The 56,356-nt window shown below is 60.1% G+C and carries 49 protein-coding genes and 5 tRNA genes (2 of these 54 cut by a window edge); 30 read left to right on the plus strand and 24 right to left on the minus strand.

Annotated features, from left to right (window positions below; genetic code table 11):
• Both folK and HMPREF9465_RS08795 read left to right on the plus strand, forming a co-directional pair.
• On the plus strand, window positions 1–287 hold the 3' portion of the coding sequence (folK, locus tag HMPREF9465_RS08790; RefSeq protein ID WP_005436114.1) for a 2-amino-4-hydroxy-6-hydroxymethyldihydropteridine diphosphokinase. The gene continues 223 nt to the left of window position 1, outside the view; only the last 287 of its 510 coding nucleotides appear in the window; the start codon falls outside the window, past its left edge; its stop codon occupies window positions 285–287.
• Window positions 288–311: 24 nt separating this feature from the next.
• A tRNA-Leu gene (locus HMPREF9465_RS08795) sits at window positions 312–396 on the plus strand.
• Between the two features lie 113 nt (window positions 397–509).
• Here the strand turns inward: HMPREF9465_RS08795 and mog are convergent.
• Together mog and yjgA are read right to left on the minus strand one after the other, a co-directional pair.
• The gene (gene mog, locus HMPREF9465_RS08800; RefSeq protein ID WP_005436117.1) at window positions 510–1,868 is read right to left on the minus strand and encodes a molybdopterin adenylyltransferase; all 1,359 of its coding nucleotides are present in this window, start codon (window positions 1,866–1,868) and stop codon (window positions 510–512) included.
• A gap of 24 nt (window positions 1,869–1,892) precedes the next feature.
• Window positions 1,893–2,453, minus strand: a complete 561-nt coding sequence (gene yjgA, locus HMPREF9465_RS08805) for a ribosome biogenesis factor YjgA (RefSeq protein ID WP_005436118.1) — start codon at window positions 2,451–2,453, stop codon at window positions 1,893–1,895.
• A 107-nt stretch (window positions 2,454–2,560) separates the two neighbouring features.
• Here yjgA and HMPREF9465_RS08810 point away from each other — a divergent pair, with 107 nt between their 5' ends.
• The 6 genes from HMPREF9465_RS08810 to secF all read left to right on the plus strand — a co-directional run bounded on the left by HMPREF9465_RS08810 (window position 2,561) and on the right by secF (window position 9,749).
• Window positions 2,561–3,901 carry a TldD/PmbA family protein gene (locus HMPREF9465_RS08810; protein ID WP_005436120.1) on the plus strand — a complete coding sequence of 447 codons (1,341 nt, stop codon included), beginning with the start codon at window positions 2,561–2,563 and terminating at the stop codon, window positions 3,899–3,901.
• 129 nt (window positions 3,902–4,030) lie between these two features.
• Window positions 4,031–5,077, plus strand: coding sequence for a tRNA preQ1(34) S-adenosylmethionine ribosyltransferase-isomerase QueA (gene queA, locus HMPREF9465_RS08815; protein ID WP_005436122.1), 1,047 nt, complete (start codon window positions 4,031–4,033; stop codon window positions 5,075–5,077).
• A gap of 45 nt (window positions 5,078–5,122) precedes the next feature.
• Entirely contained in the window at window positions 5,123–6,256 is a 1,134-nt protein-coding gene (gene tgt / locus HMPREF9465_RS08820; RefSeq protein ID WP_005436125.1) for a tRNA guanosine(34) transglycosylase Tgt, read from the plus strand.
• Window positions 6,257–6,380: 124 nt separating this feature from the next.
• Entirely contained in the window at window positions 6,381–6,728 is a 348-nt protein-coding gene (yajC, locus tag HMPREF9465_RS08825) for a preprotein translocase subunit YajC (protein ID WP_005436127.1), read from the plus strand.
• A 180-nt stretch (window positions 6,729–6,908) separates the two neighbouring features.
• Window positions 6,909–8,801, plus strand: a complete 1,893-nt coding sequence (secD, locus tag HMPREF9465_RS08830) for a protein translocase subunit SecD (protein ID WP_005436134.1) — start codon at window positions 6,909–6,911, stop codon at window positions 8,799–8,801.
• Window positions 8,802–8,816: 15 nt separating this feature from the next.
• A complete protein-coding gene (gene secF / locus HMPREF9465_RS08835; RefSeq protein ID WP_005436135.1) occupies window positions 8,817–9,749 on the plus strand; it encodes a protein translocase subunit SecF in 933 nt (310 codons plus the stop codon).
• Window positions 9,750–9,849: 100 nt separating this feature from the next.
• Here the strand turns inward: secF and HMPREF9465_RS08840 are convergent, their stop codons facing one another.
• The 5 genes from HMPREF9465_RS08840 to thiM form a co-directional block, all read right to left on the minus strand.
• On the minus strand, window positions 9,850–10,221 hold the full coding sequence (locus HMPREF9465_RS08840; RefSeq protein ID WP_005436136.1) for a DMT family protein: 372 nt from the start codon (window positions 10,219–10,221) through the stop codon (window positions 9,850–9,852).
• Window positions 10,222–10,226: 5 nt separating this feature from the next.
• A complete protein-coding gene (locus HMPREF9465_RS08845; protein WP_005436137.1) occupies window positions 10,227–11,687 on the minus strand; it encodes a GTPase domain-containing protein in 1,461 nt (486 codons plus the stop codon).
• Between the two features lie 34 nt (window positions 11,688–11,721).
• A complete protein-coding gene (locus tag HMPREF9465_RS08850; RefSeq protein ID WP_005436138.1) occupies window positions 11,722–13,185 on the minus strand; it encodes a DUF2868 domain-containing protein in 1,464 nt (487 codons plus the stop codon).
• Window positions 13,186–13,299: 114 nt separating this feature from the next.
• Complete coding sequence (thiE, locus tag HMPREF9465_RS08855; protein ID WP_005436139.1) at window positions 13,300–13,944, minus strand: thiamine phosphate synthase; 645 nt, start codon at window positions 13,942–13,944, stop codon at window positions 13,300–13,302.
• A gap of 8 nt (window positions 13,945–13,952) precedes the next feature.
• Window positions 13,953–14,750: a hydroxyethylthiazole kinase gene (thiM, locus tag HMPREF9465_RS08860; RefSeq protein WP_038007369.1), complete on the minus strand. Its 798-nt coding sequence runs from the start codon at window positions 14,748–14,750 to the stop codon at window positions 13,953–13,955.
• A 99-nt stretch (window positions 14,751–14,849) separates the two neighbouring features.
• On the opposite strand from thiM, the gene lgt reads away from it, so the two are divergent.
• The gene (gene lgt / locus HMPREF9465_RS08865) at window positions 14,850–15,641 is read left to right on the plus strand and encodes a prolipoprotein diacylglyceryl transferase (RefSeq protein WP_005436141.1); all 792 of its coding nucleotides are present in this window, start codon (window positions 14,850–14,852) and stop codon (window positions 15,639–15,641) included.
• Between the two features lie 230 nt (window positions 15,642–15,871).
• Here lgt and HMPREF9465_RS08870 read toward each other — a convergent pair whose 3' ends face one another.
• The 4 genes from HMPREF9465_RS08870 to HMPREF9465_RS08885 all read right to left on the minus strand — a co-directional run bounded on the left by HMPREF9465_RS08870 (window position 15,872) and on the right by HMPREF9465_RS08885 (window position 17,807).
• Window positions 15,872–16,372 (minus strand): EVE domain-containing protein, encoded by a 501-nt coding sequence (locus tag HMPREF9465_RS08870; protein WP_005436142.1) that lies wholly within the window; start codon window positions 16,370–16,372, stop codon window positions 15,872–15,874.
• Between the two features lie 299 nt (window positions 16,373–16,671).
• Complete coding sequence (locus tag HMPREF9465_RS12480; RefSeq protein WP_005436143.1) at window positions 16,672–17,094, minus strand: cell division protein ZapA; 423 nt, start codon at window positions 17,092–17,094, stop codon at window positions 16,672–16,674.
• A gap of 11 nt (window positions 17,095–17,105) precedes the next feature.
• A complete protein-coding gene (locus HMPREF9465_RS08880; protein WP_005436144.1) occupies window positions 17,106–17,312 on the minus strand; it encodes a hypothetical protein in 207 nt (68 codons plus the stop codon).
• A gap of 24 nt (window positions 17,313–17,336) precedes the next feature.
• Complete coding sequence (locus HMPREF9465_RS08885; RefSeq protein WP_005436145.1) at window positions 17,337–17,807, minus strand: outer membrane protein assembly factor BamE; 471 nt, start codon at window positions 17,805–17,807, stop codon at window positions 17,337–17,339.
• Window positions 17,808–17,898: 91 nt separating this feature from the next.
• On the opposite strand from HMPREF9465_RS08885, the gene fur reads away from it, so the two are divergent.
• The gene (gene fur / locus HMPREF9465_RS08890) at window positions 17,899–18,357 is read left to right on the plus strand and encodes a ferric iron uptake transcriptional regulator (protein WP_005436146.1); all 459 of its coding nucleotides are present in this window, start codon (window positions 17,899–17,901) and stop codon (window positions 18,355–18,357) included.
• A 122-nt stretch (window positions 18,358–18,479) separates the two neighbouring features.
• Here fur and HMPREF9465_RS08895 read toward each other — a convergent pair.
• The 3 genes from HMPREF9465_RS08895 to HMPREF9465_RS08905 all read right to left on the minus strand — a co-directional run bounded on the left by HMPREF9465_RS08895 (window position 18,480) and on the right by HMPREF9465_RS08905 (window position 19,935).
• A tRNA-Val gene (locus HMPREF9465_RS08895) sits at window positions 18,480–18,554 on the minus strand.
• A gap of 84 nt (window positions 18,555–18,638) precedes the next feature.
• Window positions 18,639–19,112, minus strand: a complete 474-nt coding sequence (gene rnhA / locus HMPREF9465_RS08900; RefSeq protein ID WP_005436147.1) for a ribonuclease HI — start codon at window positions 19,110–19,112, stop codon at window positions 18,639–18,641.
• A gap of 43 nt (window positions 19,113–19,155) precedes the next feature.
• Window positions 19,156–19,935 carry a class I SAM-dependent methyltransferase gene (locus tag HMPREF9465_RS08905; RefSeq protein ID WP_038007447.1) on the minus strand — a complete coding sequence of 260 codons (780 nt, stop codon included), beginning with the start codon at window positions 19,933–19,935 and terminating at the stop codon, window positions 19,156–19,158.
• A gap of 145 nt (window positions 19,936–20,080) precedes the next feature.
• Between HMPREF9465_RS08905 and HMPREF9465_RS08910 the strand changes: the two genes are divergently transcribed.
• From HMPREF9465_RS08910 to HMPREF9465_RS08935, 6 genes are all read left to right on the plus strand, one after another.
• Window positions 20,081–22,231, plus strand: a complete 2,151-nt coding sequence (locus tag HMPREF9465_RS08910; protein ID WP_005436151.1) for a LysM peptidoglycan-binding domain-containing protein — start codon at window positions 20,081–20,083, stop codon at window positions 22,229–22,231.
• Between the two features lie 178 nt (window positions 22,232–22,409).
• A complete protein-coding gene (locus HMPREF9465_RS08915) occupies window positions 22,410–23,204 on the plus strand; it encodes an enoyl-ACP reductase FabI (RefSeq protein ID WP_005436152.1) in 795 nt (264 codons plus the stop codon).
• A gap of 133 nt (window positions 23,205–23,337) precedes the next feature.
• Window positions 23,338–24,246, plus strand: a complete 909-nt coding sequence (locus HMPREF9465_RS08920; protein WP_005436154.1) for an NAD(+)/NADH kinase — start codon at window positions 23,338–23,340, stop codon at window positions 24,244–24,246.
• 41 nt (window positions 24,247–24,287) lie between these two features.
• On the plus strand, window positions 24,288–25,949 hold the full coding sequence (gene recN / locus HMPREF9465_RS08925; RefSeq protein WP_005436156.1) for a DNA repair protein RecN: 1,662 nt from the start codon (window positions 24,288–24,290) through the stop codon (window positions 25,947–25,949).
• Complete coding sequence (locus HMPREF9465_RS08930; protein ID WP_038007372.1) at window positions 25,939–26,706, plus strand: glycosyltransferase family 2 protein; 768 nt, start codon at window positions 25,939–25,941, stop codon at window positions 26,704–26,706. Before recN ends, HMPREF9465_RS08930 begins: the two co-directional genes overlap by 11 nt.
• Window positions 26,706–27,524 (plus strand): glycosyltransferase family 2 protein, encoded by an 819-nt coding sequence (locus tag HMPREF9465_RS08935; protein WP_005436161.1) that lies wholly within the window; start codon window positions 26,706–26,708, stop codon window positions 27,522–27,524. Before HMPREF9465_RS08930 ends, HMPREF9465_RS08935 begins: the two co-directional genes overlap by 1 nt.
• A 13-nt stretch (window positions 27,525–27,537) precedes the next feature.
• On the opposite strand, the gene HMPREF9465_RS08940 is transcribed toward HMPREF9465_RS08935, so the two are convergent.
• Entirely contained in the window at window positions 27,538–28,431 is an 894-nt protein-coding gene (locus HMPREF9465_RS08940; protein WP_196793877.1) for a glycosyltransferase family 9 protein, read from the minus strand.
• A 239-nt stretch (window positions 28,432–28,670) separates the two neighbouring features.
• Here HMPREF9465_RS08940 and HMPREF9465_RS08945 point away from each other — a divergent pair, with 239 nt between their 5' ends.
• Together HMPREF9465_RS08945 and HMPREF9465_RS08950 are read left to right on the plus strand one after the other, a co-directional pair.
• Window positions 28,671–30,050, plus strand: coding sequence for an L-serine ammonia-lyase (locus HMPREF9465_RS08945; protein ID WP_005436165.1), 1,380 nt, complete (start codon window positions 28,671–28,673; stop codon window positions 30,048–30,050).
• Window positions 30,051–30,085: 35 nt separating this feature from the next.
• Complete coding sequence (locus tag HMPREF9465_RS08950) at window positions 30,086–31,033, plus strand: DMT family transporter (RefSeq protein WP_005436166.1); 948 nt, start codon at window positions 30,086–30,088, stop codon at window positions 31,031–31,033.
• On the opposite strand, the gene rfbB is transcribed toward HMPREF9465_RS08950, so the two are convergent.
• Window positions 30,996–32,003 (minus strand): dTDP-glucose 4,6-dehydratase, encoded by a 1,008-nt coding sequence (rfbB, locus tag HMPREF9465_RS08955; protein ID WP_005436168.1) that lies wholly within the window; start codon window positions 32,001–32,003, stop codon window positions 30,996–30,998. The genes HMPREF9465_RS08950 and rfbB overlap by 38 nt on opposite strands.
• Window positions 32,004–32,113: 110 nt before the next feature.
• On the opposite strand from rfbB, the gene rng reads away from it, so the two are divergent.
• The 7 genes from rng to dnaE all read left to right on the plus strand — a co-directional run bounded on the left by rng (window position 32,114) and on the right by dnaE (window position 43,594).
• Entirely contained in the window at window positions 32,114–33,574 is a 1,461-nt protein-coding gene (gene rng / locus HMPREF9465_RS08960; RefSeq protein WP_038007375.1) for a ribonuclease G, read from the plus strand.
• A 10-nt stretch (window positions 33,575–33,584) separates the two neighbouring features.
• Window positions 33,585–35,054, plus strand: coding sequence for an exodeoxyribonuclease I (sbcB, locus tag HMPREF9465_RS08965; protein WP_005436172.1), 1,470 nt, complete (start codon window positions 33,585–33,587; stop codon window positions 35,052–35,054).
• A 23-nt stretch (window positions 35,055–35,077) separates the two neighbouring features.
• On the plus strand, window positions 35,078–35,986 hold the full coding sequence (locus HMPREF9465_RS08970; protein WP_005436174.1) for an NAD(P)-dependent oxidoreductase: 909 nt from the start codon (window positions 35,078–35,080) through the stop codon (window positions 35,984–35,986).
• Entirely contained in the window at window positions 35,983–36,810 is an 828-nt protein-coding gene (locus HMPREF9465_RS08975; protein ID WP_005436176.1) for a glycosyltransferase family 25 protein, read from the plus strand. The genes HMPREF9465_RS08970 and HMPREF9465_RS08975 overlap by 4 nt, the downstream gene beginning before the upstream one ends.
• A 70-nt stretch (window positions 36,811–36,880) precedes the next feature.
• Complete coding sequence (locus tag HMPREF9465_RS08980; protein WP_005436178.1) at window positions 36,881–38,956, plus strand: glutamine--tRNA ligase; 2,076 nt, start codon at window positions 36,881–36,883, stop codon at window positions 38,954–38,956.
• A 90-nt stretch (window positions 38,957–39,046) separates the two neighbouring features.
• On the plus strand, window positions 39,047–40,141 hold the full coding sequence (locus tag HMPREF9465_RS08985; RefSeq protein WP_051009058.1) for an FAD:protein FMN transferase: 1,095 nt from the start codon (window positions 39,047–39,049) through the stop codon (window positions 40,139–40,141).
• A gap of 24 nt (window positions 40,142–40,165) precedes the next feature.
• Window positions 40,166–43,594 (plus strand): DNA polymerase III subunit alpha, encoded by a 3,429-nt coding sequence (dnaE, locus tag HMPREF9465_RS08990; RefSeq protein WP_005436183.1) that lies wholly within the window; start codon window positions 40,166–40,168, stop codon window positions 43,592–43,594.
• 50 nt (window positions 43,595–43,644) lie between these two features.
• Here the strand turns inward: dnaE and HMPREF9465_RS08995 are convergent.
• The 3 genes from HMPREF9465_RS08995 to HMPREF9465_RS09005 form a co-directional block, all read right to left on the minus strand.
• Window positions 43,645–43,720, minus strand: a tRNA-His gene (locus HMPREF9465_RS08995).
• A gap of 16 nt (window positions 43,721–43,736) precedes the next feature.
• Window positions 43,737–43,813, minus strand: a tRNA-Arg gene (locus HMPREF9465_RS09000).
• Between the two features lie 30 nt (window positions 43,814–43,843).
• A tRNA-Pro gene (locus HMPREF9465_RS09005) sits at window positions 43,844–43,920 on the minus strand.
• 211 nt (window positions 43,921–44,131) lie between these two features.
• Between HMPREF9465_RS09005 and argH the strand changes: the two genes are divergently transcribed.
• From argH to HMPREF9465_RS09025, 4 genes are all read left to right on the plus strand, one after another.
• Entirely contained in the window at window positions 44,132–45,568 is a 1,437-nt protein-coding gene (argH, locus tag HMPREF9465_RS09010) for an argininosuccinate lyase (RefSeq protein WP_005436185.1), read from the plus strand.
• A 174-nt stretch (window positions 45,569–45,742) separates the two neighbouring features.
• Entirely contained in the window at window positions 45,743–47,248 is a 1,506-nt protein-coding gene (locus HMPREF9465_RS09015; protein WP_005436187.1) for an alanine/glycine:cation symporter family protein, read from the plus strand.
• A 133-nt stretch (window positions 47,249–47,381) separates the two neighbouring features.
• The gene (locus tag HMPREF9465_RS09020) at window positions 47,382–48,425 is read left to right on the plus strand and encodes a glycosyltransferase family 9 protein (RefSeq protein ID WP_005436189.1); all 1,044 of its coding nucleotides are present in this window, start codon (window positions 47,382–47,384) and stop codon (window positions 48,423–48,425) included.
• Window positions 48,426–48,503: 78 nt separating this feature from the next.
• Entirely contained in the window at window positions 48,504–48,980 is a 477-nt protein-coding gene (locus HMPREF9465_RS09025) for a glycosyltransferase family 25 protein (RefSeq protein ID WP_147645308.1), read from the plus strand.
• A 116-nt stretch (window positions 48,981–49,096) separates the two neighbouring features.
• Here the strand turns inward: HMPREF9465_RS09025 and HMPREF9465_RS12485 are convergent, their stop codons facing one another.
• From HMPREF9465_RS12485 to HMPREF9465_RS09050, 5 genes are all read right to left on the minus strand, one after another.
• Window positions 49,097–50,182 carry a glycosyltransferase family 2 protein gene (locus tag HMPREF9465_RS12485; protein WP_005436197.1) on the minus strand — a complete coding sequence of 362 codons (1,086 nt, stop codon included), beginning with the start codon at window positions 50,180–50,182 and terminating at the stop codon, window positions 49,097–49,099.
• Between the two features lie 451 nt (window positions 50,183–50,633).
• Complete coding sequence (locus tag HMPREF9465_RS09035; protein ID WP_005436198.1) at window positions 50,634–53,474, minus strand: valine--tRNA ligase; 2,841 nt, start codon at window positions 53,472–53,474, stop codon at window positions 50,634–50,636.
• Between the two features lie 161 nt (window positions 53,475–53,635).
• The gene (locus tag HMPREF9465_RS09040; RefSeq protein ID WP_005436199.1) at window positions 53,636–54,037 is read right to left on the minus strand and encodes a hypothetical protein; all 402 of its coding nucleotides are present in this window, start codon (window positions 54,035–54,037) and stop codon (window positions 53,636–53,638) included.
• A gap of 29 nt (window positions 54,038–54,066) precedes the next feature.
• Window positions 54,067–54,495 carry a DNA polymerase III subunit chi gene (locus HMPREF9465_RS09045; protein WP_038007466.1) on the minus strand — a complete coding sequence of 143 codons (429 nt, stop codon included), beginning with the start codon at window positions 54,493–54,495 and terminating at the stop codon, window positions 54,067–54,069.
• A 42-nt stretch (window positions 54,496–54,537) separates the two neighbouring features.
• Window positions 54,538–56,043, minus strand: a complete 1,506-nt coding sequence (locus tag HMPREF9465_RS09050; protein ID WP_005436202.1) for a leucyl aminopeptidase — start codon at window positions 56,041–56,043, stop codon at window positions 54,538–54,540.
• A 129-nt stretch (window positions 56,044–56,172) separates the two neighbouring features.
• Here HMPREF9465_RS09050 and HMPREF9465_RS09055 point away from each other — a divergent pair, with 129 nt between their 5' ends.
• On the plus strand, window positions 56,173–56,356 hold the 5' end (the start) of the coding sequence (locus HMPREF9465_RS09055) for a VOC family protein (RefSeq protein ID WP_005436204.1). 215 nt of this gene lie beyond the right edge of the window; 184 of the gene's 399 nt are visible here — the first part of the coding sequence; the start codon lies at window positions 56,173–56,175; its stop codon lies off the right edge, out of view.

Genomic DNA, 56,356 nt, shown 5'->3' on the forward strand with positions numbered 1-56,356 from the left:
CGATTGAGAACGCACACGGTCGCGTTAGGCCGGCGGGCGTTGTCAATGCGCCCAGAACGCTCGATCTGGACGTGATTGCCTATGAGGGGACGGTTTCCGACGATCCCGTGCTGACGCTTCCTCATCCTCGCATGCACGAACGCCTCTTCGTGCTGGTGCCGATTGCGGATCTGCTGCCTGACTGGAGACTGCCTGACGGGCGCACCGTCGGAGAAGCCGTCAGGGACGTGCGGGAGGCTCATCCCGATCATCTGATCCGCCCACTGGGCCCGGAAAATATGGCATAATTCACTTCTTAATTTGAAAGGGTTCCCCGGATGGCGGAATGGTAGACGCAGCGGATTCAAAATCCGCCGGTGAACAACCATGAGAGTTCGAGTCTCTCTCTGGGGACCATCAAAAGCTAAGGTCGATGCAGTCGTTGCACCGGCCTTTTCTTTTATCCTGCAAGCGGCAAAGCCTGCGCGGAAGTCCGCACAGGCTTTGCGTAATGAGAGTTGGGTCCTGTCTCAGAGATGTTGGCGGAGGAACTGTGCCAGCGCCGCGAGCTCGTCCTGACAGATTTCGTGGTCCATGTCGAACGGAAGCCAGCGGAAGTCGGGGTTGATCTCCTGAATGACCTGAGCGCTGCGCTTGGCGGTCAGTGGCGAAATAACGGAGTCGAAGAGACCGTGCGCCATGAAGACGGGCGTCTTGCGGCCGGCGGGCGTGATTTCTGAGAACAGAGTGCCCGCGAGCGGCAGGTAGCCCGAAAGGGCCACGATGCCCGCGACAGGTTCTTCTTCACGAAGTCCCGCGTAGAGTGCGGCGGCCGCGCCCTGAGAGAAGCCTCCGAGGAAGATGCGGCTGCGGGGGATGCCCGCCTTTTCGACGTCCGTGATGAGAAGACTGATGCGGGCTGCGGTTTCCCTGATGCCTGCACGGTCCTCGTTGTCGTCGATCTTGTCCGAGCGCACGTCGTACCAGGCGCGGAGCGGATAGCCCGGATGCGCGGAGATTTCACGCACGGGGGCGTTGGGCAGAATGAATCGGCAGACGGGACCGCCGAAGTCAAGGATCTCGTCAGGGAAGGGCGCGAAGTCGTTGTTGTCGACGCCCATGCCGTGGAGCCAGATGACGGCGGCTTCAGGCGCATTCTGCGCGCGCCGCGGGGAGACCATCAGGATGTCCTTCGGATCGAAGGGCTTGACGGCGGGTTCCGCAGGCTTGGCGGGTTGGGAGGGTTGGACCGGTTCGGCCTGCTTCTCCTCTGCGGGCTTCAGGCGCTGAGCGCTCTTGGGGCGGAAGGCCCTGACGACTTCCTCGCGGGTCTCGACGTAGGGACCGCCGATGAGGTCGATGCAGTAGGGCACGGCTGCAAAGATGCCGTTGACGACGGACTTGCCGTCCTTGCCCCTGAGGCCCTCAAGCGTTTCAGCAATGGCCTTTGGCTGGCCGGGAAGATTGATGATGAGCGCCGCATGATCGGGCGTTTCGCGAAGCACGGCCGTCTGGCGCGACAGAATGGCGGTCGGGACGAAGTGGCCTGAGATCGCTCGCATCTGTTCGCCGAAGCCCGGCATCTCGCGCGTACCGACGGCAAGCGTCGCTTCGGGCGTGACGTCGCGGCGCGAGGGGCCCGTTCCGCCCGTCGTGAGGACGAGGTCGCAGCCGATGATGTCGACGAGCTCGCGCAACGTTTTCTCGATCTCGAAGCGCTCGTCGGGGATGAGGCGCTTGTGCACGGCCATCGGGTTGATGATGGCCTTCCTGCACCAGGCTTCGAGCTCGGGAATGCCGCGGTCGTCATAGACGCCCTTGCTGGCGCGGTCAGACACGGACACGAGGCCCAGAATCAGTTCGTTTTCACTTTTGCGAGGCGGCTTCATCGAAATCGTCCTTTGGCCTGATGGTTATTCTTCGTTCTCGTCGTCTTCGGCGAAGAGGCTGATGGGCTCTTCGAGAAGATCATGAAGGTAGCGGTAGAGCTCGCGGGCGCTCTTGGGCGGCTTCTGTGCCTCGCGCTCCTTGCGAGCTGTACGCACAAGCGTCCGAAGGCGTGGGATGTCAGCTTCGGGATGCTCGCTGATGAATTTGGTGAGCGCTTCGTCGCCTGCAAGCATTTGGTCGCGCAGCGTCTCGCAGCGGTGAAGCAGGGCGACGGCGGCGCGGGATTCGCCCGTGACGCGGTCGATCGCTTCGCGAACGGCGACGGGATCCATGTTGCGCATCTTCTTGCCGATGAGCTGGAGCTGGCGTCGCTGCGCGCCGAAGCTTCTCATGCGGCGGAATTCGACGATTTCCACGAGAACCTCGTCGGGAAGGCCGATGCGCTTGAGCTGCTCGTCGCCGAGCTTCGTCATCTCGCGTCCGAGATCCTGGAGCGCGTTCTGCTCGCGCTTGAGCTGGGATTTGGAGGGGCCGCGGTAGCCGTTTTCGTCAACGTCGTCTTCGTAGATCTGTTCCTGGCGCATGGCAAAGCTCTTGCGTTAAAAAGTCATCAAAACCCTTATGATAGCGGGATCGCGGGCAGGACGTCGGATGTCCGAAGGCCCGTGAAGGCGGAGGAAGGAGAGTGAAAATGCAGGATGAAGTCGAAATGCGCACGGAGGAGCTCGCCCGATGGACGGTGGAGCGTTCGAAGTCGCTTGGGGCGGACTGCGCAAGCGCCGAGGTGAGCCACGACAAGGGGCTGAGCGTGACGGTGCGCATGGGGGAGGTCGACGCCGTAGAGCACACCGAGGAGCGTGTCCTGACGCTCAACGCGTGGATCGGAGGGCGAAAAGGCTGCGCAAGCACGGCGGACTTTTCCGAACGCTCGCTCGAGGCGGCCGTGCAGGCCGCCGTCGACATCGCCCGCGTCTCGGCGGAGGACCCTGCTGCGGGACTTCCCGAGGCGGAGGATCTGCAGGCCGACATGCGTGACCTGTCGCTCTGGCATCCGTTCGAGGGAGGCGTCCAGGAGGCCGTAAGGCTGGCCTCGGCCGTAGAGGAGGCCGTCTTCGAGGCGGACGAGCGGATCGTCAACTCCGATGGCACGAACTTCTCGACCTCGTCGGGGGAGTTCACGCTGGCCAATTCGCTCGGGTTCTGCGCTGGCTACAGGTATTCGCGTCACGACATGGACGCTGCGCCCATTGCCGAGGACGACTCCGGCATGCAGCGCGACGGCTGGTGGACGCAGGGGCGCGCCGTCGAGGATCTTCTGGACCCCGCCGAACTCGGACGCACGGCTGCCGGGCGCACGGTCGCTCGCCTTGGCGCAAGGCCGCTGTCGAGCCGTCGTGCGCGGGTGCTCTTTGATGCGCCCGTGGCGACGGGACTTCTGGACATTCTTGAAGAACTCCTCAACGGGCGCGCCTGGTACAGGCATGCGAGCTGTCTCGAGGGAAGGCTTGGCGAGCGGATTCTTCCTGCTCATGTCTTCGTGGAGGAGGATCCCTATCTCATGAGGGCGCTCGGTTCCGGAGTCTTCGACGACGAAGGGTGCGCGGGACGAAGACGCATGATCGTGTCGGACGGACGGATTGAGGGGATCTTCCTCTCCAGCTATTCCGCCCGAAGGCTCGGAATGAGGACGACGGGAAATCTCGGCGGAGCCTACAACCTGAGGCTTTCCAGCACCGAGACTCGACCTGAGGACACGAGGCGGGCGATGCTCGAGCGCCTTGGCACGGGATTCCTCGTGACGGAGCTGATCGGGCAGGGGCTCAACGCGGTCTCGGGAGACTATTCGAGGGGAGCCTCGGGCTTCTGGGTCGAGAACGGGCGGATCGTCGCCCCCGTCGAAGGGGTGACCATTGCCTCGAACATTCTCACGATGATGAAGACGATCGAGGCGATCGGAGCCGACGAACACGACACGGGCGTGCGTCGATCGGGAAGCCTGCTGATTCCCGATCTGATGCTCGCGGGCGAATGAGCTCTGACGAATGAGCCTCGAAGGGGCTTCTTCGCAACGAGGTGCAAAGTCAGGCGTCTTTGTCGAGACAGTCGCGGGCAAAGCGGGTAGAATGCCGCTTTTCTCAAATTCCCACTGGCCTGTCAAGCCATGCAAGAACAGCACTTATCCGATTTCGATTTCGAGCTCCCGCCGGAGCTCATCGCCCAGTATCCCCTTGAAAACCGCACTGCATCTCGTCTTCTGCACATCACGAAGGACGTGATCGAGGACTGCACGTTCACGGACATCGAGGGCTTTCTTCACGAAGGCGACCTGCTTGTCGCCAACAACACCAAGGTCATCAAGGCCCGCCTGCTCGGCCGCAAGGCCACGGGCGGCAACGTCGAGGCCCTGATTGAGCGCGTCACGGGCGAGCGCACCGCTATCTCCATGGTTCGCGCCAGCAAGTCCCCGAAGCCGGGCACTGTCCTCTACTTCGAGGCCGACGGCATCGAGGAGCCCGTCATGGTGACGGGCCGTCAGGGCCAGTTCTTCGAACTTGAGTTCGAGCGTCCCGTACTCGACGTTCTCGAGGCGTTCGGTCGCGTTCCGCTTCCTCCCTACATCACGCATGCGGCGCAGAAGTCCGACGAGAGCCGCTATCAGACGGTCTATGCCCGCTATCCCGGCGCCGTGGCCGCTCCAACGGCCGGCCTTCACTTCACCGAGGATCTTCTCGGCAGGCTTGCGGCCAAGGGGGTCGACATCGAGTATGTCACGCTTCACGTCGGCGCGGGGACCTTTCAGCCCGTTCGCGTCGAGAATCTTTCTGAACACCAGATGCATTCGGAATGGTTCAACATGCCCGAGGACGTGGCCGCGCGCATCAATCGTGCGAAGGCCGAGGGCCGCCGCGTGATCGCCGTCGGCACGACGTCGCTGCGCACGATCGAGAGCGCGGCCGACGCCGTCGGGCACGTGGCCGCGGGCGCCCGCGACACCTCGCTCTTCATCATGCCCGACTATCGCTTCCGCATCATCGACGCGCTCATCACGAACTTCCATCTTCCGAAGTCGACGCTCGTCATGCTGGTCTCCGCCCTTGCGGGCCGCGAGCGCATTCTGGAGGCCTACCGCCATGCCGTTGAGGAGAAGTACCGCTTCTTCAGCTACGGCGACGCATGCTTCATCGAAAACGCCCGTCTTGCAGGCTGATCCGGCCAGCAGGACCTGTACACAAGACAAGGACACAAGAGAAACATGGCTTTTGATTTCAAGGTCAAGGCGACGTGCGGCAGAGCCCGTCGCGGCGAACTGACGCTCAATCACGGCGTCGTTCAGACGCCGATCTTCATGCCGGTCGGCACCTACGGTTCCGTGAAGGCGATGGCGCCCTATGAACTCAAGGAGATCGGCTCCCAGATCATCCTCGGCAACACCTTCCACCTGTGGCTGCGTCCCGGCCTCGAGGTGATCGGGGCCCACAACGGTCTTCACGACTTCATGCAGTGGGACAAGCCCATCCTGACCGACTCGGGCGGCTTTCAGGTCTTCAGCCTTGGCGAACTGAGGAAGATCACCGAGGAAGGCGTGAAGTTCAGCAATCCGATCAACGGCGACAAGCTCTTCCTGTCGCCCGAAGTGTCGATGAAGATCCAGCGCGTGCTCAACTCCGACGTGGTGATGGTGCTCGACGAGTGCACGCCCTACAAGATCGGCGACCGTCCCGCCACCGAACTCGAGGCCGCCAAGTCGATGCGCATGAGCCTTCGCTGGGCGAAGCGCTCGCGTGACGAGTTCGATCGTCTCGAGAACCCGAACGCACTCTTCGGCATCGTCCAGGGCGGCATGTTCGAGCACCTGCGTGAGGAGTCGCTCGAGGGCCTCAAGGGCATCGGCTTCCACGGCTATGCCGTGGGCGGCCTTTCCGTCGGCGAGCCCAAGGAGGACATGCTCCGCATCATGGACCACATCGTGCACAAGCTCCCCGACGACCGTCCGCGCTACCTGATGGGCGTGGGCACGCCCGAGGACCTCGTGGCAGGCGTCTCCCAGGGCATCGACATGTTCGACTGCGTGATGCCCACCCGCAATGCGCGCAACGGCTGGCTCTTCACCCGTTTCGGCGACGTGAAGCTCAAGAACAGTCGTTACCGCAACGACCTGCGCCCGCTTGATCCGAGCTGCAACTGCTACACGTGCCGCAACTTCACGCGCGCCTATCTGCATCATCTCCACAAGGTAGGCGAGATCCTCGGCGCGCGCCTCAACACGATCCACAACCTCTCCTTCTACCTTCAGATCATGCAGGAGATGCGCGACTCGCTTGAGGCAGGGACGTTCGAGGCCTGGAAGAAGCAGTTCGCCGAGGATCGCGCCCGCGGGGTGGAGTAAATCCTCCCGGAGTTTCTCAGTCAGAGATAAGGCAAGATCCTTATAATGTCTCAAATCTCCTTCGGCGGGACTCGCTTCCGCCGAAGGTTCCGATTTCACACATTCCTGAATCACTGGAGTTCAAATGTTTTTTGTTAGCGATGCCATGGCTGCCGGCGAGGCCGCCGCTCAGGTGGGCGGCATGGAAGGCTTCCTCATGCAGGTCGTTCCGCTCGTCGTCATCTTTGCCGTGTTCTGGTTCTTCCTGATCCGTCCTCAGCAGAAGCGCCAGAAGGAACACATGCAGATGTGCGAAGGCCTGACGCGCGGCGATGAAGTCACCACGCTCGGCGGCATTTCCGGCCGCATCGAGTCCGTCGATGAACAGACGATCGGCCTTCAGGTGGCTTCCGTCGACGGCAAGCCCGTCGTGATCCGCATGCAGCGCACCTCGGTCAGCGTCGTCCTCCCGAAGGGCACGCTGAAGATCTGAGCAGCATCAACGTGCACGCACTGAAGTGCACGAAGCGCTGAGAGCAGATGCTCTTGGCGCTTTTTTAAGCCCGGACGAGCGTCCGGGCTTAAACCCATTTTCGAACCCCACTTTCTTCAAGTGGTTTTCACAACGGTTGCGCCTGAGGAAAAATCCTGCGGCGCAACGGAGTAACATGCGATGAACCGCTATCCTCTCTGGAAATACATCGTCATCGTTGTCGCCCTTGTGATCGGTCTGGTCTACACCCTGCCGAACTTCTACGGCGAGTCTCCTGCAGTGCAGGTCTCGTCCGGCAAGGCGACGGTGAAGGTGACGGAGCAGACCCTGAAGACGGTCGAGGATCTTCTGCGCAATGCAGACCTGCATCCCAACGGCATCTTCTTCGAACAGGGCGCCCAGCAGAACACCGTGCGCGTACGCTTCGAGCCGACTGAGGCCGAAAAGCAGCTTCAGGCCCGCGAGGTCCTTGAAAAGGCGCTCAACCCGAACCGTGAGGACCCCGCCTACGTGGTGGCCCTGAACCTCACCCCGAACACCCCGCAGTGGCTGCTTTCGATCAGGGCGCTGCCGATGTATCTCGGCCTTGACCTTCGCGGCGGCGTGCACTTCCTGCTTCAGGTCGACATGCGCGCGGCCATTACGAAGCGCGCCGAAGCGACGCTCGCCGACCTTCGCACGCAGCTTCGCGACAAGCGCATCCGCCACACGGGCATGAACCGCGTGGGCAACGTGGTTGAAGTGAGCTTCGCTTCCGAAGAGGAACGCGCCCGCGCCAATGACCTGCTGCGCAACACGCAGCCTGATCTGGTGCTCTCGCTCCCCGAGGCTTCCGCCGCTCCGTACCTCCTGCGCGCCGAACTCTCCCAGAAGGCCGTCCAAAACGTCCAGTCCTACGCCCTGAAGCAGAACATCTCGACCCTGCACAACCGAATCAACGAACTCGGCGTTGCCGAGCCGGTGATCGCCCAGCAGGGTGCGGACCGCATCGTGGTTCAGCTTCCCGGCGTGCAGGATACGGCCAAGGCCAAGGACATTCTCGGCCGCACCGCTACGCTTGAAGTCCGTCTTGTCGACGACTCTCCTGAGGCGCTCGCCCAGCTTGCACAGGGCAACGTGCCCTTCGGCGATGAGAAGTTCATGGACCGCGAGGGCAACGTGCTTCTCGTCAAGCGCCGCGTGATCCTCACGGGTGAAAACCTCAACGACGCCCAGCCCGGCTTTGACAGCCAGACGCAGGAGCCGACCGTCAACCTCGAGCTTGACAGCCGCGGCGCCCGCATCTTCCAGGACGTGACCCGCGACAACGTCGGCAAGCGAATCGCCATCATCCTCTTTGAAAAGGGCAAGGGCGAAGTCGTGACGGCTCCCGTCGTCCGTCAGGAAATCGGCGGCGGCCGCGTGCAGATCTCCGGTCGCATGTCGACGGTCGAGGCGACCGACACGGCCCTGCTGCTGCGCGCCGGCTCGCTGGCTGCTCCGATGGAAATCGTCGAAGAACGCCTGATCGGTCCGTCGCTCGGCGAAGCCAACATTTCCGCGGGCTTCAAGTCCACGCTCTACGGCTTCATCGTGATCGCGATCTTCATGGCCGTCTACTATCAGGTCTTTGGTCTTGTGAGCGCCGCCTCGCTCGTGTGTAACGTGATGATGCTCATCGCGCTCCTGTCCATGCTTCAGGCTACGCTGACGCTGCCCGGCATCGCCGCCATCGCGCTGACGCTCGGCATGGCCGTTGACTCGAACGTGCTGATCAACGAACGCATCCGCGAGGAACTGCGTCTCGGTCGTCTGCCTCAGACCGCCATCAGCGAAGGCTACGATCGTGCCTTTGCGACGATTCTTGACTCGAACATCACGAGTCTCATCGCCGGTCTGGCGCTTCTGATCTTCGGTTCCGGTCCCGTCCGCGGCTTTGCCGTGGTGCACTGTCTGGGCATCATGACCTCGATCTTCACGTCGGTCGTGGTCTCCCGCTCGATGATCAATCTGATCTACGGCCGCCAGAAGAAGCTGACGAAGGTTCACATCGGTCAGATCTGGCGTCCGGACGCAGAGAAGACTGCTCGCTGATGAGGGGATAACATCATGGAATTTTTCCGCATTCACAAGACGATTCCGTTCATGCACTACAGGCATGTGCTGAATCTGATCTCTCTGGTGAGCTTCATCGTCGCCGTCTTCTGGATCTTTACGCACGGCCTTGCGTTCTCGATCGAGTTCACCGGCGGCACGCAGATGGAGGTCCGCTATCCGTCCGCGGCCAACACCGAACAGGTTCGACAGGACCTCAAGGCCGTCTCCAACGAAGTGCTCGTCCAGACCTTCGGCACGGCCTCCGACATCGTGATCCGCGTGCCGACCAAGCAGGGCTACACCTCGGGCCAGGTGGCCGAGGAGGTCATGAAGGTCATTCACCAGAAGACCCCTGAAGCCCAGCTCACCCGTACCGAATACGTCGGTCCCCAGGTGGGCGAGGAGCTTGCCCGCGACGGCGGCACGGCGCTTGCGCTCGTCGTGGCTGGCATCATGATCTACCTTGCCTTCCGATTCGAATGGAAGTTCTCGGTGGCGGCCATCATCGCCAACCTGCACGACATCTTCATCGTGCTGGGCATCTTCTCGGTGATGCAGTGGGAGTTCTCGCTTCCTGTGCTCGCTGCGGTGCTGGCGGTCCTCGGCTACTCCGTGAACGAGTCGGTGATCATTTTCGACCGCGTCCGCGAGCACTTCCGCACGATGCGTCGCGCCGACACGATGGAGGTCATCAACTCGGCCATTACGGCGACGATTTCGCGTACCGTGATCACGCATACGTCGACGCTCTGCATGACGCTCTCGATGTTCTTCTTCGGCGGTCCGGCGCTGCACTACTTCTCGCTCGCCCTGACGATCGGCATTCTGCTCGGCGTCTACTCCTCCGTCTTCGTCGCGGCGGCCATTGCGCTCTATCTTGGCGTGAAGCGCGAGGACCTCGTGCGTCCGGTCAAGAAGGACGAGGTTGAGGAAATGGTGCCGTAAGGTTGCTGCATCCTGCACCTCAAAATGAACAATGCCGTCCGGGCTTCGTGTTCGGGCGGCATTGTTCGTTATGGCGTTGATGAGATGCCGATCTGAGCCCTTACTTCATGAAGACGAAATAGACGGCCGCCACCAGACAGGCGAAGGCGGCGAAGTGGTTCCAGGCCAGATGCTGCTGAAAGGCGATGACGGAGAAGAGCGTGAAGACTGTCAGGGTGATGACCTCCTGAATGATCTTGAGCTGAATGAGCGAGAAGGGACCGCCGTTGCCCTCGAAGCCGATTCTGTTGGCGGGCACCATGAAGCTGTATTCAAGAAGCGCGATCGCCCAGGAAAAGAGCACGACGGTGTAGAGCGGCCAGTTGCTGATGAGTTTGGCGCTCTGGAGCTTGAGATGGGCGTACCAGGCGAGCGTCATGAAGACGTTCGAGACGAGCAGAAGCCCGACGGTTGCAAAGCCTTTGGAGAGCATGTCGGTCAGATGCTCCGTTCATAGAGTTGCATGAAGACGCCCCTCAGCAGGGAGTCCGTCATGCGGGTGAGCTGTTCGACACCCTCTTCGGGCGTGAGCTTGCGGATGGCCTGAAAGCTCACCTTCTGTTCGGTCATGGCGTCCTGCACGGCTTTCTTCCAGAATTCGGGGCTTTCGCCTTCCTGCCAGTCGCCGCGGCCGCGCCCAAAGTGGGCGACGGCCAGATAAAGGAGCAGGCTTTCCAGCATGAAGTCCTGAGCGGCACGTTCGCTCCAGGAGATGTCGATGCCCTCCTTGCGGTGGCGGGAGTTGTAGATGGTGGCCGCGCCGACGCCGCCGATGGCACCGATGATGCCGCCGAGCAGCGTGCCGAGTCCGAGCGAGAGTCCTGCGCTCGCCATGTCGGCTGCGGCTCCCGCTGCAGCGCCGCCCGCTACGCCCACGCTAGCGCCGACAGCGGCGGCGGGGCCGGGGGAGATGCTGTGCGAGGCCATCTGCCAGTCGGTCTTCATGCGGCGCAGGATTTCGCGAGAAACGCCGCTTCCCGTGAGACCGTTGATTCCGATGAGCTTGTCCGTGAGCGAGCACAGGCTGTCGGCGGCCATGGCCGAGAGTGCGGTCTGGGCGTCCTCAAGCGCCTCGTTGCGCGTCTTGATGAGGCCGATCTGTGAGCCGAAGGAGCGCAGATGGTCCTTGAGCGTGGGAGTCGGGACGAGTTCGTGGGCCTGAAGCAGACGCCACATGTGGCGGGCCATGGCGTCGACGGAGGAGAGGTAGAGGGCGCGGCGGCTGCGTGTCCAGATGTCCCGAAGCGTGTCGAACGTCGAGTGCATCTGAGCGGGCAGCGCCCTGCCGATCGAATCGAACAGCGCCGTTTCCTGCACCCAGCAGCGGGCGAAGGCGTCCATTGGAAGGATGTCCTTCACGAAGGGGTACGGAGCCATGGCCTCTCGCCAAGTGGCGACGTCTGCCTGTTCCTCAGCATGCGTTCTGGGCTTGCCCATTTGGTTGAGCAGCACGATGACGGGTTTGTCTATCCAGGATAGGATCTGCATCTCCGCCGTGATGTATGGGGCTGTCTTGGGCAGGTCCGAGGCGTTGACGAGGTAGAGCACGACGCTGGAGATGTCGCGCACGTGCTTGATGGCCCTCTGGTTGAGCCAGAAGGCCTTGTTTGTCATGCGGTCCCAGATTTCGGAGAGGAACCATCCGATCGGGTTGCTTCGACCTGCAAGGCGCTTGGCGAGCGCGACGGAGTTGCCGAATCCCGGGGTGTCCCAGAGAACAAGCTCGCAGCCTGCCGAATCGCGGGCGAGCACGTAGTCGTCTGTCGTCTCCGTCACGTGGGCGCGGTCGGCGACCTCGCCCACGTCCCGCATCAGCAGGGTGCGGGCAAGCGTGGTCTTGCCGATGTTGGTGTGGCTCACGAGGCTGAGGTGAATGCGGAACTGATCGTGATCGGACATGTTTTCTTCTGCGCGTTTTCGGACTGTTCCTGAATTATCGCACCTGACCTGAAAGGAGCGTGCAGATTCGGTCGACGTCTTCAGGAATGCTCATGTCGGTGGCCAGCGTTCTGAGGCCCCGCTCTGCGGCAAAGGTCTGCCAGAGGGCCGTGCGACTGCCTGCGGCGGGGCTGTCCCTGCCGAAGCGCCTGTTGATGCGTGAAAGATCAAGCACGACGACGGGGGCGGGACTCTGCTTCGAGGTGCACCAAGAGGCTGCCGCATCCATCATGGCCCCGTGCACCTCCACTTCTGGAGTGGAGGACGGGTCGAAGGCAAGAAGCAGGCGGTGGATGATCGCGGGTTTGATGGCGGCGAGAACTTCACTCGTTGTGCCGTCCCAGGCACTGTCGGCCAGCAGGTCGACGTCTCCTGAGCCGGGCTCGGCAGTCTTGAGCTTTGCCTTGAAGTCATGCCAGCGTGCGGGAAGGCCGTCGACCGAATCCGTGCTGTCGACGATGACGGTGGTTCTGACAGCGGGAGCGTCGGATACCGAGAGAATGGAACGGTAGTAGGGAGACTCAAGGTCGATGCGGACGCGACGACGGCTTGCTGCGAGCCCGACGGTGCACTTCAGGACGAGCAACAGGCGGGGAAGAATGATTGCGAGTGCAAGCAGGCACATTAGGCGCAGAAGCCATGGTGCGGCGTCGACTGCGGAGGCGGTCTGCGCGTCGAAGGCGAGCGCGGCGACCGCGCTGACGTCGGGCACTGGCGGGCAGAAAGGAAGATGACCGTAAATCGTATTAAGGACGGTGTGGACGGCCTCGGGGTTGTCGGCGAGCCAGGTGCTTTCCCAGCCGACGTGGTAGGCGGTGCCGATGCCGCGTACGGCCATGCCTGCGAGAAGGCCTGAGGCGAACAGGATGGCTGCAATGTGCAGGGCGCGGGCGACAAGCCAGCGGCATTGGGGCAGGAACAGCGCAGTTCCTGCTTCAACGGAGACGGCGGAGGAGCCTGCGGCCTTCAGAAGGCTTCTGGAGAGGAACTCCCTGACGGACAGAGGCCGTCGGGAGATGCCGCTCGGCATCAGGGGCTTGAGAATGATCAGCAGGTAGACCGCAAGGTTCCAGACGATGAGAAGAAGGAGAGGCGGCGAGAGAAGGTTGATCCTTGCACCCTCGGTGGCGAGGTGGTCGGTGAGCATTCCGCTCATCAGGGCGGCAAGACCGAGAATGACGGTCAGCGCGAGGCTTGCGCGGCGAAACGACGTTGTCCCGAACGCATTGGCGGGATCCTCGTGCAGGCGGGCGGCCACAAGCCTGGCTCTCAGGGGGAGAAAGTCTCTTGCGCATACCCCCTCGCCCGCGAGCCTTTTGGCGTCGCGCGTGGCCGCATCCCGGGTTCCGGCACTCCAGCGTCCGTCGCCTCCCGCCCTTTTCTCGAGCATTTCGGCAAAAAGGACGTCGCGGGCATCGCTTTCGGAGAGGTGAACGAATTTTGGGGTGGAGTCGGACATGGTCGGAACTGCTTAGGCAAGGGACAGTGCGGGCCCCGGAGGAACGCTCCGAAAAAGGGCCCGCTTCTGCAGTCATCATGCCACGTCTCGAGGATCGGCGGACGTGGGGAAAGGTCAGGACGGCATGGCGTCGAGAAGCGCCTTGACGGAGGCGGGGATGTCGGGCGTACCGCAGATGGCGGAGACGACGGCGACGCCGTCGACGCCCGACTGCATGACGCTGCCGACGTCGGCAGCCTTGATGCCGCCGATGGCGACCGAGGGACAGGGCGCACGGCTGACGATGTCCGTCAGGCCCGAAAGACCGATTTCGGCAGCCGCATCCTTCTTGGTGGGCGTAGCCCTGTAGGGACCGATGCCGATGTAGTCGACGAGCGCGGGATCCACGCCGAGGCATTCCGACACGTTGGAGACCGAAAGCCCGAGCATCATGTCGGGCGTCATCAGGCGATGGCAGTCTTCAGGCGAGAGATCCGACTGGCCGACATGCACGCCGTGAGCGCCGATGGCGACGGCGACGTCCGCGTGGTCGTTGATGAAGAGCGGCACGTCGTACGGGGCGAGCACCTTGAGGAGCTCCCTGCCGCATTCGGCATAAAGGCGCTTCTTCCAGTTGGGAGCCCTGAGCTGCACGGCCGTGACGCCTGCCGCGGCAGCGGCTTGCGCCGTGCGGACCAAGCCCTCGGAGCCGCCGCAGAGACCGGGATCAAGCACCAGATAAAGACGAAGAGCGCGAAGAACCCTGTAGTTGTCGGACATGACGGACCTCATTCGGCGGATGTGAAGTCGGCGGGCTTGATTAGATGGAGCCCGTCGAGGTAGGCGTTGTGGAAGCTGCCGGGGCCTTCGGACCTTCGGCGGGCTGCTTCGGCGGCCTTCTTCGCCAGAGCACAGGCTGTGGCCGAGGCGGTCAGGCGGTCATCGGAGACGGCACAGAAGGCGGCGACAAGCGCTGAGAGCGAGCAGCCTGTGCCGACGACAAGCGTGGCCATGGGGTCGCCCCCCGTCACGCGTAGCGTACGGACGCCGTCAGTGACGTAGTCCGTTTCGCCCGTGACGACGACGATCGAGCCCGAACTGCCGGCGAGTCGCATGGCACCCTCGACGGCTGCGTCGGACGAGTCCGTGCTGTCGACGCCCTTGCCGCCGGACTTTTCGCCCGCAAGAGCGAGGATTTCGCTGGCGTTGCCGCGAATGACCGTCGGCTGCTTCTCGACGAATTCGCGGATGATGCCGTCGCGCCAGGGAATGCCGCCAGCGGCGACGGGATCGAGCACCCAGGGGCGGCCTGCGGCACGTGCGGCATCAGCCGAGGCATGCATGGCGCGCAGACGTGATGGGTAGGGCGTGCCGATGTTGATCAGGACGCCTCCTGCAATGCCCGCGAAGAAGCCTGCCTCCTCCTCGGCGACCACCATGGCCGGCGAGGCGCCTGCGGCGAGCAGGACGTTGGCGGTGATTTCCTGCACGACTTCGTTCGTGAGGCAGTGAACGAGCGGGCGGGCCGTGCGCAGAAGCTCGAGATGGCGGGCGGCGTCGACGCCCGAAAGCAGGGGTGCGGTCATTTTGCTGAAAAGGCCTAAGCCAAAAGGTTCTGAAGGCTTCATAATACCTGCTTATCCCCAAGCGGATGCCCTTCACAACATTTCGCCAAACAAACGCCCATGCTCATTCATCCTCAGTTCGATCCCGTTGCCTTCAGCCTAGGACCGCTTGCCGTACGCTGGTACGGCCTCATGTATCTGGCGGGCTTCTTCTGCTTCTGGCTTCTCGGCAGGCGCAGAAGTTCCGAACCGTGGCGCGGGATTTCGGGCGAGGATCTGGAGAACCTGCTTTTCTACGGCATCTTCGGCGTCATTCTGGGCGGCCGCCTCGGCTACTGCCTTTTCTATCAGCCTGAGTTCTACCTGTCGCATCCCATGCAGATCCTGCATGTCTGGGAGGGAGGCATGAGCGCTCACGGCGGTCTTCTCGGCGTCATTGCCGTCATGATTCTCTACGGCCGTCTGCATGGAATTTCGTTCTGGACGATTTCGGACTTCGTTGCACCGCTCGCGCCGCTCGGCCTCATGCTTGGGCGCATCGGCAACTTCATCAACGGAGAGCTCTGGGGGCGTCCCGCTGATGCATCGCTTCCATGGGCGATGATCTTCCCTCAGGCGGGCGACGGCGTGCCGCGTCACCCCTCGCAGCTCTACGAAGCCCTCGGAGAGGGGCTTCTGCTTTTCATCCTGCTCTGGTGGGCCTCCTCCAGACCGAGGGCTGCAGGCTTTGTGTCGGGGCTTTTCTGTGCAGGCTACGCCGTGGCGCGCTTTGTGGTCGAATGGTTCCGAGAGCCTGATGCTTTCTTGGGACTGCAGGCGCTGGACCTTTCCAGAGGACAGTGGCTCACGCTCCCGCTCATCGTCCTCGGCATTACCGTGATGGTGTGGGCGGGAAGAAGGAACAGGGCCTGAACGGGCACCAGCATCCTCCATGTCTGAAAACGAAGCAGCCGCCCGGATTCCATTGGAATACGGGCGGCTTGCTACAGGATTGCCACAGGAGGGACTGTGAATGTCACGTTCACGATAATTCTGGTGATCTAGCTCCAACGAATGGGACGGGTGCGCCAATCAGCGTGAACAACTTGCGGCGATTCTTCGTGATCTCTCGAGATGCTCAGTTCGAGCAGGATGCCTTCAGGCTAAAGAAGGTTTCTGACGATGAAGGCAAATTCCTCCTTCTCGACGGGCGTGATCGAGAGGCGATTGCCCTTCTGAAGCACTCGCATGCCCGCCAGCTCGGGCTCTTCCCGAAGACGTCCGATTTCGACGACGGGGCACTTGAAGAGGGCTTCGACATCAAGCGTGAGCCAGCGGGGATTCTCCTTCGTGCTCTTGGGGTCGTAGTACTCGCTTTCAGGATCGAACTGCAGCTCGTCAGGGTAGACGTCCGAGGCAATTCTGGCGATGCCCGCAATGCCAGGCTTGGCACAGCTCGAGTGGTAGAAGAGCACAGCGTCGCCGATCGTCATGTCGTCGCGCATGAAGTTCCTGGCCTGATAGTTTCGGATGCCGAACCAGGAGACCCTGCGGCCGGGAGCGGCGAGCGCGTCGTCGATGGAGCACTCGCCGGGTTCGCTTTTCATGAGCCAGAAGCGACTGGCGGTGCGCAGGAGGTCTTCCGTAACGGTCGTGTTGTTCATGGGGGATCTGCCTAGCAAAACGGGCAGTCCCTTCGAGAAGGACTGCCCGTGAAAAAAGGGACCTGCAGCGGGGCTGGACTACGTTACCTGAACCGGAAGTTCAGGGCGGTCGGCTCCGGAGCGGAACGGGCAGGACAACGCGTGTTCTGCACACTATCGGCTCTCGAGTCTGCCAACCTAATGGGTTTAGCATTGGTTCTAGGAACATTGGAGCCCGGTGCTCACCGCTACAGGGTTGAATTCATTGTAGCGGATTTGAGCTGCAGCGTGGGAGGTCGTTGCAATTTGATAAGCGGGTGTCAGAGGACGGCGCCGCGGCTCATGTTTGCGTAGATGGCCTGCTCGCACTGGCGGCAGAGGCGCTCGATTGCCTCCGTGGTCTCCGCGTCCGGCCCCGAGGCCTGCAGGGGTGCCGCAACGGGAGCGGGACGGGACTCAAGTTCCGCTATGCGGGCCTTGAGACGGGCAATCTCGGCGTCCTTTTCCGCTGCGGAACGCTGGGCGTCCGTGGAGTTCTTCTGGACGTTCTTGTTGGCCTCGTAAGCGACTTCAAGCGCCGCGAGCACGGCGATCTGATCCTGATTGATCACCTTTCCCCCCTCCCGGATGGCCTTCATCTGCTTGTCGACGATGTCGGCGCAGCGCTGGATGAGGGCCTCCTCGCCCGTGCTGACGGCAAGGCGGTAGGAGCGGCTGTAGATGTTGACGGTTACTTCAGGCATGACGTTCTCCTTCAGAGCCGCGGATCGCCGCTGCGGGAGGCGCTGAAGAGCGCCTCGACCTTGCGCCGCATGTCTTCAAGGCGGTGCTTCGTCTGGGCGAGCTCGGCCTCGCGGGAGGCGAGTTGGGAGGCCAGACGCCTGCTTTCCGATCTTTCGTGCTCGAGGCGCGCAATGAGCTGCGCCACGAGGGCCTGCAGGCGTTCAATCTGAGGATTCATGATGATGCTCCTCGTGAAAACGGATCAGTGCTGGGCGGCGACGCCGGGATCAACCTGAGGGGCGCGGGGCTCGAACGTATCCGTCGTGCCGAGGATCATCTGGTCGGCCTGCTCCTCGTCGGGCATCGGGTCGGATGTCCAGTGGTCCACGCGGCCGTCTTCATTGAACCAGACGGTGAGCTTGCGCAACTGGCGGTCGTCGTTGCCGCGAAGCAGATAGTAGATGTAGTCCCAACGGTAGGGGTGGAACTGGTCGCGCAGAAGCGGAATGCCAAGGAGGAACTGCACCTGCGGCTGGGTCATGCCCTTTTCAAGCTGCAGAACCATTTCACTCGTGATCAGGTTGCCCTGATGAACGTCGGCACGATAGGGCTGCAGGAATTCAGGGACGACGCTGCGGGGGCTGTCCCAAGCTTCGGAAACCGTATTGCAGCCGGTCAGGACCAGCGCTGCAGTCATCCCCAGAGCAGCAAGAGAGAATCTGTTGGCAAGCATAAAAAATCCAGTGAACGGTGTTGCGGTGTGCAGAAGTTACACCAACCTCGTATGATAACGGGTAAATGAACTTTTGAAGGGACGGACTAACGTGAACGATACGTCTGGAAACCAAACCTCGGAACTGAAGAACGCCGGCCTCAAGGCCACGGCGGCCAGGCTCAGGATTCTTGAGCTCTTTCAAAAGCGTGCCGAGGAAAAGAACGGTGAACGCCGTCACATCTCCGCCGAAGACCTTTACAAGGAGCTGGTGAGCACAGGAGTGGACATCGGTCTTGCGACCGTCTACCGCGTTCTCGCCCAGTTCGAGCAGGCGGGTCTCATCGTCAGACACCATTTTGACACGGATCGGGCCACGTACGAGCTTGAGGACGGCGGGCATCATGACCATCTCGTCTGCCTGCAGTGCGGAAAGGTGGTGGAGTTTGTTGCTCCCTCCATTGAGAAGGAGCAGGCCGCCGTCGCCAAGCGCTATGGGTACGAGCTCAGCGACCATACGATGGTGCTCTACGGACTTTGCGCGGACTGCCGCAAGAAAAGTGCGGGCTGACGCAGCATCCGTTGGTGCGCAGGCCTTGAGCGGACCTTCCTGAGAGGGTCCGCTTTTTGCGTTTGCTGGACCAGAATGCGAAAAAGCCCTTGAAAACGTCGTTTTCAAGGGCTTTGGAATTCTGGTGCGCGATACTGGTTTCGAACCAGTGACCCCTGCCGTGTGAAGGCAGTGCTCTACCGCTGAGCTAACCGCGCGTCGAGAATTTGAATTATACGGATTTTTCCGGGTTTTGCAAGAGTGGCTGGAAAAGAAATACCGCAAATGTGGTATACGGGTGCTCAATAGCTCGGAGCGGGGCGCGTGCCGGCCGCGACTTCGCAGCCCATGTTCGCAAGCTCGTCCGCCTTTTCGTTGCCCGGGTCGCCCGCGTGTCCCTTCACCCAGCGCCATTCGATGTCGAACTGCGAGGTAAGTTCGTCAAGCTGCTGCCAGAGCTCCGCATTCTTGACTGGCTTCTTGTCGGCGGTTCGCCAGCCGTTGCGCTTCCAGCCGTGGATCCACTTCGTGATGCCGTCCTTCACGTAGGAACTGTCGGTGTGGATGATGATCGGGCACTTGCGGCGCAGAGCCGAGAGCGCCGAGATGACGGCCGTGAGTTCCATCTGGTTGTTGGTCGTGAGCTTGCTGCCGCCGTACATTTCCCGGGTATGCGCGCCCCAGACCATGTAGGCGCCCCAGCCTCCGATGCCGGGGTTGCACTTGCAGGCGCCGTCGGTCCAGATTTCCAGTGTCTTTTCGGTTTGCTGTGCCATGTGAGGATGTTGCGGAACGGTTGAGAAAGCAGACAGTGTACCGTCAGTTGCCGTGTCCCGCCTGCCGTCTGGCCTCCTTGGGAACGGGGAGCGGCGAGCCCGCCGTCAGGATGTCGAGCGGACTCTTCATCGGCAGGCGTCCGACGAGCTTCATGCCTGGCAGGCGCTTGACGGCGCAGAGCACGATCAGGTTGGCGCAGTGCGGCGCCCAGCGGTCACCCGCCTTGTCAAGCCATTTCCAGCGTTCGAAGTTCCTGAGGCTATGGCAGCTCGGTGAATAGACGCCGAAGCGCCCACGGTCGATTTCGAATCCCAGAAGCGTGAGCCAGTCCTTGAGGCGGTAGAGCGGAACGGGTGAGGTGTGTGTCGGCAGGTAGGGCCTCAGGCCTGCGCCGACGGCCTTCTGGCGCATCCACCAGAGGCTCAGGGGATTGAAGACCGTCAGGATAAGCCTGCCTTCGGGCACTAGCACGCGAGCCGCTTCGCGAAGTGTCTGGTGTGCGGAGGGCGCGAAGTCAAGCGCATGAGGAAGCGTCACCAGATCAAGCGATTCGGCGGGAAAGGGTAGCCATCCGCTTTCGGCCTGCACGGTTTGCAGGGTGGGACGAAGAAGCCTGTTGTCGAGTTCGTCGTAGCTTTCACTCGTGAGCCACTGCGAAGTGATGCCGTTCGCTCTCAGCGTGTCGAGCTGAGGTGCGCCGACTTGCAGGGCCTCTCTGCCGAAGGCGTCGGCCGAAAACTCGTCGTACTGGGAGGACTCCCACGCATGCAGGGTCTCGCCCTGCGGCGTCTTCAGAAAGTCGGCAAAGGAAAAGCTGTTCATGGCTGCTGTGCGGATCGGGCGCATCTCTGCGTGAATGTGTATCTCATTGTGCCTGAAGAGGCGCTCCGGCATTGTAAATTCAATACGATTGATAAAATCGACTAATTGTCGATGCAAGACACGCTCCTGCCCATTTTTTTGCGCCATGATCAGACCGCTTCAGATTCGTCCGTTTCTGCTGAAAACGCTGCCCCTTCTTAGTCTCGGATTCACCTTTCTGCTTTTCGAGCCCGCAGCGGGCATTCCGAAGGCGGCTGCGGCTGCAGGCGTGCCTGCGGCCGACGAGGCTGCGACCGTTGCGCAGGCGGCTTCGGACGAGCCTGTCGGCACGGTTGAGGCACTCGGTCCTCCTGTTGACGTCTGGGACCGCATCCGTCGAGGCTATGCCATGCCTGCCCTTGAGAACGACAAGGTCGATCGCTGGCTCGAGTACTACCGCCGCAAGCCTGACTATTTGAACCGCATGTTCGAGCGCTCGGGGCGCTACCTCTATCACATTCTTGAGGAGGGCGAGAATCGTGGCATGCCCACGGAGCTTGCGCTCCTGCCGTTCGTGGAAAGCGCATTCCAGCCCGAGGCGCTTTCGCGCGCCAAGGCTGCAGGCCTCTGGCAGTTCATGCCTGCGACGGGCACGCACTACTCTCTGGAGCAGAATCTCTGGCGTGACGACAGGCGCGACGTGCTTGAGAGCACGCGCGCAGCGCTCGACTACTTCGAATATCTTTACGGTATGTTCAGTGACTGGCATCTGGCGCTCGCCGCCTACAATTGGGGCGAGGGAAGCGTGCAGCGTGCCATTCGCCGCCAGCAGGCGAGGAAGCGCCCTGCCGACTACCAGCATCTCCGCATGCCCAATGAAACGGCCAACTATGTACCCAAGCTCGAGGCCATCAAGCGCATTGTGACCGATCCCTCGAAGTACGGCGTGAAGTTGCCCGACGTGGGCAACGAGCCCTTCTTCGTCACGGTGACGAAGCCGCGCGACATTGACACCGAAACGGCCGCCGAGCTCGCGGGAATGCCGCTCAAGGAGTTCCGCCAGCTCAATCCCAGTTTCAAGCTGCCCGTGATCGTTGCCTCGCACAACAACGTGATGCTGCTTCCTGCCGACAAGGTCGACGAGTTCATCGACAATCTTGCAAGCTGGATGGACGGTGGCCAGCCGCTCTCGCGTTGGACGACCTACAAGTTGCAGGAGGGCGAGACGCTTGCCTCAGTCGCCGAAGCTGCAGGGATGACCGAGGACGAGCTTCGGGATGTGAACGGCATTCCGAAGGGCCGTCGCGTGCTCGCCAACTCCACGCTTCTTGTGAGGGCGAACGCAGATGATCAGACGGACATTGCGGCCGAGACAGCCGATGCAAAGCTCCGCCTGTCGCCTCTCACCACCTGGCGTCGCGTGACCTACCGCGTGCGAAAGGGAGACACGCTCTCGGGCATCGCTCGTCGCTGGCACATCACGAAGAAGTCCATCGTTCAGGCCAACCGCCTGCGTTCGCAGAACCTGCGCGTTGGCCAGCGCCTGATCCTGACGGTGCCCAACGTCGAGCGTGCGCCGATCCGCACCGTGAGCACGGACAGTGGTGCCAAGCATGTCATTCATGCCGTGAAGGCAGGCGAGACGCTCGGATCCATCTCGCGCCGGTACGGGGTGTCGACGGCCATCCTTAGAGCCACAAACCGCATCAGCGGCAACACCATCAGGGCGGGCCAGCGCCTGCGCATCCCGACCGTGGCATCGGTTGAGGAGTCCGATGTCCGCGTGCACACCGTGCGAAAGGGTGACACTCTCTCCGAAATCGCCGATCACTACGACGTGTCCGTGGTTCGCCTCAAGCGTGCCAACCGCCTGACGGGCAATGCACTCCGAGTGGGGCAGAGGCTTGAGATTCCAACGGGTTCCGAGCCCAAGGCGCCTGCAGTGCAGCCGAGCCGCGCCGACGAGTCGCCCGAGGCTGGACTTTATCGGGTGAAGTCCGGCGACACGCTCTATGAAATCGCGGGCCGCTTCGGCGTCTCCGTCAATGCCCTCAAGGCCGTGAACGGGCTTTCGGGCTCCTCGCTTCGCGCGGGGCAGAAGCTCGTCATTCCCGCAACTGCGAAAACCCAGCCCTCCAGAGCTGATTCTCAGCCCGCAGGTTCTGCTCAGGCTCAGGACACGGTCTATCGCGTGAAGTCGGGCGACACGCTTTCGAGCATAGCGAGCCGCTTCGGAACTTCGGTGCGGATCCTGAAGGATCTCAACGGCCTTCGTTCCAACAGGTTGAGCGTCGGACAGCGCATCAGACTGCCGTAGGCGAGGACCGAACGGCCTACCCAACGCAGGGGAGGGCGCGGTTCTTTTCGAGCCGCCCGAAAGTCCCTACAATAACCGCACTCCCGTTCCGGCTAGGCAAACGTGCCGGAAACGATGCTTGAACCCCGTCGTCCGTCCCTCTTGAGGAGCGGACGGCCCTGAAGAAGTGAGACTGATTATGGGATTTCTGAACGGCAAGAAGCTTCTGATCACTGGCGTGATCTCCAACCGCTCGATTGCGTACGGCATTGCCAAGGCCTGCCGCCTCGAGGGCGCCGAGCTCGCCTTCACCTATGCCAACGAACGCTATCGCGAGCGCATCGAGGGGCTGGCCGCTGACTTTGACAGTAAGCTCGTCTATCGCATGGATGTCGGCAGCGACGAGGACATCGCTGCGGTCGTTGAAGAACTCGGCAAGGCCTGGGGCGGCCTTGACGGCTTTGTGCACTCGATCGGCTTTGCGCCGCGCGAGGCCATCGCGGGCGACTTCCTCGAGGGCCTCTCCCGCGAGTCCTTCAAGATCGCCATGGACATCTCGGCCTACTCCTATCCTGCGATGGCCAAGGCCTTCCTGCCGCTCATGAAGGGCCGTCAGGCATCCGTCCTCACGCTGACCTACCTCGGCAGCGAGCGCGTCGTTCCCAACTACAACACGATGGGCCTTGCCAAGGCGGCACTCGAGTCGAGCACCCGCTATCTGGCCGCCAGCCTCGGCAGGGAGGGCATTCGCGCGAACGCCATCTCCGCAGGTCCCATCAAGACGCTTGCCGCTTCCGGCATTCAGGACTTCGGCAAGCTTCTGCACGTGATGGAGCAGGCAGCGCCGCTCGGCCGCACTGTGACGACGGAGGAAGTCGGCAACACGGCCGCCTTCCTGCTGTCCGACCTCGCAAGCGGTCTGACGGGCGACGTCGTCTACGTCGATGCGGGCTTCCATGCCATGGGCGCCGCGATGATCGAAGTGGAAAAGTAAGCGCAGTTTATTGACAGTGCACCTGAGCGGGGATCGATCCAGAGTCGGTTCCCGCTTTTTGTGCTTTATTTTTGATCACATGCAGGGTTATAGTGCTTCTGATTGTGGTCCCAATTTACGCATTCCCATGCCCATGACATCTGCATTCAAGAAAGTAGCGGTCTTCGTCAAGCCGACCGAGATCATGGTCGTGCCGCTTCAGGCGCTGATCAAGGTGATCGAGGCCTGCGGCGCGGAGGTCTTCCTCTGCGAGCGCAGCGCCGCATCGCTGAAGGGACGGAGCAACCGTCCCGGTCATCCGAGGGCCGAACTCGGCGCCATGTGCGACCTTGCGATCGTGCTCGGCGGCGACGGTACGATGTTGGGCGTTGCTCGTGATCTGGCGGGCTTCGACATTCCGATCATCGGTGTCAACGCGGGGCGTCTCGGCTTCATCACGGACATCGTGCTTGAGGACATGGAGACGATTCTGCCACAGGTGCTAGCGGGACGCTACACGCGCGACGTGCGCCGCATGCTCGCGGGCGAGGTCGTGCGCAAGGGCAAGTCGATCTTCTCGGGCATTGCCGTCAACGACGTCGGCATCAGCCACGGCCGTGCAGGCGGCATGGTCGAGTTCGTGATCTACGTGAACGGGCAGCAGATGTCGAGCCAGTCGGCCGACGGCATCATCTGCTCGACTTCGACGGGGTCCACGGCCTATTCGCTCGCCGCAGGCGGTCCGATCCTGCATCCGTCTCTTCAGGGGCTGTGCCTCGTGCCCGTCGCGCCGCACACGCTCTCGAACCGCCCCATCGTGCTCCCAGCAAACGTGGCGATCGACATCGAGCTCACGAACGCGCGAGATGCAGTCGCCTACTGCGACATGCAGGAGTTCTTCGACGTGCAGCCCGGCGACGTACTCAAGATCCGTCCGACCGAGATGACCATGACGATGCTTCATCCTGCGGGATACGACTACTTCGATCTGCTGCGCCGCAAGCTCAAGTGGAACTTCATGCCCACGAGCGTGAAGAGGCGCACGAATTCCTCGGGAAGCTGATAGAGTAGCTCCTTCAATACTGCTTCCGGAGATACGCCTTCATGCTGACTGCCTTGAGTCTTAGAGACTTTGTGATCGTCGAGTCCCTGAGTCTGGATGTCCGGCGGGGCTTTACAGTCCTGACGGGTGAAACCGGCGCCGGCAAGTCCATTCTCATCGACGCCCTGCAGCTGATTCTTGGTGGTCGGGCGGATGCCGGCGTCGTCCGTGAGGGTGCTGAGCGCACGAACATCGTGGCGGAGTTTCAGCCGCCTGAGAGCGCCCGAAAATGGCTTGCGGCCAACGAGCTTGAAACGGGCGACGACATGCTGATGATCCGCAGGACGGTCGACGTCAAGGGACGCTCCCGCGCCTGGGTGAACGGCGTCTCGGTGGCGGCTTCCCAGCTGAGGGAACTCGGCGAAACGCTCATTGACGTACATGGGCAGCATGCGCATCAGTCGCTTCTGAAGCCCGCCTATCAGCTCAAGCTTCTGGACGATCATGCAGGTACGTTCGTGGAACTCTCTGCCGTCAGAGAGGCCTTCAACGTCTGGCAGAAGGCCCGGCGCGCTCTTGATGACGCGACGGCCAACGCCGATGCGATTGCGGAAAAGGCCGAGCGCCTCGCCTGGATGATCGAGGATCTGGAGGCACTGTCGCCAAGAGGCGGCGAATGGGAGTCCCTCAATGAGGACCACAGGCGCCTTTCGCACGGCGTTGCGATTGCCGAGGGTTTGAACGAGGTGCTCGGAACCCTGACGGAGGATGGAGAGTCCGCTTCCGCCATGCTTTCCTCGGCACACGCAAAGCTCTCTTCGCTGAGCCGCTACGATGCCAAGCTTGCTTCAGTTGCTGAAACGCTCTCGACGGGCATAGACCTCATTGAGGAGGCGGCACGTGACGCCGCCCGTTATCTCGACCGTGCCGATCTGGACGGCGAACGCTTTGCCGAGGTTGATCGCCGCGTCTCCCACTACTACGAGCTTGCCCGTAAGTTCAGGACGGAGCCAGAAAGCCTGCACGAGCTGCTCGAAAAAAGCCGGTCGGAACTCAAGGTGCTGACGGGCGCCAAGGACGTCGAGGCTCTGCGAAAGGCGGAGGCATCGGCGCGCGGTTCTTATGACGTTGCGGCGGCAAGGCTGTCTGAAGCGCGCAGGCACGGCGCGCTGGCGCTGGGCGAGGCTGTGACGGCTCAAATGCAGCGTCTGGCGATGAAGGGGGCCCGTCTGGAGATCGCGCTTGTGAATCAGCCACCTAGTGCATCGGGGTCGGAGCATTGCGAGTTTCTCATTGCCGGCCACGCAGGCGTTCAGACTCGGCCCCTGATCAAGGTCGCTTCCGGCGGCGAGCTTGCCCGTATCAGCCTTGCCATTGCCGTGATCACGGCGGCCGCCATGCCCGTCCCCACGCTCATTTTCGACGAGGTCGACAGCGGCATTGGCGGCGCAACCGCCGAGGTGGTGGGACAGCTTCTGCACAGACTCGGCGAAAGCCGTCAGGTCCTCTGTGTGACGCATCTGCCTCAGGTGGCTGCGTGCGGTGACAATCACTGGCGCGTGGAGAAACAGTTTACGGGCGAGACCACTCGAAGCAGTCTGCGCGTTCTGACGGCACGGGAGCGCGTGGAGGAGGTGGCCCGCATGCTGGCAGGCATCTCGATTTCCGACAATACGCGTGCTGTTGCGCAGGAAATGCTGCGCGGAGGTGGACATGAATCCTGATGCAACCTTGTCGGCTGTTGTTCTGACCAGAAACAGTTCAGCTCTGCTGGAGAGATGCCTCCAATCTCTGAAGTTCGCCGACGAGCTGATCGTCATTGACGACTTCAGCACGGATGAAACAGCTGAAATATCCGCTCGCTGTGGTGCGAAGGTGGTCAAACATGCCATGAACGGCGACTTTGCGGCTCAGCGTCGGTTCGGGATCGAGCAGTGCGGATGCAAATGGGTTCTGTTCATTGATTCTGATGAGTTGGTATCGGATGAGCTCGCTGAGGAGATCAAGCATGTTCTGCAAGGCGGAGAGAAGGCAGCGTATCTTCTCAAGCGTGAAAACAGTTTTCCACATTACGACATTACTCACGGATCGATGAGGAGCGATTGCGTGCTTCGGCTGTTCCCGAAGGAGGGGCTGAAGGTTGAGGGTCGTGTGCACGAAAAGGTGTCGAGTCCGTTTCCTCACAAAAAACTGCAGGGGACTTTGCTCCATCATCCGTATGAAAACTGGAGCGCGACAATCCGAAAGCTTGACGTCTATACCGAATATCTTGCTGTTCAGCAGGTTGAGAAAAGAAGGAAGACGGGCTTTTTCACGGGCGTCTTCATCAAGCCGACCTGGGCTTTCATTAAGGTCTATTTCTTCAACAAGGGCTTTCTGGACGGGCGCATGGGGGTGATGTTTGCAGTTCACCACGCGTACTACACGTTCATGAAATATGCCAAATACTATCTGTTGGTCAACAGCGGGGGAAAATTTTGATGGATGAGTTGATCTCCATCGTCGTGTCGACTTACAACTGGCCTGAAGCGTTGGACTTGTCCTTGAAGTCACTTTCGGCTCAGACTGATTCGAATTTCGAGATTATTGTCGCTGACGACGGCTCGGGGTGCGAAACTGCTCGGGTTGTTGAGGAATGGTGTCGCAAAAGTCCTGTGAAGGTCATTCATTCCTGGCAGGAGGACAAGGGATTCAGACTGGCTCGTTCCAGAAATGTGGCTGTCACTCGCAGCGCAGGGAAATATCTGATTTTCATGGATGGAGACTGCATCGTCAGGAGCGACTTTGTTGCGATGCACAGAATGCTTGCGGAACGGCATTCTGTTCTGGCCGGACAGCGGATTCTGCTTGCCGAGGCGTTTTCACAGGAATGCCTGATTTCTGGAAATCTGGCGTGGTGTGAGTCGATTTCGAAGCTGAGAGAGCTTGCGCGGAATAGAGCTGTCAACCGCTGGCAATCAGCCGTATCTTTGCCTCTTGGTTTCTTTAGAAAGGCTCGTCCGAATCGCTGGCAATTGCTTCGCGGATGCAATTGGTCGCTTCACCGAGAGGATTTTCTCGCCGTGAAGGGACAGGACGAGGCATTTGAAGGCTGGGGTTACGAAGACTCCGACATGGCGATACGCCTCATCAACAACGGTTGCTTGATCAAGTGGGCGGGATTTACCTCTCCCTGCTTCCATCTGTGGCACAAGAATGCCGACAGAACGATGTCGCCGGAGAACCTATCCCGTCTCGAAACAGTCAAAAGAATGAAAAAAGTCCTTCCTAACAAGCCGATGCAGGAAAGCTACGACTGATAGGCAGATGTGGTCAGTGATTAAGACTGCGTGTCAACGCTGACAGAACTTCGTCAAGCGAGGGCCATCCGTCCGTATTGTTGCCAAGGCAGACGGCCTTGCTGTTCCAAGGACGGGTTCGGGCGGGGTCGGTGACGCCGAGGAGCGTGATCTGATTGGCGCTGACGGCGGCAGCGACATGGCTGATGCCCGAGTCATTGGCAATGACGATGCGGGCGCGCTTTGCCAGAGCCGCATAATTGCCCAGCGTGGTGGGCGGAAGAATTCTGGCGTTCGGACAGGCCGCATGGTTGGCTTCCTCTTCACGCACGGAGGGGAAGACGATGGGTTCTATGCCCATGTCGCGAAGCGGTCCGCAGAGTTCGTTGAAGTGCTTCCACTGCTTTTCCTTGCCATGATGCAGGCCGCGGGCAATCGGAGCGAGCAGTGCGAAGTTTTCGGGAATGTCGTGTTCGGCCATCAGGTTGCGTGCGGCGGCCTCGTGGCGGGCAAGCAGTCTCATGCCGAGTTCTTCAGGAACGGAATCCCAGGCAGGGGTGCCGCCCCAAGCCTTGATTGCTCCGTGGGCAAGACGGAAAAACCGCTCCACTTCATGCATGGTGCCGGGCTCTTCAACGACTTTGTCCAACAGAAAGCGGCGGCCATCCGTAGGAAAGCCCGCGTTGCGCACGCGCCCGATGGAGAAAAGCAGGGCCGAACTGAAGGAATTCGGAAAAAGCAGCCCCAGAGGACGCGGACCGAGATGATTGCTGATGTAGCGGATTCGATGCAGATCCTCGGTGACGTGCCCCTCAATGGGGTCGAACCTCCAGCCCATGCCGGACATCAGGTCCTCCGCCCAACGCTTGCCCGTCAGCATGGGTGTGAAGCCGCTGGCCTCCAGAAGGCGAAGGGCGGGGAGAGTCATGCAGCAGTCACCAACATGATTGGGCAGACGGCAGAGAACGTTAGGCATTTGCGTAAAACCCGAATTGAGAAAATACAATGAGCGTAGTTATTGTATATGGTCAGCCTGTATGATGAGATCCTTGCGCGGTATTCTCCCGAAGCGGGAGTGCGGACGGTTGAGGATGCCGCGGGCGTTAGTCCGAAGCCTTTCTTGCGGAGAGGCTTTGTCCCTTTTCGGAATTTGAGTTTCAGTTAAAAATGGCAGTCAGTGTTTTCGACATGTTCAAGGTGGGCATCGGCCCCTCGTCTTCGCATACGGTGGGACCGATGCGTGCGGGGCATGCCTTTGTCAAGGTGCTCAGGGATCACGGGATGCTGGAGCAGGCAACGTCGCTCAAAATCGAGCTGATGGGAAGTCTCGCTGCGACAGGCAAGGGGCATGGTACGGACACGGCAGCACAGCTGGGACTTCTGGGACGCATTCCCGAAACCATGGATCCAGACGAGGTGTCCGTGCTGATTGGTGACATTCGAGCCTCCCGTCAGCTGAAGCTTGACGGCATGCATGCGGTGGCGTTCGATCCTGAAGCCGACATTGCTTTTCATGCCGACAAGGTTCCCGCCTTTCACACCAATGCCATGGAGTTTTCGGTGTTCGCGGGCGACTCTCTCCTCTATCGGCGCCGTTACTATTCCGTGGGCGGCGGTTTCATCGTGGCCGCCAGAGAGGATGATCCCGAGCAGCCTGTAACGCCCAAGGCGTTTCAGGGCGTGAAGACGAAGCCTTATCCCTATCGTACGGGCGACGAGCTGATGAAGATCGCCAGAGACAACAATCTGACCATTGCCGAGCTGGTGTACCGAAACGAGTGCGTTGACCGCATGCCCGAGGAGGTGGATCGCAGGCTCGACGAGATCTGGCAGGTGATGCACGCCGCCGTCGAGCGCGGCATGCGTCAGACGGAGGTCCTGCCCGGTCCCTTCCGGATTGCTCGTCGAGCGAATGCCCTCATGCAGGACGTGATGCAGCGCACCGATGACCCGCTCGCCGTACTGGACTGGGTGAACGTCTATGCGATGGCCGTGGCCGAGGAAAATGCGGCAGGCGGTCGTGTCGTGACGGCGCCGACCAACGGTGCGGCCGGCGTGATCCCTGCCGTCATCGAGTACTATCTGCGTCACGTTTCGGGCAGTACCATGGAGGGCGTCAGGACCTTCCTGTTGACGGCAGGCGCTGTCGGCATGCTCTACAAGGAAAACGCCTCCATTTCCGGTGCTGAGGTCGGTTGTCAGGGCGAGGTTGGTGTGGCCTGCTCCATGGCGGCTGCGGGTCTGGCGGCCGTCTGCGGCGGCACGGTCGAGCAGATCGAGAATGCGGCTGAAATCGGCATGGAGCACAACCTCGGTCTGACCTGCGATCCCGTGGCCGGTCAGGTGCAGATTCCCTGCATTGAGCGCAACGCCATTGCGGCCGTCAAGGCCATCAACGCGGCTCGCATGGCACTTCGCGGCAACGGTTCCCACTACATCAGCCTCGATCAGGTGATTCGCACCATGATGGCGACCGGACGCGACATGCAGAGCAAGTACAAGGAAACGAGTCTCGGCGGTCTGGCCGTTTCGATCGTCGAGTGCTGATGCATCGAAACTGACTTTCAGGGATATTGACCGCCATGCTGATCGGCGTTTTCTTCGGCATTGCCGCGTGCATGATCTGGGGGTGCGTTTACGTGGCCCCGCTGATCCTGCCGGACTACAGTCCTGTGCACATCGCGATGATGCGCTATCTGGTCTTCGGCATGCTTGCCGCAGGCCTGGCGGTCCCTGAGTGGCGCGAGTTGAAGTCTTATTCGGCGGCGGACTGGCGTAGGGCGCTTGCACTCGGTATTGTCGGAAACATCTTCTACTACTGGTTGCTGGCCGAGGCCTGCCAACGCGCAGGAGCGCCGATTGCAGGCGCCTTCACGGCGCTGATTCCCATCATGGTGGGCGTCATCGGCAACATGAGGGCGGGTGAGAGCGCCGTGCCTTGGCGGCGCATCGTGCCGCCACTGTGCCTGAGCTTCGCAGGGATGGTCTGTCTCAACTGGACGGAGTTCATCTATCTGGTGGGGGACGGACGCGTGACCTCGGGCAACTTCTGGCTTGGCGTAGGCTTTGCGTTCTTCTCCTCAGTGGTCTGGACCTGGTATCCGCTCAGCAACGCCGAATGGCTGCTGTCGCATCCCGGCAAGTCGCCCAAGACGTGGTCGACCGCTCAGGGGCTTGCACTCCTGCCATGCGTCGCCGTCGGGATGGCTCTGCTTGCGGGAGACGGGACGCAGGGGGGCATTCTCGGGCCCAGACCGTGGATGTTCATTGCAACGGTGGTGTTTCTGGGCGTCTGCGCCTCCTGGATCGGCATCGTGCTCTGGAGTTTGATGAGCCAGAGACTACCGCCTGCGCTGGGCGGCCAGATGATCATCTTCGAGACGATCTTTGCCGTGACCTACGCCCACTTGTGGCGAAGCGAATGGCCGACGCCGCTCATGCTGGTCGGTCTGGGGCTTCTTCTGATGGGGGTTACAGCTTCCCTCAAGGTTTTCAGAAAGCCGAGACACACTGCTTCAGGTACCACCTGACCGTAGCGCGCAGCCCTTCGTCAAAGGGGATCATGGGCTTCCATTCCAGCGTTTGACGCAGGCGTCCTGCGTCCAATGCGTAGCGGCGGTCGTGTCCCGGACGGTCGTGGACATGCACGATCGCATCTGCGTGAGGACGGCCGTCGTCGCGCGGCGAGAGTTCGTCGAGCACCGACATCGCGCTCTGCAGGAACTTCAGGTTGCTCATTTCATTGGAGGCGCCGACGTTGTATATGTCTCCCGGTGCCGCCTTTTCCAGAATCATTCGCAGTGCTCGACAGAAGTCGTGTACATGGATCCAGTCGCGGATCTGCTCGCCGTCGCCGTAAACGGGGAGCGTCTTGCCCGCTAGAGCGCGCGTCAGCATGAAGGGCAGAAGTTTTTCCGGGTACTGTCTGGGACCGTAGTTGTTGGTGCATCTCACCGTGACGACGGGCAGGCCGTAGGTTCTGAAGTAGGCGCGTCCGAACTGGTCGGCCGCCGCCTTGCTCGCGGAGTACGGACTGCTTGGATCGAAGGGCGTGGCCTCCGTGTTGGGCGGCGTGTCCACGGTCATGGAGCCGTAGACCTCGTCGGTGGAGATGTTGATGAAGCGGAAGGCGGCCTTCTCCTCATCGTCGAGCGTCAGCCAGTACCGGTGTGCAACACCTAGAAGAACCGTCGTTCCCCTGACGTTCGTGTCGACGAACACCTGAGGGCCGGAAATTGAACGGTCGACGTGGCTTTCGGCGGCGAAGTGTACGACGGCGCGAGGACGGAAGCGGTCGAAAAGATCGGCCACCAGCGCTTCGTCCAGAATGTTTCCTTCGACAAAGCGATGTCTGGGGTCGTGTTCGACGTCTCTGAGGTTGGCCTTGTTTCCTGCATAGGTCAGGGCGTCGAGCGTCAGAATGCTTTCGTCGTGTGACCTGAACCATTCCGTGATGAAGTTTGAGCCGATGAAGCCGGCTCCGCCTGTGACCAACAGCATGTGTGAAAATCCGAGAGAAGAGCGCCGGCTTTTAAAGCGGGTGCGGCAAACCCACTACAATGTGAGCAGTCAATTTTGAGCGCAACGTCGCAGGCAGGCAAGGAGCCGCCATCGTGGAACATATTCTCATCAACTGCACGCCCCGTGAAGTGCGTGTCGCCATTGTAGTGGATGGCGTTCTTCAGGATCTCTTCATCGAGCGCGACTGTGCGCGCGGCCTCGTGGGGAATGTTTATCTCGGCAAGGTCGTCCGTGTGCTGCCCGGCATGCAGAGCGCCTTCGTGGACGTGGGGCTCGAACGAACGGCCTTCCTTCACGTGGCCGACATTGCGGAGGCGCATTGCGAGGGCGAGAAGCCCGCGCCCATCGAGACGATCCTTCACGAAGGCCAGTCCCTCATGGTGCAGGTCGCAAAGGATCCCATCGGCACCAAGGGCGCCAGACTGACGACGACCGTTTCGCTCGCGGGTCGCAAGCTCGTCTATCTGCCCAGAGACAACCACATCGGCGTTTCCCAACGCATTGAGGACGCAGAACTTCGCGAATCACTTCGCGCCATGATGACGGAGCTTCGTCCTGAAACCGAAAAGGGCGGCTACATCATCCGCACGAGTGCCGAAGAGGGCGCGACCGAGCAGGAGTTCAAGGATGACATGGCCTATCTCGGCCGTCTGTGGACCGACATTCACGAGCTCGCAGGGCGAAGCACCGGACCGAAGCTCCTCTATCAGGATCTGTCGCTTGCCCAGCGCGTGCTCCGCGACATGGTTCATCAGGACACGCAGACCGTCGAGGTCGACAGCCGCGAGAACTACGAGGCCCTGCTGAACTTTGCAAGCCGCTTTGTGCCTGCGGCTAAGGACAGGCTCACCCTCTACAGGGGCGAGAGGCCGCTTTTCGAGTTGCACGGCATTGAGACCGAAATCGAGCATGCGCTTGAGCGCAGGGTAGACCTGAAGAGCGGCGGCTATCTGGTCTTCGATCAGACGGAGGCCATGACGACGATCGACGTCAATACGGGCGGCTACGTCGGCAAGCGTGACTTCAGCGACACGGTCTTCAAGACGAACCTCGAGGCTGCGCAGACCATCGCGCGCCAGCTGCGCCTGAGAAATCTCGGCGGCATCATCATCGTCGACTTCATCGACATGAGCTGCGACGAGCACCGCGAGGCGGTTCTTGCCGAACTTCGCCGTTCGGTCTCAACCGACCGCACCCGCATGACGGTGAGCAACTTCACCGAGCTCGGCCTCGTCGAGATGACACGAAAGCGCACCCGCGAGTCGCTTGCACACGTCCTCTGCGAACCTTGTCCCATGTGCGGCGGCAGGGGAGAGGTCCGCACGGCACGCACCGTCTGCTACTCGATCATGCGTGAGATCGTGAGGCTCTGCAAGCAGTATCAGGAGACGAAGGAGTTTCACATTCAGGCGAGCCAGACCGTCATCGACATGCTGCTCGAGGAGGAGTCGCAGGCGCTCGAGCTTCTGCAGGCCTTCGTCGAAAAGCCTGTGCATCTTGAGGTGGAGCCGAGCTACACCCAGGAACAGTTTGACGTGATTCTCGCCTGAGGACCTTCGCATGACGGAAAGCACTACCTTCTACTGGTATGACTTCGAAACCTTCGGCCTCGACTGCCGCAGGGACAGGCCCGCGCAGTTTGCAGGCATTCGGACGGACATGGACCTTAATCCGCAGGGAGATGGGGACGTGTTTTATTCCAGGCCTTCGGGAGACTATCTGCCCAGCCCCGAGAGCTGTCTTCTGACGGGGATGACGCCGCAGATCTGCGAGGAAAGGGGCATTCCCGAGAGTAAGTTTGCGGGTGAAGTCTGGAGTCGTCTCAACAGGCCCGGAACGATCAGCATCGGGTACAACGCGTCCGGCTTCGACAACGAGGTCGCGCGCTTCCTTTTCTGGCGCAATTTTCTCGATCCGTATTCCCATCAGCACCGGAACGGATGTTCATGCTGGGACCTGTACCCGCTTGTCTGCGCCGTCTGGGCGCTTCGGGGGGATGGCATCAAGTGGCCGCTCAGAAAGGATGTGGACCCCGAAAGCAATGATGAAAGGAGCGTCAGCTTCAGGCTGGAGTGTCTGAGCAAGGCCAACGGGATCGTGCACGCACATTCGCATGAGGCCTTGAGTGACGCAATGGCCACGCTGGGACTGGCGGTGCTCATCCGCAAAACGGAACCCAGACTTTGGAAGTGGGCGCTGGAAAACCGCAGCAGGGAGGCTGTGAAGGCGGCCGTGACGAAGGGGCCTGTCGTCTGGATCTCTCCGAAGTTCGGGCAGGCAAGAGGCTTTCTGCGCATAGCCGCCAGAATTCCGTTCCCCGGCGAGAGCGGCAATTCCGCGCTGATGTGGGACTTGTCCGTGGATCCGCTGATCGTGACGAAGCTGAGCGACGAAGAGATCAAGTCACGCCTTTTCGCCCGCAGGGAGGACCTTGCGGACGGCGAGGAGCCATTGCCGGTCTACAGGCTCGCGATGAACAACTCTCCCTTTGTCTGCGCAAACCTCAAGGTGCTTTCTCCCGAGCGCATGGACAGGTTCGGTGTGAAGCCGCAGGAGATTCTTGCCAACTGGGAGCGCTTCAAGGAGCTCGGCAACGTGATTGCGGGAAGGCTGGCCGGACTGATGGGCAGGCGTGAAAGGCCTGCGCCGAAGGACGTTGACTTCGGACTTTATGACGGCGGCTTTGCCAGCGGACATGATGTGGAGATGATGGCTCGGGTGCGCGGAATGACGCCTGAGAGTCTTGCGAAGGGCGGCATTCATTTTGACGATGAGCGCTTCAACCAGCTGCTCGTGCGCTACCGTGCCCGAAACTGGCAGGAGACGCTCAATGATGAAGAACGCAGCCAGTGGACGTTTTTTTGCCGATCCAGATTGATGGACGGAGCCGACGGCGCTCTGACCGTTTCGGCCTATTTTGATGAAATCGACCGCCTGCAGGAGAGCACTTTGGAAGATGAAGAAAAGCAGCTCGTGTTGGAGGCGCTTTACGAATGGGGCGAGCGTGCGGGTGAAGCCTGCGCGTTCTGACTCTGTTGAAGAAGGAGGCGGTTATGAAGATGGACAAGACTTATGCGTGCGTTCCCTCTCTCAAGGTGGCGTTTGTCGGCCTAGGCGTCATGGGATTTCCGATGGCGGGGCATCTGAAGCTTGCCGGACATGACGTATGTGTCTACAACCGTACTACGGCCAAGGCAGAGAAGTGGGTTGAGACGTTCGGAGGCCGCATGGCGGCGACGCCGGCTGAAGCGGTCCGCGGAGCAGGTATCGTCTTCGCCTGCGTGGGCAACGACGACGATCTGAGAAGCGTCGTGCTTGGAGAAACGGGGGCGTTTGCCGGCATGGAGCCGGGGACGGTCTTCGTCGATCATACGACGGCAAGCGCCGCCGTGGCGCGCGAGCTTGAGGCCGAAGGAGCAAAGAGGGGAATTGCCTTTATCGACGCACCTGTCTCCGGTGGTCAGGCGGGCGCTGAAAACGGGTGCCTGACAGTGCTCTGCGGCGGAGGCGAAGCAGCATTCAGGAGCGTCGAGCCCGTGCTTGACGCATATGCGGGCGCGGTGACCTACTTCGGACCATCTGGCTCAGGTCAGCTCGCCAAGATGGTCAACCAGATCTGCATTGCAGGCTGTGTACAGGGACTCTCTGAAGCCATCGCCTTTGGCATGAATGCCGGGCTTGATATGCCGAAGGTCATCGAGGCTCTGAGTTCAGGAGCTGCATCTTCCTGGCAGATGGTGAACCGTGGCAGGACGATGGTGAAGGGTGAGTTCGACTTCGGGTTCGCCGTCGACTGGATGCGCAAGGATCTTGGCATTGTCAAGGATGAGGCAGCCCGCAACGGCTCGGAGATTCCCGTCACGAGGATGGTCGACAGCTTCTACGAAGAGGTGCAGAAGGCGGGTGGTGCCCGCTGGGATACTTCAAGCTTAATAACACGTTTGAACAGGACGATGAAATGAAGGGCTTCTTGATTAACTTGGATTCCTCAGAAGACAGATTGAGGCAGGTCGAAGGTAGATTGTTTGCGACGGGCTTTGTCAGAGTTTCAGACTCTCCCGTACGTTGGAGACGAGAAGCTCTGGTTATTGAACGAATTCCTGCTGTTGACGGTCGTAAGCTGTCCGAAAGCGAACTGCTGAAGTGGCGTCAGAGAGAAAGACCCTTTTGGGATTGGACTACGCATGAGCTGACCCCTGGTGAGATCGGATGCTTTCTTTCGCATAGGGAGTTTTGGCAGAAGGTGGTAGACGAGCGACTGTCTCATGCGTTTGTTCTGGAGGATGACATTCTTCTTGCGGATGACTGTTTCAAGATTTTGTCTTCAGCAGACCAGATTCCGTCAGATGCAGATTTTGTGAAGCTGAACTTGTTTCCTACGAACTCCACGCATACGTACCCTGTGAGCAAGCCCGTAGGACTTGTCGAGGGACGTGAAATACGCAGAACAGCAGGGAGAATCTACGGGACAGGTTGTTATGTGATTACGGAAGCTGCAGCTCGGGAGTGTCTGGAGCACTCGGGAAAACTGAGCCTTCCTGTGGATCTGTTCATGTTTGATTCAAGATTCAGCTTTGCCACAGAAAAAAAGATTTATACGATTCTGCCGGGGCTTGCTGTTGATGCTGGCGCGGCTTCAACCATTGAGGGAGGGCGCAACAAGGACAGACTCAACGCCTGCCAACATTTGTTGAAAGGATTTTATTCGGTGGCCAGACGGACCAAACTCAGACTCTTGATGAGAAAGTACGCCCTGAGTTGGGTTCGGTCAGAGTTTCAATCGTAGTCGTGCCCTGATTGGGGCCTGACTGAGGCTACAATACTCAAATTACCTTCATTGAATTCGGATTAGATCAATGTCTTCTGAAACCGAAGCACCTGTCGCCGAAGCGCAGGTCACCAACTTTATTCGAAACATCATCGACGACGATCTGGCCCGCGGCGCCAACCTGCCCCGCTTCTGGTGTGGGCATCCCGCGCCCTATGCCGAGCAGCTCGAAAAGGGCGAGCCCGACGCGGCCCGCATCCGCACGCGCTTCCCGCCGGAGCCCAACGGCTATCTGCACATCGGCCATGCCAAGAGCATCTGTCTGAACTTCGGCCTTGCCCGCGACTACGGCGGCGCCTGCCACATGCGCTTTGACGACACCAATCCCGTCAAGGAGGATCAGGAATACGTCGACGGCATCATGGACAGCGTCCGCTGGCTCGGCTTCGACTGGAGGTTCGGCAATGAAACGAACCTCTACTTCGCGAGCTCGTACTTCGACGACATGTTCCGCTTCGCCGAGCATCTGATCCGCACGGGCTATGCCTATGTGGATGAACAGACTGCAGACGAAATGCGCGAAAGCCGCGGCACGCTCAAGGAACCAGGCAAGAATTCGCCCTACCGCGACCGCTCGCCTGAGGAGAATCTGAAGCTCTTCCATGAAATGCGCGACGGCAAGCATCCCGAAGGCTCCATGGTGGTTCGTGCCAAGATCGACATGGCGAGCCCCAACATCAATCTGCGCGACCCTGCCATCTACCGCATCCGCTTTGCCGATCATCATGCGACGGGCGACAAGTGGTGCGTGTATCCGATGTACACCTTCGCGCACCCGATCGAGGATTCGCTCGAAAACATCACGCACTCCATCTGCACGCTGGAGTTCGAGGATCAGCGCGCGTTCTACAACTGGGCTCTTGAGCGCATCATCCCGCTTCTGCGCACGCCGCAGTACGAGGAGGCCCTCAAGGTGATTCGTGCGATGGCCGATGGTGAGGACAATCGCGCCATGGCCTTTGTCAAGGCCGCCTTCGAAAGCCGCGCCAAGCTCGGCGGCAGCTTGCCCGAAGAGGCCGTGGCCCGTCTGATGCAGGCGTGGGAGAACGGCCTGCCCGAGACGATCAAGGACGAAACGGTCACGCAGTTCTTTGCTACGCTGCTTTGCTTCCCCGAGAACTTCACACCGCTCATGCAGGCGGCGCTCGACGTGGTTCGTCCGAACTTCTTCCTGCTCTCGCATCAGTATGAGTTCAACCGCCTGAATCTGACGTATGTCGTCGTGAGCAAGCGCAAGCTCATTCAGCTCGTGCAGGAAAAGTATGTCGACGGCTGGGACGACCCCCGCATGCCGACCATCGTCGGTCTGCGTCGCCGCGGCTTTACGCCAAAGAGCCTGCAGAACTTTGCTGAACGTTGCGGCGTCTCCAAGGTCTCCGGCGGCTGGATCGACTATTCCGTGCTGGAACAGTGCCTGCGTGAGGATCTTGAAGAGCGCGCCGAGCGCCGCGTTGCCGTGCTTCGCCCGCTCAAGCTCATCATCGACAACTATCCTGAAGGTCAGACCGAGGAGCTTGAGGCCAACAATCATCCGCAGAAGCCCGAAATGGGCACGCGCAGGATCTCGTTCTCGCGCGAACTGTGGATCGAGGAAGGCGACTTCGCCGAAGTCCCGCCCAAGGGTTTCCGTCGTTTGACGGTGCCTGCCGACGGCACGCCCGCCAAGCCCGTTCGCCTGCGCTACGGCTATGTGATCGTGCCGACCTCGTTCGAAAAGGACGAGTCCGGCCGCGTGACTGCGGTTCATGCCGAGTATCTCCCTGAGACGCGCTCCGGTTCAGAGGGCTCCATGTCCGTCAAGACGAAGGCGACGATCCACTGGCTTGATGCAAAGACGGCTGTTCCTGCCGAAATCCGCGTCTATGACCGACTCTTCAACGTGCCGCATCCGGACGAAGGCGAGGGCAGCTTCCTTGACCGTCTCACGCCCGATTCGAAGACGGTGCTTTCGTCCTATGTCGAGCCCGCAGCCGCTGCGGCCGCTCGTGACGACAAGTTCCAGTTCGAGCGCAACGGCTATTTCGTGGCTGATCGTGAGGATCACACGGCTGAAAAGCCTGTCTTCAATCTGGCCGTCGGCCTGAAGGATTCCTGGGGCAAGTAATGTCCTGAATCGTCGGATTGCCGAAGAGGGGCGGGGCTGATGCTCCGCCCCTTGTTGTCTCGGCACCTCGTGTTTTGTTCTGTTGACATCATGAAAACCAAACGTTTCAAAACATCTCTGACTGCCGTTTTGCTGGCTCTGGGGCTTTCATCCGCTGCGCCGATTCTCTCGGCTGAAGGCGGGGTCGCCGAGGCTTCTCAGACTGCGGAGCCCCGGGAATACGCTCTTGAGCGTCATACGCTTCACATGGGCACTCTCATCAACGCGAAACTCTTCGGTGCTACGCCGGAGGCTGTCAAGCATTACGCGATTGTCTTCGAGGACAAGGTGACGGACTATGACGATCTGATGTCAGTCCACAAGGATACCCCTCTCAATGAGGTCAATCGCCGCGCTGGCGAGCCCGTCGAAGTGCCTTGTGAAATCGCCGACATGACGAAGCAGGCGCTTGCCATTGCCGATGAGACGAACGGCGCCTTCGAGCCGATGATAGGCCCTGTCGTAAATCTCTGGAAGATCGGCTTCGGCGGCGAGCACGTGCCGTCCGATGAGGCCATTGCCGAGGCGGTGTCCAAGGTCGACCGCTCCAAGGTTCGCGTCTGGCGCGAGGGCGGGCGATGCATGATGCAGATCGCCAAGGGACAGAGCATCGACATGGGTGCCATTGCGAAGGGCTTCATCGGCCAGAGACTCTCCGACATTCTCAAGCACGAAGGCATGACGCGTGGGGTTCTCGATCTCGGCGGCAACATCGTTGCCGTGGGCGAGAAGTCGGATGGCCGCCCCTGGCGCATCGGCATCCAGCATCCCGCGGAGTCCCGCGGCGGTTATTTCGCCGTGGCTTCGGTGAAGGATGAAAGCGTGATCACGTCAGGCGCCTACGAACGCTACTTCGAGGAGAACGGCAAGCGCTACTCCCATATTCTGGATCCGAAGACGGGGCGGCCTGCGAAGACCGACATTTCGTCCGTGACGATCATTGATCGCGACGGCGCGCGAGCGGACGCGCTTTGCACGGCCCTTTTTGCAATGGGCTGGGATCGAGCGGAGGCCTTCCTGCGCACCCATTCCGAGCTGAAGGCACTGGTGATGCACGCTGACATGAAGCAGGCGGTGATGACGCCTGCGGCGGCTTCGTCCGTGACGTCCGCCGATCCCTCGGTTAAACTCACCGTTTTGAAGTAACCCTGCAGAGCATTGTTTTAGGTCATGACTGAGCCCCGTTTCGTTCATCTTCGTCTTCACTCCGAGTATTCCGTCACGGACGGGCTCGTGCGCATCGACCCCGCCATTCACAAGACTCTTGAAATGGGCGGGGTGGCGCTCGGCATTACGGACCTGATGAACGTCTTCGGCGGCCTGCGCTTTTACACGCATGCGCTCTCTGCCGGTCTCAAGCCCATCCTTGGCTGCGACGTCAAGATCAAGAACAACAAGTTCCCCGACAATCCCTACAGGATGACGTTCTACTGCATGAACCACACGGGGTACCACTCCCTGTGCGTTCTGCTCACCAAGGCGTTTCTGGAGGGACAGGATCCGTATCGCGGTCAGATCTGTGACGACTGGCTTGATGTGCCCGGTGCCACGGACGGCCTCATCGCGCTGACGGGCGGCCCCAAGGGACGCCTGTCGCAGCTCATTGACACGGGCAGCGAGCGTCAGGCGGGCGGCATTGTCGGACGTTGGAAGAAGCTCTTTCCGAACCGTCTCTACATCGAACTCCAGCGTGCCAACAGACCGAAGGACGAAAATCAGAATGCCTTCCTCGTGACGGTGGCCTCCAGATTTGACGTTCCGGTTGTGGCGACTCATCCCGTTCAGTTCCTCGAGCCGCAGGACTTCGAGGCGCACGAAGTGCGCTGCTGTATTGCGGGCGGCTTCACGATCACCGACCCCCGTCGCGACAAGAGCTATACGCGCGAGCAGTACCTGAAGAGCGAGGAGCAGATGTGCGAGCTCTTCAAGGACGTTCCGAGCGCGCTGGCCAATTCCGTCATCATCGCGAAGCGCTGCAATCTTGACGGGGTGCTTTCGAAACCGCAGCTGCCGCTCTTCCCGACGCCGGACGGCATGAGTCTGGACGACTACATGGACCATCTCTCCCGTGAGGGTCTGGAGAAGCGTCTGGCCTTCCTTTATGACGACGAGAAGGTGAGGGATGCCAAGCGCCCTGAATACGTGGAGCGCCTTGACTATGAGCTCGGCATCATCAAGAAGATGCAGTTTCCGGGCTACTTCCTCATCGTTCAGGACTTCATCAACTGGTCGAAGACCCACGGCGTGCCCGTGGGCCCAGGACGAGGTTCGGGCGCAGGTTCGCTTGTCGCCTATTCGCTCGGCATTACGGACCTTGATCCGCTCAAGTTCGACCTTCTGTTCGAACGCTTCCTGAATCCTGAGCGCGTGTCCATGCCTGACTTTGACGTGGACTTCTGCCAGTACAACCGCGACCGCACGATCGAATACGTGAAGGAGACGTACGGTGCGGACGCCGTGAGTCAGATCGCGACCTTCGGCACGCTGGGTGCCAAGGCCGTCGTGCGTGACGTTGCACGCGTGCTCAACGTCCCCTTCTCGAAGGCGGACCGTCTGGCCAAGCTCATTCCGATGCAGCCCGGCAAGAACGTCACGCTTGATGATGCCATCAAGGAGGTGCCCGAGTTCCGCGAGGCGATTGAGAGCGACGACGAGTACAAGGAACTCATGCGTGTGGCCAAGGGGCTTGAGGGCATCACCCGCAACCTCGGCATGCACGCGGGCGGCGTGCTGATCGCTCCGGGGGCGCTTACGGATTTCTGTCCGCTCTACAACTCCGATGGCGCTCCCGAAAATACGATCAGCCAGTTCGACAAGAAGGACGTGGAGAATGTCGGTCTCGTGAAGTTCGACTTCCTGGGGCTTACGACGCTCTCCATCCTTGCGAAGTGCAAGGAGTACATCGACAAGCTCTATCCCGAAAGGGAATTCGAGTTGGAGCGCATTCCCGTCACAGACGAGGAGACCTACCGCTGCTTCCAGAACGCCAATACGGCCGCCGTTTTCCAGTTTGAATCGGAAGGCATGCGTCAGCTGCTGCGTCAGGCGCGTCCCGACCGTCTCGAGGATCTGGTGGCCTTGAACGCACTTTATCGCCCTGGCCCGATGGACCTGATTCCGTCCTTCATCGCCCGAAAGTTCGGGCGGGAGAAGGTGGAGTATTTGGACGAGCGCATGGCGCCCGTGCTTTCCGAAACCTACGGCATCATGGTGTATCAGGAACAGGTGATGCGTGTGGCCCAGGTGGTGGGCGGTTATTCGCTGGGCGGCGCCGACCTTCTGCGCCGCGCCATGGGCAAGAAGAACGTCGAGGAGATGAAGCGCCAGCGTGCGGTCTTCGTGAAGGGCGCAGGCGAGCGCGGCGTGAAGGAGTCGGTTGCAACCGAAATCTTCAACCTGATGGAAAAGTTCGCGGGTTACGGCTTCAACAAGTCGCATGCTGCGGCCTATTCCTATGTCGCCTATCAGACGGCCTACCTCAAGACGCACTTCACGTCCTGCTTCATGGCGGCCAACCTCTGCATGGTGATGGACCAGGGCGACAAGATGAAGGCGCTTCTGGATGATGCCCGTGCCAATGGCATCGAAATTCTGCCGCCCGACATCAACCTCTCCGACTGGTTCTTCACGGCGCCCGACGAAAAGCACATTCGCTTCGGTCTTGGCGGCGTCAAGGGACTGGGCAGGCAGCAGGTTGAGGACATGATGGCGACTCGCATCAAGGACGGCCCCTTCACCGACCTGTTCGACGTGACGGCGCGTGTTTCGGGCTTGAATTCCCGCAACCTCGAGGGACTCATTCGTGTGGGCGCCTTTGACTCGCTCAATCCTGACCGAGGCTTCCTGTTCGGAAACGTTTCGCAGGCCATGACGGCCGGTCAGGCTGTGGCGGCCAGCGAGGGGCAGGACAGCCTCTTTGCAGACGATGTGCAGGTCAAGCGCATCGTCAACTGGGTGGAGGCGCCGTCCTGGTCCGAACGCCGAAAGCTCAAGGAAGAGAAGGGGGCACTCGGCTTCTGGCTTTCCGGTCATCCGTACGAGCTCTATCAGCACGAGGTGGCTCACTATACGTCGCTGGCCCTCGGACAGATTCAGCCGAGCCGCGACAGCGTGAAGCTGGCGGGCGTGGTCACGAACGTTCGTGTCGTCCAGGGCAAGCGCGGTCGCATGGGTGTCGTTCAGCTCGACGACGGCACGGCAGTGCTGGAGGTGGTCTGCTTCTCCGAAGCTTGGGAGAAGCTCAAGAACAAGTTTGCGTCGGACGATGTCGTCTGCATCGAGGGGCGCGTTCGCTATGACGAGTTCAGCAAGCGCATGTCGGTCAATGTGGAGAACGCCATGTCGCTTGATGAATTCCGCTCCATGGCGGCGTCCTGCCTGCGTGTGGACATTGACGGTCGCGTCAAGCATGACGTCAGGCGCATCGAGAGCATTCTGAGGGGATCGGAACGCGATACGGGCGTGACGGTGGCGCTTGACATTCGTACAAAGAAGGCGAGCGGCCGCATGTATCTGCCCTTTACGGTCGGCAATGTGGATGAACTGCGAATGGAACTTCGCAACAGCGGCGAAGTTACGGGCACGGAAATCGAATACTGACGGCTGAAATGAAAAAAATCCCGCACGGCGAAACCGTGCGGGATTTGTTCTGGGGTGGGAAATGGGACTCGAACCCACGACAACCGGAATCACAATCCGGGACTCTACCAACTGAGCTATTCCCACCAGAATTCGAATTTTGTGGCCTGCCCGGCAGGGATCGAACCTGCGACCACCTGCTTAGAAGGCAGGTGCTCTATCCAACTGAGCTACGGGCAGATCGATTGGTGTCCATGCATGTCTGGAAACTGGTCGGGGTGAAGAGATTCGAACTCCCGACATCCTGCTCCCAAAGCAGGCGCGCTACCAGACTGCGCTACACCCCGGGTAGAAGTCGAATTCTACACGAAAAAAGAAAAAATGCAACAGGAAAAAAACAGCGGGCCTGCCGGTCCTGTTCAAGGGGCTGGACTTCTCATCGTCAGGGTTCCCGCTCGGTCTGCGGACCCGCTGGGTGCAGTGTGCGGCATCTGCTAAAACGGTACAATGACGCGTAGGAGACTCTCTCCTCTTTTTATAGGAAAAAAGGGACAAACAATGACGCAAGAACACGACAACTCCAACGATCCGCTGCATGCCAAGAAGAAGGCCTGGTCCGGCCGCTTCTCGGAACCCGTGGATGCTTTTGTGCTTCGCTATACGGCCAGCGTCGACTTTGACAAGCGCATGGCCATGGCCGACATCGACGGCTCGTTGGCTCATGCGGCCATGCTCGCCAAGGTTGGCGTGATCACCGAACAGGACCTCGCCGACATCCGTCGCGGCATGGCTCAGATCCGTGAGGAAATCACCTCCGGCGCCTTCGAATGGCAGCTTGAGCTCGAAGATGTGCATCTCAATATTGAGGCTCGTCTGACGGCTCTCATCGGCGACGCCGGCAAGCGTCTGCACACCGGTCGCTCCCGCAACGACCAGGTGGCCACCGACATCCGTCTGTATCTGCGCAGTGAAATCGACGTGATCGTCGCCCGCCTCGAACACCTTCAGGAAGTCATGGTGCATCAGGCCAAGCAGCACGCTGGCCTCATCATGCCGGGCTTCACCCACATGCAGGTCGCCCAGCCCGTGACCTTCGGTCACCACATGCTGGCTTATGTTGAAATGTTTGAGCGTGACCGTGAGCGCATGCTTGACCTTCGTCGTCGCGTCAACCGTAGCCCGCTTGGTGCCGCCGCTCTGGCCGGCACGACCTATCCGATCGACCGCGAGTACTCCGCAAGCCTGCTCGGCTTCGAAGCTGTTGCCCAGAATTCGCTCGACGCCGTTTCTGACCGCGACTTCGCCATCGAATTCTGCTCGGCCGCCGCCGTTCTGATGATGCACATCTCCCGTCTCTCCGAAGAGCTTGTGATCTGGATGAGCCAGCGCTTCGCCTTCATCAAGCTTCCCGACCGGTTCACGACGGGCAGCTCGATCATGCCGCAGAAGAAGAATCCTGACGTTCCTGAAACGGCTCGCGGCAAGGCCGGTCGCGTCTACGGCGACCTGATCGCCATGCTGACCCTCATGAAGGGCACGCCGCTTGCCTACAACAAGGACTTTCAGGAAGACAAGGAACCCGTGTTTGATGCGATCGACACGGTCAAGGACACGCTCCGTGCCTTCTGCGACATGATGGCCGGCGTCGAACCGCAGGCCGATGCCATGCATCACGCTGCTCAGGCCGGCTATCCGACGGCCACCGACCTTGCCGACTACCTCGTCCGTCACGGCACGCCGTTCCGTACGGCCCATGACATCGTCGGTCAGACGGTTCGCGCCGCCTCCGAACGCGGCTGTGGTCTTGAAGACCTTCCGCTCGATGTGCTCAAGAGCTTCAGTCCCGCGATTGAAGAGGACGTCTACGAAGTCCTCAAGCTCGAAGGCTCCGTCAACGCTCGCAACCATCTCGGCGGCACCGCTCCCGCTCAGGTTGCGAAGCAGGTCGAACGCTGGGAGGCGATCATCTCCGAGCGCGCCGCCAAGGCTGCCTGAGCCTGAAAGCAAGGATGCCCAAGGGCTGACCGGGTTTTAGTCCGGGGCATCCCCCAAAGAAGAGCCCGAAGTTTCGGGCTCTTCTGTTCTCTCGGCGTCGCAAGACGCAATACCCGGAACGCATGCCCCGACGGTGCCGGTGTTCCTCAACCATTCGCACAGCAAGTAATCAGCATGGAAGACTTCATCCACACCTTGAACGCCGTCATCTGGTCGCCCGCTCTGGTGGCCTTTTGTCTGGGCGCTGGTCTGTTTTTCTCAATCAGATCCCGTTTTGTTCAGCTTCGCCTGATCCCCGAAATGTGGCGCCTTCTTTTTCAGAAGAAGGAGGACGAGATCGGCCTCTCCAGCTTTCAGGCACTTTCTCTGACACTCGCAGGTCGTGTCGGTACAGGCAACATCGCAGGCGTGGCGACGGCCATCTGCTTTGGCGGTCCCGGCGCGCTTTTCTGGATGTGGGTGGTGGCCTTTCTGGGAGCGTCATCCGCCTTTGTGGAGTCGACGCTCGGTCAGATCTACAAGGAGCGCATTGAGGGCCAGTATCGCGGCGGCCCCGCCTTTTACATTGAACGAGGCCTGAAGCTCAAGGCCTATGCCTGGGCGTTCGCGATCGTTACGATTCTTGCTTCGTGCTTCTTCTGCCCCGGCGTGCAGAGCAATTCGATCGCGCTTGCCTGGAACGAGGCCTTTGGTCTTGATGCTGAAGTGACGGCTGCCATCGTTGCCTCCATCACCTGCTTTGTGATTGTCGGTGGTCTGCGTCGCATCGCCACCTTTACGTCCTGGGTCGTGCCCTTCATGGCTCAGGCCTACATCGTCGTAGCGCTCATCATCGTCGGTGTCAACTGGGAGCAGATTCCTGCCGTGATGACGCTGATTGTCAACAGTGCCTTCGGTTTTGACTCCCTGACGGGCGGCATGCTGGGTGCTGCGATTGCCTGGGGCGTCAAGCGCGGCATCTATTCCAACGAGGCAGGTCAGGGTACGGGCCCGCACGCTTCGTCGGCAGCAGCTGTTTCTCACCCGGCCAAGCAGGGGCTTGTGCAGGCCTTCTCGGTCTACATCGACACACTTTTCGTCTGTTCGGCCACTGGCTTCATGATCCTGATGACGGGCTGCTACAACATGCAGGCTCCTGACGGCTCCATGATCTTTGAAGGTCTCAAGGGTGTCGAAGCCGGGCCTGTGTATACGCAGGCGGCCATTGATCAGCTGATGCCCGGCTGGGGCGGTCCCTTCATCGCCATCACGATTTTCTTTTTTGCCTTCACGACGATTCTTGGTTACTACTATATGGCCGAGACGAACATGGCCTATCTCAACCGCTACATCAGGAAGCCCGTGCTCATGTCGGCCTGCAAGGCGATCTTCATCGGCACGGTTGCCTTTGGCGCCATCAATTCGTCCACGCTCATCTGGACCATGGCGGACGTGGGTGTCGGTACGATGGCGTGGCTCAACCTCATTGCCATCATGCTTTTGCAAAAGCCCGCCTTCATTGCGCTTAAGGACTACGAGCGCCAGCTTAAGGACGGGCTCAATCCCGTGTTCCATCCCGAGCAGCTCGGCATTGCCAATGCGACCTACTGGGAAGGCAATCGCGCCGAAGACAATCTGGCCGTGGAGGAAGAGTCTGGTGTGGACAACTTGACAGGGCTGGACCCCAAGAACCCGGTTTGAGTTTGAGGCGGATGCTTTTGTACTGATCTTCTCGAGGTGGTTGAGTGATTTCAGCCATGGAAAGGCATCCGTCCTTGTGTTCTAATGAGCAATGACTATTTCCTCATTTGAAAGACGTCAGGAGAGACGACTGATGAAGAAGATACTGGTCATCAATTTCCGTTATTTCGGTGATGCGCTGATTTCGGCCTCACTGTCCGTACGCATCCGTGAGCTTTGGCCGGATGCACACATCACGTATCTTGTGTTTGACAGCGTTGAAGGGGTGCTCGAAGGCATTGAAACAATCGATGAGATTCTGACTGTGCCGGAGCGGCCTGATAAATGGGAGCAGTTCCGGTGGATGGCTGCTCATTGGAATGATTATGACCTGGCGTTTGTAACGCAAACCGGTACCAGGCCGGGACTCTACGGCTTTTTCATGGCTAGGGAGCGCATCGGTTTTACGCCGGGGTTCACCAAGCGCAACTGGTGGAAAAAGCTGCTTCTCACGAAACATGTGCAGGAGGTTTCTGGACCGAAGATCCTTCAGTTTGATTCGCTTCTTACGGCAACAGGAGCCGAGCCCGCAAAGGCTCCTTATGTGCCGCAACCGCATGCACAGTTGCCCGCTGAGGCTTGTTTTGACAGGCCGTACGTAGTAGTGCATCCCATGCCGCGATATGCCTACAAGGCTTGGTCTTCGAATAATTGGAGTGCTCTTGTCAGGCGTTTGAACGACGCGGGTGTGAAGGTTGTTTTGACGGGAGGAAACAATGCAAGTGAACTGGCGGCAATTCGGGACATTGTTCCTGAGGGAGCCGACGCTGTCATTCTTGCGGGGAAATTGAGCTTTGGCCAGACAGCGGAACTGATAGCACGCTCGAAGGGGTTTGTTGGACCCGATACGGGTACTACGCATGTGGCTTCGTCTACGGGGGTGCCTATTGTTACGCTGTTCGGACCTAGCGATCCTACAGCATGGGGGCCTTGGGGCAGGGGGCAGACAAAGCCATTTGATTCTCGGAATGACGGCGTGCCACAGCGGCGAGGCAATGTCATCCTTCTCAAAAAACACTGCAAGTGTCAGGGGGGAATGGGTTGCCTAAATCGTCGTGACAGTCATTCGGATTGCCTGAATGAACTGACGGTAGATGAAGTCTGGGACGCTCTGAAGGAGCTTGAGGTAGTGGCTTAAGCAGGCTGTTTTACTTCACTTTGAGAGGTGAGAAGAAAGAAAAGGCGATTCAGAGTCTTGGATTATGGAGTGTTTGGAGTGGGTGATCGTCACATGGTTGGGAATGATGTCGTGACAAATAATGGGATTCTCAGGTTGGTCATTAATCTCGACCGATCTCCAGAGCGTATGAGGTCGATTTCTCAACAGCTCGTTGCTCGAGACCTCCATTTTGAGCGTCTTCCAGCTGTTGACGGACGAAAGCTGGCTCAAGAGGAACTTTCCCGATTGGAGGCTCCCTATGACGCTCCCGAGAAGTTTGTCTTCAGAAAGGCGTTGTGGCCAAATGAAATAGCGTGCTTTTTGTCGCATACGGCCTGTTGGAAGAAGCTCGTCAAAAGCGGCTGTGAATGGGGGGTGATCATGGAGGACGATATAGTTCTGTCGCCTCGCTTCAAGTTGTTTGCGACGTCTTCAGAATGGATTCCAGAAGGAGTACGCGTTATTCAGCTTCACGGTTCACATCAATCGTTTGCTGCTATCCTGTTCGCGATACGGAACTATGTAGGATCTTAAATCCTACTCCACTGTGTAGTTTTGCATATCTGATGCACCGCGAATCGGCTGCCTACGCAGTCAGGGATTGATGCGGCTGAATGTGAAAAAGCCCGGAGTTCCACGGGCTTTTTCAATTACTCAAAGGCGTTTCTTAGTTCGTCATCCTTGTTTATGTTGTATCGAACCGAGAAGTACAGCTTTAGGAAAAGATCGCCGAGCGAAAAGAGGCGAAGGCGCTTCTGATGTTTCTTCGGTAATTCGGAGTGGTATTCGAGCGACTTGAGGCAGTTGTAGGCCTTGACGAATCTAGCTTTGTTCTTTTTGTACGTGCCTGTCGACATGGCGAGTTTTATCGCTTGCCACCAACAATCAAGCGCTCGACGCTCAAGCCCCGTTCTGGCGGATTCTGGATACAATTTTGCCTTCTTCATCAGAGCTACGAAAAGCTCCATGTAATCAACGCAAAGCGAGTTATCGTGCGAAAGGGACGATGCTCTCATGCGGTACATGTAGACGATGTCACTGATAACGACGCCTTTTTTGACGTGAAGCAAGGCGCGAATTAGGAAATCCTGGTCTTCGCCTTTGGGCATCGATACGTCAAAGCGCTCGCCTTTGATGCTCTCCGTAGAAAAGCATCGGTTCGAAAGAAAATACGAGAAGGCGTTACTTTTGATTCCATCCCAGTCGCCCGTGCCGTAGGCGTGATGAAACGCGCCGTTTCGGTCTATGACCTTCGGAGGTAGGTGATCCTCCCCGCAAAAGCCCTTTTTTATCAAAAGGCTCCTTTTATCAAAAGGCTCCCAGCCGCATACAGCATAGTCTGCGCAGTTTGCGGATAGGTGCGTTACGTACAGCTCAAGGAAGTTCTCTTTAACAAGATCATCGCTATCAACGAAAGCGATGTAATCGAATGAGCCTTCATTCTCTATAGCATCGAGCGCAACGTTTCGGGCGGAGGACACGCCACCGTTCTTTTTGTGGAAGGTAACGATTCGTTCGTCCTTTGCGGTATATTCATTAAGAATCTGACCCGAAGTATCGGTGGAGCCGTCGTCTACAGCAAAAACGACGAAATCCTTGTAGCTCTGGGCGAGGATGGAGTCGAGACATTCCCGGAGATAGCGTGCCGTGTTGTATACAGGGAGGACAACGGCTACTTTTGCAGTTCTCTGCTGATCAAAAAAGTGGTTGGGTTGGGGAGTGCCGTTTTGATGCATATTTAATATGAATGCGAAAAAGGCTCACGGTTGTTGGATCAACCATGAGCAGGGTACGTGCACATAACTTTATCACAGTACGCCCCCTAACCTGAATTTTTAATAAGCCTTCAAGGGAGCCTCAATTCCCTCGAAGGCTTTTGTTTGGCTCTTCGCAGCTTTGAGTGGGTAAGTGCATGGCTAAGTGGAATCATGCCGTCAGGGGCTCCGCCCCCGACATCCCGGCGTTCGCCGCCACGTGGCTCGAGGGAAAGGCGGGCGTTAACGCTCTTGCTTTCCCCGAACCACAGGCTATTTGCGCTGAATCACCTCGTCAATCTGCTTTCGCGGCATATGCTCGACCTAACGGCCTGCGCTATTCCACGACAGCTTGACGATTCGATTCCGCGCGGGAATTCCCCCCATGAAACCGCGAAAGGCCAAAACTCTTGTGGTCAATGACGAGGTGTCATCAGGCCTGCGGCAGACGATTGAGCTGTTCGCGAACCTTGGCAAGCAGAGCGGTGAAGTCGGCAAGACGCTTCTTTTCCGTTTCGACCACCTGAGCCGGGGCGCGGGCAACAAAGCGTTCGTTGCCAAGTTTGGCTTCGCACTTGGCGACTTCGCCTTCGAGGCGGGTGACTTCCTTCGTGAGACGGTCGCGTTCGGCGGCGAGGTCGATTTCAACCTTGAGCATCAGCTTGAAGTCTCCGACGATGGCCACGGGAGCGATCGAGCCTTCGTTTGCACCGGTCATGTCCTCAACGTGCTCGACGGCCTCAAGGCGGGCGAGGGACTGAATGTACGGGGCGGCTTCGAGGCACTGTGCTTCGGGACCTGCGATGACGAGCGGGATGCGCTTGGCGGGCGGAAGTTGCATTTCGCTGCGCAGGTTGCGCACGGCATCGATCATGGCCTTGACCGCGTTCATGCGGGCTTCGGCTTCAGCATCAAGGCGGGCTTCGTCAAAGGTGGGGTAGGCCTGCACCATGACGGAGGTTTCCTCATCTTCGGCGCGGGTGCCTGCGATGACGGAGACCTTCTGCCAGAGTTCTTCCGTGATGAACGGAATGATCGGATGGGCGAGGCGCAGAACCGTTTCGAGCACCGTCACGAGCGTGTGACGCGTGGCGCGGCAGGACGCTTCGTCGCCCTTGAGCTGGACTTTGGTGAGCTCAAGGTACCAGTCGCAGTACTCGTTCCAGACGAAGGAGTAGATGGCGTTGGCGGCAACGTCGAGACGATAGTCGGCATAGGCCTGACGAACGTCACGGACGGTCTTTTCGAGCTCGCTCAGGATCCAGCGGTCGACGAAGGAGAACGTCATCGGTTCATTCGCAGTGGCGCCGATGCCGCAGTCCTGACCTTCGACGTTCATCAGCACAAAGCGGGTGGCGTTCCAGAGCTTCGTGCAGAAGTTGCGGTAGCCTTCGGCGCGCTTGAGGTCGAAGTTGACGTTGCGGCCGAGCGTAGCATAGGCGGCCATCGTGAAGCGGAGGGCGTCCGCGCCGTGGGCGGCGATGCCTTCCGGATAGTTCTTGCGAAGCTTCTTTTCAACCTGCGGGGCCTTTTCGGGCTGGCGCAGGCCCATCGTGTTCTTCTTCACGAGGTCTTCAAGACCGATGCCCTGAATGATGTCGAGCGGGTCGAGCGTGTTGCCTTCGGACTTGGACATCTTCTTGCCTTCGGCATCGCGCACGAGACCGTGGATGTACACGTTGTGGAACGGCACGCGGCCCGTGAAGTGCTTGGTCATCATGACCATGCGAGCGACCCAGAAGAAGATGATGTCGTAGCCGGTGACGAGCACGGTACTCGGCAGGTAGAGGTCGTAGGCCGTGCGGTCGTTGCCCTGCGGCTCGGGCCAGCCGAGCGTGGAGAAGGGGACGAGGGCGGAGGAGAACCAAGTGTCGAGCACGTCGGCGTCGCGCGTGAGCTTCACGCCTTCGCCTGCCTGCTTCTGAGCCTCTTCCTCGCTACGGGCGACATAGACGTTGCCGGCTTCGTCGTACCAGGCGGGAATCTGATGGCCCCAGAGAAGCTGGCGGGAAATGCACCAGTCCTGAATGTTCTCGAGCCACTGGCGGTAGACGCCGCGCCATTCCTTCGGGAAGATGTTGACTTCACCGGATTCGACGGCTTCCAGGCCGACTTCGCCGATGGACTTGCCCGGATAGAGGGTGCCTTCGGGAGCGGGTTTGCTCATAGCCATGTACCACTGGTCGGAGAGCATCGGCTCGACGATCTCGCCCGTGCGTGTGACGCGAGGAACCATGTGGCGGTGTTCCTTGATGCCGATGAGAAGGCCTGCGGCCTTGAGGTCCTCGACCACGGCCTTGCGGCACTCGTAGCGGTCCATGCCGCGGTACTTTTCGGGCACGTTGTCATTCATGCGGGCGGTCTTCGTCAGCACGTTGAGCATTGCGAGATTGTGACGGCGGCCGACTTCAAAGTCGTTGAAGTCGTGGGCGGGCGTGATCTTCACGCAGCCCGAGCCGAATTCGCGGTCCACGTAGCTGTCGGCGATGACGGGGATCGTGCGGCCGGTGAGCGGCAGGACGAGTTCCTTGCCGACCAGCGCAGTGTAGCGCTCGTCCTCTGGATTGACGGCGACGGCCTGGTCGCCGAAAAGCGTTTCGGGACGGGTCGTGGCAACGACGACGCCTTCCGTGCCGTCGGCGGCAGGATAGCGGATCTCCCACATGTGGCCGTTTTCCTCGGCGCTTTCGACTTCAAGGTCGGAGACGGCGGACTGAAGCTTCGGGTCCCAGTTGACGAGGCGGTTGCCGCGGTAGATGAGGCCCTCCTCATAAAGACGAACGAAGGTTTCAATCACGACCTTGGAGAGCTTTTCGTCCATCGTGAAGTAGGTGCGGTCCCAGTCGACGCTGTCGCCGATGCGGCGCATCTGGTTGAGAATCGTGCCGCCCGAGAACTTCTGCCATTCCCAGACTTTTTCAATGAACTGTTCGCGCGTCAGGGACTTGTAGTCAATGCCCTGCTTTTCAAGCTTGCGCTCGACGACGATCTGCGTGGCGATGCCGGCATGGTCCGTGCCCGGAATCCAGACGGTGTTGTAGCCGGCCATGCGGTGATAGCGCGTAAGCGTATCCATGACCGTCTGATTGAAGGCATGCCCCATGTGCAGAATGCCTGTGATGTTGGGCGGCGGAAGCTGAATGGAAAAGCTCGGCTTCTTCGGGTCGAGACCGGCCTTGAAGTAGCCGCGTTCCTCCCAGATCGGGTACCAACGCGCTTCGATGGCGGCCGGATCAAAGCTCTTGGCGAGCTCCTGAGTGTTCGTATCAGTCATTGTTAGCCAGTAAAAGGACGATGAGGAGTCTGCAGGAGGCGAGCTTCGGCCTGAGCCGGGACGCTTGGGCAGACAGTATGAAAATTCTGTTATTGTCGCACGAATTGCGGGGTGAAAAGAAAGCCCGCCGAAGTTTTTCAGGCGGGCCATGGTGCGCTGGATCAGCGGCGGGCGATCTTGTCGAGGTCAAGCCGCTCGAGTTCTCGGGAAACGGCCTCGGCGACCAGTCCGTTCACGGAGCGCTCGACATCCCCTCTGACGCGTGCGAGTGCGTTCTGAAGTGCCAGATCGAGCGTCTCGCGCAGCGCATGCTTCACGGCGGCTTCAACGGCAGGAGCGAGCTGTGCGGTGATAGCCGCTCGCTCATCCGGCGTGAGCCGGGCGGAAGATGTGGCGGTCTCGGCGGTGAGCACTTCTGGCGCAGGCGGTTCGTCCGCCCTGATCTGAGGCTGCGTGGAAGCAGCCGCTTCGCCGGCCAGCGTCCTGACGTCTCGCCAGGTGAGCTTCACGCGGTCCGTGAGGTCGACGGCACGGGAGTCGATGACGGGTTCCTTGCGTTCCATGGGCATGGGTCTCCAATGAAAAAGTCGTCTCAGCTTCGGCGGTCGTATGCAGCAAGCTCGACGCCTGCGGCCTTGTACGCGCGGAAGCGGCTGCGGGAGGCCTGAAGTTCCTCGGGCTTCGTGCTCACCACGTCGATGATGCGGCTGAAGCGGTCGAGGCGCTCCTGCCACTCGGGAGGAAGCTGATCGTCCAGAAGCAGAAGCACGTCGCCCTCAAGTTCCTCAAGACGGTTGGAAAGCCTGATGGGCGTCTCGCCTGCGAGAGGACTGCCTGCGCGCACGTGAGGCAGGAATGCCAGATCGTCAAAGCGCCAGAGGAGCGAGTCAAGCTCGCGGAGCCTGCGCTCGTCCGCCGTCCAGACGGCAAGCGTGAGCCCGCGCCGGTAAACGGTTCGGGCGACGAGACAGGCGTAGCGGAGCCGGTCGGGGACGTTGTAGTGAAAGTCGATCTTCTGCATGTCTGTCATTATGGCCGATGAGAAGCTCCCGAGGTGCGGCGATCAGCGCATCTTCTTGAGAAGGAAGCGCATGAGCATCGGCACGGGGCGCCCCGTCGAATGCCTGTCTCTGCCCGACGTGTTGGCCGTCGCCGCAATGTCGAGATGCGCCCAGCGGACGTCCTCTGCAAAGACGGAGAGAAAGGCCGCAGCACTGGAGGCGCCGCCGTCGCGCACCGTCGCCTGATTGGCGATGTCGGCGGCGGGCGTTTTCATCAGCTTGGCATACTCGGCTCCGATGGGCAGGCGCCAGACGTCGTCGAGCGAGTCGCGGCCGGCCTTGATGAGGTCGTGCGCGAGTGCATCGTCGGAGGTGAAGAGGCCGCTGTAGGGGGCGCCGAGAGCAACGCAGCAGGCTCCCGTCAGGGTGGCCGCGTCGATGATGAGCTCGGGCTTCTGACGCGCGGTCCACGTCAGGGCGTCTGCGAGAATCATGCGGCCCTCGCAGTCGGTGTTGAGAATCTCGATCGTCTTGCCCGAGAGGGAGGTGACGACGTCGCCCGGTTTGGCGGCGCTGCCCGAAGGAAGGTTCTCGCAGGCCGCCACGACGCCGAGAAGGTTGACGGGCAGCTTGGCACGGGCGGCGGCCATCACGGTGCCGATCACGACGGCCGCCCCCGACATGTCATAGGTCATGTCGGCCATGTTGGCGGCAGGCTTGAGCGAAATGCCGCCTGTGTCGAACGTGATGCCCTTGCCGACGAACGCGACGGGCGGAAGGGCGGCGTTGGTGCCGCGGTAGCGGATGGCAATGAAGCGGGGCGGAACGGTGCTTCCCTTGGCGACGGAAAGGAAAGCTCCCATGCCGAGCTCCTCGATCTGATGTTCGTCAAGAACCTCGACTTCGACGGTCGTCATGCCCGCAGCAGCGTTTTGAACGGCTTCGGCCAGATATGCGGGCGTGCAGACGTTGCCCGGCAGATCCGCAAGACCTCGGGAGATCGACATGGCCTCTGCCGTCACAACTCCTTCGTCCAGCCCCTGCACAAGCTTGTCGGTGACCAAATCATCGATCCAGAAGATGCGCTTGGTGCGGATGCCGTCATCGTGTTCCGTCTTGAGCGTGAAACGGGGTGTGAGCGCATTGAGGACGGCAGTGGAGAAAAGACGTGCGGAAGATTTGCCGCTCGTCTTCGGGGGGAGCCATTCCTGAACGGCGTAGGCCTGGGATTCCGCCCACGCGAACGCGCGGGCGGCCTTGGCTGCGCATTCGGCAAACACTTTGCGGGAGAAGTCCTTTTCCTCCCCAAGGCCGAGAACTGCAAAGCCGTTGGGGAAGGCCTCCGTTTCGCCGAGGAAGAGCGTGCTGCCAGCCTTGGCGTCGAAGGCGCCGCATTCGATCATGCGTGTGAGAGTGCCTCCGCGTGCTTCATCAAATTTAGCGGCGGAAGGCGTCAGACGAGGCTTGCCGCCGTTCAGAAAGACGCCGGCGATGAAGAGGGAGCCCGAGGCATCATCGGGCGAGGCCGTCGTGATGGCGGTGGAAAGAAATCGAAGAGCGGGAGTCATGCGTGTTTCCTGAAGACTGCGGGATGGCCGTAGGGCCGACAATATTCCATTCTAACTATCCCTAGGGTCAATGGCATTTCAATCCGCCCTGTCCGATAATGAAGAAGTTCAGCTTTTAGGAGTCTTCTCATGGATGCACAGCCGAAACTCAGACTTTCCCGTCCGACCAACCATCTTGAAGCCATTCTGTCGTTCTACGTCGACGGGCTCGGCTTTGAAGTTCTCGACCGCTTTGACAATCAGCAGGGATGGGACGGCGTGATTCTCGGTCACCGAGACTGGCCCTACCAGTTCGAATTCACGGCCCGTCGCG

The organism is Sutterella wadsworthensis 2_1_59BFAA, from assembly GCF_000297775.1.
GTDB classification, from domain to species: Bacteria; Pseudomonadota; Gammaproteobacteria; order Burkholderiales; family Burkholderiaceae_F; genus Sutterella; species Sutterella wadsworthensis_A.

Bases quoted from the DNA above. Each gene is read 5' to 3' on its own strand.
- mog (WP_005436117.1), bottom strand. From the start codon at position 1,868: ATGAAGCCGCCTCGCAAAAGTGAAAACGAACTGATTCTGGGCCTCGTG.
- yjgA (WP_005436118.1), bottom strand. From the start codon at position 2,453: ATGCGCCAGGAACAGATCTACGAAGACGACGTTGACGAAAACGGCTAC.
- HMPREF9465_RS08810 (WP_005436120.1), top strand. From the start codon at position 2,561: ATGCAGGATGAAGTCGAAATGCGCACGGAGGAGCTCGCCCGATGGACG.
- queA (WP_005436122.1), top strand. From the start codon at position 4,031: ATGCAAGAACAGCACTTATCCGATTTCGATTTCGAGCTCCCGCCGGAG.
- tgt (WP_005436125.1), top strand. From the start codon at position 5,123: ATGGCTTTTGATTTCAAGGTCAAGGCGACGTGCGGCAGAGCCCGTCGC.
- yajC (WP_005436127.1), top strand. From the start codon at position 6,381: ATGTTTTTTGTTAGCGATGCCATGGCTGCCGGCGAGGCCGCCGCTCAG.
- secD (WP_005436134.1), top strand. From the start codon at position 6,909: ATGAACCGCTATCCTCTCTGGAAATACATCGTCATCGTTGTCGCCCTT.
- secF (WP_005436135.1), top strand. From the start codon at position 8,817: ATGGAATTTTTCCGCATTCACAAGACGATTCCGTTCATGCACTACAGG.
- HMPREF9465_RS08840 (WP_005436136.1), bottom strand. From the start codon at position 10,221: ATGCTCTCCAAAGGCTTTGCAACCGTCGGGCTTCTGCTCGTCTCGAAC.
- HMPREF9465_RS08845 (WP_005436137.1), bottom strand. From the start codon at position 11,687: ATGTCCGATCACGATCAGTTCCGCATTCACCTCAGCCTCGTGAGCCAC.
- HMPREF9465_RS08850 (WP_005436138.1), bottom strand. From the start codon at position 13,185: ATGTCCGACTCCACCCCAAAATTCGTTCACCTCTCCGAAAGCGATGCC.
- thiE (WP_005436139.1), bottom strand. From the start codon at position 13,944: ATGTCCGACAACTACAGGGTTCTTCGCGCTCTTCGTCTTTATCTGGTG.
- thiM (WP_038007369.1), bottom strand. From the start codon at position 14,750: ATGACCGCACCCCTGCTTTCGGGCGTCGACGCCGCCCGCCATCTCGAG.
- lgt (WP_005436141.1), top strand. From the start codon at position 14,850: ATGCTCATTCATCCTCAGTTCGATCCCGTTGCCTTCAGCCTAGGACCG.
- HMPREF9465_RS08870 (WP_005436142.1), bottom strand. From the start codon at position 16,372: ATGAACAACACGACCGTTACGGAAGACCTCCTGCGCACCGCCAGTCGC.
- HMPREF9465_RS12480 (WP_005436143.1), bottom strand. From the start codon at position 17,094: ATGCCTGAAGTAACCGTCAACATCTACAGCCGCTCCTACCGCCTTGCC.
- HMPREF9465_RS08880 (WP_005436144.1), bottom strand. From the start codon at position 17,312: ATGAATCCTCAGATTGAACGCCTGCAGGCCCTCGTGGCGCAGCTCATT.
- HMPREF9465_RS08885 (WP_005436145.1), bottom strand. From the start codon at position 17,807: ATGCTTGCCAACAGATTCTCTCTTGCTGCTCTGGGGATGACTGCAGCG.
- rnhA (WP_005436147.1), bottom strand. From the start codon at position 19,112: ATGGCACAGCAAACCGAAAAGACACTGGAAATCTGGACCGACGGCGCC.
- HMPREF9465_RS08905 (WP_038007447.1), bottom strand. From the start codon at position 19,935: ATGAACAGCTTTTCCTTTGCCGACTTTCTGAAGACGCCGCAGGGCGAG.
- HMPREF9465_RS08910 (WP_005436151.1), top strand. From the start codon at position 20,081: ATGATCAGACCGCTTCAGATTCGTCCGTTTCTGCTGAAAACGCTGCCC.
- HMPREF9465_RS08915 (WP_005436152.1), top strand. From the start codon at position 22,410: ATGGGATTTCTGAACGGCAAGAAGCTTCTGATCACTGGCGTGATCTCC.
- HMPREF9465_RS08920 (WP_005436154.1), top strand. From the start codon at position 23,338: ATGACATCTGCATTCAAGAAAGTAGCGGTCTTCGTCAAGCCGACCGAG.
- recN (WP_005436156.1), top strand. From the start codon at position 24,288: ATGCTGACTGCCTTGAGTCTTAGAGACTTTGTGATCGTCGAGTCCCTG.
- HMPREF9465_RS08930 (WP_038007372.1), top strand. From the start codon at position 25,939: ATGAATCCTGATGCAACCTTGTCGGCTGTTGTTCTGACCAGAAACAGT.
- HMPREF9465_RS08935 (WP_005436161.1), top strand. From the start codon at position 26,706: ATGGATGAGTTGATCTCCATCGTCGTGTCGACTTACAACTGGCCTGAA.
- HMPREF9465_RS08940 (WP_196793877.1), bottom strand. From the start codon at position 28,431: ATGACTCTCCCCGCCCTTCGCCTTCTGGAGGCCAGCGGCTTCACACCC.
- HMPREF9465_RS08945 (WP_005436165.1), top strand. From the start codon at position 28,671: ATGGCAGTCAGTGTTTTCGACATGTTCAAGGTGGGCATCGGCCCCTCG.
- HMPREF9465_RS08950 (WP_005436166.1), top strand. From the start codon at position 30,086: ATGCTGATCGGCGTTTTCTTCGGCATTGCCGCGTGCATGATCTGGGGG.
- rfbB (WP_005436168.1), bottom strand. From the start codon at position 32,003: ATGCTGTTGGTCACAGGCGGAGCCGGCTTCATCGGCTCAAACTTCATC.
- sbcB (WP_005436172.1), top strand. From the start codon at position 33,585: ATGACGGAAAGCACTACCTTCTACTGGTATGACTTCGAAACCTTCGGC.
- HMPREF9465_RS08970 (WP_005436174.1), top strand. From the start codon at position 35,078: ATGAAGATGGACAAGACTTATGCGTGCGTTCCCTCTCTCAAGGTGGCG.
- HMPREF9465_RS08975 (WP_005436176.1), top strand. From the start codon at position 35,983: ATGAAGGGCTTCTTGATTAACTTGGATTCCTCAGAAGACAGATTGAGG.
- HMPREF9465_RS08980 (WP_005436178.1), top strand. From the start codon at position 36,881: ATGTCTTCTGAAACCGAAGCACCTGTCGCCGAAGCGCAGGTCACCAAC.
- HMPREF9465_RS08985 (WP_051009058.1), top strand. From the start codon at position 39,047: ATGAAAACCAAACGTTTCAAAACATCTCTGACTGCCGTTTTGCTGGCT.
- dnaE (WP_005436183.1), top strand. From the start codon at position 40,166: ATGACTGAGCCCCGTTTCGTTCATCTTCGTCTTCACTCCGAGTATTCC.
- argH (WP_005436185.1), top strand. From the start codon at position 44,132: ATGACGCAAGAACACGACAACTCCAACGATCCGCTGCATGCCAAGAAG.
- HMPREF9465_RS09015 (WP_005436187.1), top strand. From the start codon at position 45,743: ATGGAAGACTTCATCCACACCTTGAACGCCGTCATCTGGTCGCCCGCT.
- HMPREF9465_RS09020 (WP_005436189.1), top strand. From the start codon at position 47,382: ATGAAGAAGATACTGGTCATCAATTTCCGTTATTTCGGTGATGCGCTG.
- HMPREF9465_RS12485 (WP_005436197.1), bottom strand. From the start codon at position 50,182: ATGCATCAAAACGGCACTCCCCAACCCAACCACTTTTTTGATCAGCAG.
- HMPREF9465_RS09035 (WP_005436198.1), bottom strand. From the start codon at position 53,474: ATGACTGATACGAACACTCAGGAGCTCGCCAAGAGCTTTGATCCGGCC.
- HMPREF9465_RS09040 (WP_005436199.1), bottom strand. From the start codon at position 54,037: ATGGAACGCAAGGAACCCGTCATCGACTCCCGTGCCGTCGACCTCACG.
- HMPREF9465_RS09045 (WP_038007466.1), bottom strand. From the start codon at position 54,495: ATGCAGAAGATCGACTTTCACTACAACGTCCCCGACCGGCTCCGCTAC.
- HMPREF9465_RS09050 (WP_005436202.1), bottom strand. From the start codon at position 56,043: ATGACTCCCGCTCTTCGATTTCTTTCCACCGCCATCACGACGGCCTCG.